This is a genomic window from Bacillus sp. ISL-39 (assembly GCF_018613295.1).
Classification (GTDB): Bacteria; Bacillota; Bacilli; order Bacillales; family Cytobacillaceae; genus Mesobacillus.
In genome coordinates this window covers 115,343-162,986 of sequence record NZ_JAGGQM010000010.1, presented here as the reverse complement: position 1 = coordinate 162,986, position 47,644 = coordinate 115,343, and the positions used below count along the sequence as shown (strand labels likewise).

Genomic DNA, 47,644 nt, shown 5'->3' with positions numbered 1-47,644 from the left:
AGTACCAATAAGCCGGATTGGTGATCTAAACCCCTATATATTTTAAAAAGGGGCACCAAAAAGCCCGATTGATATATGCATGCAAAGTAAAAAGCAGCGACGATTTGCCGCTGCCCTTAAATCTCATATCAACCGGAAGCCCGTCCTTTGATCGCTTTATATGCAATCAAGATAATTCCGATTACCAGGAGGATATGAATGATTCCGCCGGCTATTTCAAAAATCAGTCCGAGCAGCCAGAGCACCAGCAATATTCCTGCAATTGTCCATAACATTAGCAACATCTCCTTTCCTATTGGTCTCTTGATTAAAGTTTACCCTTTTGTTAATTCTATTAAACAAGGTTCCCCTCACCTTCCAGATGTTCAAATATTTGATAACTTCATGGTCATTGTGTAACACTTATACTATCCTTTTAAAGTCAGGAGAAATTGCCATGGGACAATACAAGATTTTATTTTTGGATATAGACGGAACGATCTTAAGACCCGATGATACGATAGAGGACTCTACGAAGACAGCCATCAATGAAATGAAGAGACAAAATATTGAGGTGGTTTTAGCTACAGGACGCCCCCTCCATGAGATATCCGATCTTGCAAAGGAACTTCAGATTACTTCTTTTATAGGATATAACGGCGCATTGGGCATTTATGAAGGCGATACGATTTTTGCCGAACCCATGCAGCCTGAGGATGTCAAATACATATTGGATGTGGCATCAGCAAATGGCCATGAAGTTGTATGTTATACGCATGAAAAAAATTACTTGACCAATCTGGAAAGCGAACCGGTACAAGCTTTTCTCAAGCAATTCCATTTGCGCCAGAATGCCGTATTTACTGAGGATGCGGTTGAACAAATTCTCGGCATGACAATCATCAGTGCTGGAAAAAAAGGGGATTCACTATACGAATTCAAGAATGGCATCCATTTGTCTCAGGTGAACGTCGAGGGTATGCAGCATTGCTACGATGTCATTCGTGATCATGTTAATAAAGGAATTGGTGTCGAATTCCTTATAAATAAACTGGGAATTAAACGGGAAGAGTCGATTGCCTTTGGAGACGGAATGAATGATAGGGAAATGCTGAAAAGCGCAGGTGAAGGATTTGCGATGGGCAATGCCCACCCTGACCTGTTTCAATATGCAAAGCATAAGACAACTGCTGTCACAAATTCCGGGATTTACAATGGTTTAAAATCTCTTGGATTATTATGAAATTAGCCCGTGAAAAAAATGGAACCTCTGACAGAGAGGTTCCATTTTTATTTACCTGCTGCCCGTTTTTTTGCGCTTGCCTTTGAAAATTGATCCTCAGGCTGTGCAGCAGACTTTTTTAGGCTGTCTTTATAACTCATCCAGTAAATCAATGCTACGAAGACACCACCTCCAACTGCATTCCCTAAATAAACGGGTACAAAATTGGCAAAGTATGCCCCCCAGGTATAATATCCAGCAAAAATAGCTGCCGGGATGACGAACATATTTGCGACTACGTGCTGGAAACCGATTGCAACAAAGCCCATGATTGGGAACCAGATGGCCAAAACCTTCCCCGTCATGTCAGATGCCCCATATGAGAGCCACACCGCTAAACCAACAAGCCAGTTACAACCTATTCCTGAGAAAAAAGCCGCCCAGAAACTAGCATCCAGTTTTGCACCTGCTACTGAGACTGTTTTTTCTAGATAAGGACCCGTTTCGGTCAAGCCGACAATATGTCCAAAAAAATAGGCTACAAAAAGCGCACCTACAAAGTTACTAAGAGTAATCCAGAACCAATTTTTCAATAGCATCTTTACTGTTACTTTCTTTGCAAGACTGGCCATTGAAATAGCAGTCATATTCCCCGTCAGCAGCTCTCCTCCAGCAAGAAGGATCAGAATCAGCCCAAGAGGAAATACCGCGGCACCCAGGAATGTTCCAAAAGTACCCCACTCGTGAGGGAGATTCGCAATTACCCTGATGTCCAAAAGATACCCTATAGCAATAAAAGCTCCTCCCAAGAATCCCAGTGCCAGCATGTTTTTTACGGGCATAGCAGCCTTGTATGTGCCAGAATCAATGGTCACTTGAGCAATTTCCTGGGGTTTACGAAATGCCAATTCAAATTCCTCCTGTTCTTATGCGCATTATTTCATTCGGTTATTGAATATTTCTTTAATGGCTTAATTCCCCTTTGTCCAGCAAAAAAACAGCGTTTTATTTATTTTTTGACATTTTTCCAAAAGAAACATATCATATTGATATATCAAATTGATATATATATATATATGTATATATAAACCAAAAGGAGAAATGAACATGTCAATCGAACATTCGATCCTTGCAGTGATTAGCTTCCGTCCCAGCACTGGCTATGACATTAAAGCTGAATTCGAGCATAAGGCAGCAGGTCTTTACTGGGGTATGAGTTACGGCAGTCTCTATCCAAAACTTAAGAAGCTTGAAGAACAGGGGTATATCATCACTATTGAATCAGAAGCAGAAGGCCGCAAGAAAAAGCTCTATGAACTGACTGGCAAAGGCTGGACAGAATTGGATAGCTGGCTTGCCAGAAAGCCTGAACCTCCTTCGATAAAGGATGAGTTATTCATTAAAATGGCTGCCTGGCATAATGAAATGGATTTAAATATCCTGGCAGGCCATTTAAAAACAAGAGCGGTCGAGTCAAAGGAAGTCTTAGGCTATATCAAGGACTGGAAACAAAATAATACATCATATATAAACAGTGTCGGGATGTTGGCAATAAGATACGCTGAGCTGAAACTGGAGGCTGAGCTTCAATGGATAAGAGAATCACTTGCCTCCCTGGAGAATGATGGACTTCCTGTGGGTCAAGATCCGAAGAAACTTGGAGAGAAACAAATGGAACGGAGAAAAGCAGCACTAAAAGCAGACCATTAGGGGGGACAGTATGGATACTGGCATTTTTAAACCGTTGAAAAACAAGGCTTATCGTTCTCTTTTTGGCGCACAGGTATTTTCCGATTTGGGAAACTGGCTCGACTTTATTGCAATACAGGTTATAGTGGCCTACCATTGGGGTCTTGGCGAAGGAGCAATCGCTTCCGTCATAATCGTCATGGGAATACCATGGGTGATCATCGGTCCGCTTGCCAGTGTGTATGTTGACAGACTTCCGCAAAAGATGCTGATGATAACATGTCTCTGGTTAAGAATTCTATTTGTTGCCGGTTTGTTTTTTGCGCCAAACCTTTATATTTTGCTGTTCTTTGTTTTCCTCAAGGCGACTGTAGCTGCATTGTATGATCCCGCAAGGCAAAGCGCGATCAGGCATACTGTTGCCGATGAGGAACTTCCTGAGGCTGTAACTTTGAGTCAGCTATCAGTCAATACAATGAAAATAATCGGCCCCGCCTTAGGTGGCGGCATCATTGCCCTTTACGGAGTTAAGAGTCCATTTATTTTTGAGGCAGCAGGTTTTTTGATCGCAGTTGCGATATTATTCACGCTGCCTAAAATTGAAACAGAAGCGGCTGAACATACGCAAAATAAAAACTCATATATAGAAGATCTTACAGAAGGAATCCGGCATATTTTGTCAGCCAGGATTCTGAAAGCTGCAATCATCCTCTCCTCCATCGCCTTTTTCATTATCTTTCTTTATGACGGATTGTTTATCTTTGTTGCGCAGAACCTGGGATTTAGCGGGGAAGAGTTCGGCTTGCTTGTCAGTTCTGTTGGATTTGGCAGCGTTATTGGTGCACTTTTCCTCGGCCGGTATACTGCCTGGAAGAATAAGCCCATCCAGCTGATGGCCTCGGCTTCTGTGCTGAGTGGTATCTTGATCCTTATTATCGGAATCGGCGTGCTGGGGACATTTGAACTCCCTAAACTTTTGTGGATGGCTGGAGCTTTCTTGCTTGGACTTCTAGCTTCTGCAGAAGGTGTTCCATACGGTTATGTCCTGCAATCAGAAACACCCAAGAACATAATGGGAAGAGTATCGTCAGCAGCTGCCTCCCTGCAGACATTCTCCATGCTCGTCGCCCCTGCTGCGGGTGCATTTCTGGCGAAATCAATCGGTGTATCAGGCGTGCTGATAGGTGCAGGAATCGCCACCTTTTTTCTCGGGACAATTGCTTTAGCTATCCATTTAAGAAAAAAAGAAAACGTAAAAAGCCTTGAAGCATAGAAAAAACAGCGGCTGACCCAGCAGGAGACATAATAAAAGGGTGTCCCAAAAGCTTAAACCTTTTGGGACACCCTTTTCGCAATCAGTCTTTATTCAGCAATTCTTCCCCTGCTATACCAGGGTTGGTCATTTCATATGGGTTCAGGATCAAATCAAGCTCTTCTTCTGTAAGCACATCATAAGCAAGGCAAAGTTCCCGTACAGACTTTCCTGTCAGGATTGCTTCCCTTGCAATTCTTGATACAGCTTCATAACCAAGGTGCGGATTGACAGCGGTGATAATACCTACACTTCTTTCCACATCTTTTTCGAGCTTCTCTTTGTTCGCTTCAATCCCTACGAGACAATGGTCAGTAAATACCTTAAAACCATTGTTCATGATGCTGATCGATTGAATCAAGTTGAAAATAAGCACCGGTTCCATGACATTCAACTCAAGCTGACCAGCTTCGGAAGCAAGACAAATCGTATGGTCGTTTCCTATAACCTGGAAAGCAACCTGGTTGATAACCTCAGGCATGACCGGGTTCACCTTACCAGGCATTATAGATGAGCCTGGCTGCCTTGATGGAAGGAAAATCTCGTTAAAGCCCACTCGAGGACCAGAAGCCATCAATCGTAAGTCATTGGATATTTTCGACATATTCATCATACAAACCTTCAAAGCAGCAGACACAGTTGTATAAGCATCTGTGTTTTGCGTCGCATCCACTAAATGGTCAGCGTTCCTTAATGGATATCCGCTGATTTCTGAAAGGTGACGGACAACATTTTTGATATATTTAGGATTGGCATTAAGCCCGGTTCCTACGGCCGTCGCTCCCATATTCACTTCAAACAGGTGGCCGCGGGTATGCTTGATTCTATCAATATCACGCTCGATCACCCTAGTATATGCTTCAAATTCCTGGCCGAGACGGATTGGCACAGCGTCCTGCAAGTGTGTCCTGCCCATTTTAATGACAGCATCAAATTCCCTTGCTTTCTGGGAAAAAACATCTCGCATGATTTGCATCGTATCCAACAGCTTGTCCAGAAGCGACAGAACAGATATGTGCATCGCAGTAGGAAATGCGTCATTCGTTGATTGAGCCATGTTTACATGAGAGTTGGGACTTAATGTGAAATAATCCCCTTTTTTCTCCCCAAGCAATTCCAGAGCTCGGTTGGCAATTACTTCATTCGTGTTCATGTTGATGGAAGTCCCTGCGCCTCCCTGAATGGGATCCACGATAAACTGTTCATGCCATTGTCCCTGGATGATTTCCTCAGCTGCTTTTACAATGACCTCCCCCAGGCCTCCGTAAAGCCTCCCTGTTTCCATATTGGCGAGTGCCGCTGCTTTTTTCACCATAGCCATTGCCTTTATGAGTTCACTGTGGATTCTGTATCCAGTAATCGGGAAGTTTTCCACCGCCCTTAAGGTTTGAATGCCATAATACGCATCCGCTAATACTTCCTTCGTACCCAGAAAATCCTTTTCAATTCGGACTTTAACCTCAGACATTTATCTATCCCTCCAAAAACCGTAAATGTTCGTATTGTTCCTAAAATATGTATTGAGGGCAAGCGTTTTTCGACAAATTTATTTGTTACTTTTAATCCCCCTTAGCCTATAAATTGGCCTACATGACTATTGTAAATCAAAACGAAGAAATCATCACGATAAATGGATAAATTCCTGAATGAATGTTTGCGAACACTGTATGTTTTCAGGTTGTTATGCTGAAACACCACTACTTTTGATAGCTTTTGTCACCATGCAGGAAAACAGGAATGTTCTTGCTGAATTGTAATAGGACATCTAATTATTCATAAAACCAAAACAGAAAGGAATGTGCATGATGACTGACACTCAATTCATGAAGGCATATACAATCAAAGAGGTGTCCAAGAAAATTAATGTTCCATCTGGCACTATTAGACAATGGGAAAAGGATCTTGCCGGGCTTCTGGTTGTTCCAAGAACGAAACAAGGCGCAAGATTCTATACGGATATCGAAATAGATCAATTGATGAAAATAAAACAAATGCGCGATAAAAATCTAAGCAAGGATATGATTCGGGAGTTATTACAGAGACATATGGGTACTGATCCGGTTTTCGAACAAGCTCAAAAAGAAAACAGCCTCACTGTAAAGACAAATATGCCAGTCGCTCCCCCGGAAGGCAGTCAAAATGATTATGCGGCATTTATGATGGCAATGGAACACTATAAGGGATCCTTGCTCGAAGAAGTCAAGGCAGAGATCAGAAATGGAATCCGAAAGGAAGTGTTGGAGGAAGTAAAAAAAGAAATCTCAAGAGGTACTCTTACAACAGTAAAAACACTTTCCGATTCTATCTATAAAACTGGTGAAAAAACCAATGAACATATTATGGTGCTATCTGAAACGGTGGCCAAAAGCTCGGAAGAAAGTTCCGAACGTCTCGTAACCATATCATCAGAGCTTACGAATGTTTCGAAGGGCACTTCCGAAATCAGTTCAAATCTTTCAAAGGTTTCAAAAGGCACAGCAGAGATGTTCGGCAAGCTTACAGATCGAGTAACGAAAGCTTCGCATGGCACGACAGAAAAAATAGCCCAATTATCTGAAAATATCCAGAAAAATTCTAAAGGAACGACGGATACAATTACCAAGCTGACCGAGAGTGTCGCGAAGGTTTCAAAAGGTACTTCCGAGAAAATCAATGCCCTATCGGGAAGTATTTCGAATGTCTCGAAGGGCACTTCCGAACGAATCGCATCTTTGACTACCAGTTTGACTAGAACATCGAAAGGCACAAATGAAAAAATCAGTAAGCTAGAAAGTACGGTGGATAAGCTATCATCGGGCACAAATAAGGAATTGACACTTTTGGCAAAACGCTTGAACGAGACCACCGAGACGGTTTCCGAGGAATTTAAAATACTTGCAGATTATGTTTCCAATAGTCGTGAGGCAACAAATCAGGAGTTATCGAATTTAAACCAGGTCATAAGTCAGGAACGGGATTATCTTGTCCGTACTCTCCAGTCTGAACGCGAAGAATTACGCAGGGAAATCAGGGAGCGAGACGAAACATTTAAAAATATGGTCGATAGCTTCAGGGAAACTGCAGCTTCTAAGCAATCCAAACGCAATTGGTGGAAGGTCTGGAAGTAGTTTTCATGTTCCTGACATATAACTTGCAAAGATGTAAATAATATTCACACTTAAGCACGCGCTTTTTTCTCCGTAAAAGCATGGAAAACTCTTAGGAGGGACAATTGGAGATGGTCGGATATTTTCGCTGGATGGCAATAGCAACATTGGTCATCTACTTATCAGGGGCGTCATCAGATTTAGTTACTGCGGAAATCTCCTCGGATTACGGGCAAATAAAGGCATTCAATATTTCTCACCGTGGGGCATCAGGCCATGTTCCCGAACATACACTTCTCGCTTATGAACTTGGAAATAGCATGAATGGCGATTACATTGAAATCGACCTTCAAATGACGAAGGATGGAGAATTGATTGCTCTGCATGACGAAACCATTGACCGGACCACGGACAAAAAGGGACTAGTCAAAAACCTTACTCTTAAGGAAATAAAAAAACTTGATGCGGGCTCATGGTTTAATGAAGCGTATCCTGAAAAAAAGAATACCGAGCATATGGGGCTTCAAATCCCTACCCTGCGTGAAGTGCTTGCGAGGTTCGGTGCAAATTCAAAGTTTTTCATCGAAACCAAATCACCTGAAGTCTATCCAGGTATGGAAGAAAAACTAATAGATATACTGAATGAATACAATCTTACCGGTGCTCAGCCATTCGGAAATGTTATTGTTCAATCATTCAGTGCCGAAAGCTTGAGAAAAATACATCAAATGGATGAATCAATACCACTGGTCCAGCTGTTGTCCTACTATGCACCAGCGGTCATTACTGATCGCGAGGTAAATAAAATCAAAGAATACGCGGTTGGAGTCGGTTTGCATTATACTGCAGTCAGCCCAGGGTATATTCAAAAAGTCACAGGATCTGATTTAATGATTTTCCCTTATACAGTCAATGAAAAGAAAGATATGTATATGCTTCTGGATTGGGGAGTTACAGGTATGTTCACTAACTACCCTGACCGGTTGGACCAAGTCATACAAGACAGATCACTCAGGAACTCGTAAACCATTGGATGACTGAGAACAAGCTGCCAAAGGGCAGCTTTGTTTTTGACCGAACTTGTATAGAAAGTATCAAAAGTGTCGAACGGTACCCTTATGCAGGCCGGCTTCGCTCCATAAGGGCACCTTTCAACCATAATGATACCCTTATGCAGGCCGGCTTCGCTCCATAAGGGTATCTTTCAACCATAATGATACCCTTATGCGGGCTGGCTTCGCTCCATAAGGGTATCTTTCAACCATAATAATATCCTTATGCCGGCCGGCTTCGCTCCATAAGGGTATCTTTCAACTATAATAGTACCCTTATGACAGCCGGCTTCGCTCCATAAGGGCATCTTTCAACTATAATAGTACCCTTATGACAGCCGGCTCCGCTCCATAAGGGTATCTTTCAACCATAATGGTACCCTTATGCGGGCTGGCTTCACTACATACGGGTATGGAATTGTCCCTAATTGCACCCTTATATTTAGTAAAATCGCCGCATTTGGTTGCTCTTTTCCCTCTTCAAAGAAGTTGCAAATAGACAGAACCATCCTATCCAGCTTACTAATAATTATACCTGGCAGTTCCTCAATAAAGCCTGTTTTTATATCCTTCTTCCAATCTTTCCCTTATAGCAGCTTCTGAGCCTTCGGGCATTTTAGAGTGTGCTGCCAGTATTTCAGCACCTTTTGGTAACGTTGATGGGTCTGCCCAGCTTGCAGGATTCCATAAGCCTGACCGCTTCAATGCTTTTCCGCATTGTATATAGCATTCTTCAACTTCAATTACGATTCCGAGCAAAGGTTCCTTTCCGCCGGCTTTCATTCTTTCCAGAAGCTCTGGTTCCCTTGTCAAGCTGGCCTTTCCGTTTACTCTTAATGTCTCAAGCATCCCCGGAATTAGAAATAATAGTCCTACCCTCTCATTTGATAAGATATTTTTCAATGAATCCATTCTCTTATTACCGGGTCTCTCCGGAATCACAATCCGGTTTTTGTCCAGAACATGCACAAAGCCAGGTGCATCTCCCCTCGGAGAAGCGTCAGTGCACCCATTTTCGTCTGAGGTAGATAAGACAAGAAATGGAGAATGGGATATGTAATTGCGGCAATGTTCATCTACCATTGAGATAACCTTCCGTTTGGCCAACTCGCTTGGCTCTCCAAATAATGTTCTTAATTCTTCAAAGCTACTAATCTCGTGACTCATTAAATCATCTCCCCAAGCGGTTTATATTGTTTATTTTAAAAGCAAAAAGGCCTATCTTGCTTTCAAGTGGTAAATATGATGTGCTAGGATGGTATTACCACATTTTGGAGTATCAATTTATTTAGAAGGTGCAGCATTGATAAAGAGCTTACGTAATCATTCATTTATAACAGCATTTTTGATAGCTTTGGTTGGCGGCCTGGTGTTTTCATTCCTATCCATTCCAGTCCCCTGGCTCCTCGGGCCAATGTCGGCAATTTTGATCGCTAATCGCTTTAAAGGAATTACATTATATTGGCCTCGCGCATTAAGAGATACAGCATTAATTCTGATCGGATACTCTATCGGCCTTTCGTTTACACGCTCATCTGTTGAGAATATGGCCGAAAACCTTCCGGCAATGCTGTTCATGACAGTGATTCTCGTGGCGTCTGCTGCTTTGATTTCCAAAGTAATTTCACTAGTATCTGGAGTAGACTATCCAACGGTATTAACCGGGAGCATTCCGGGCGGATTGTCACAAATGATCGTTTTTGCAGAAGAGATGAAGGGAATCGACATTACAACGGTTACCTTTCTTCAGGTCTCCAGATTATTGATGATTGTTTTCGTCGTACCTTTTATCATATTCGGTCCAGTTTTCAATATTAGTCTTACGAACACAGAAGTGTCCGGTTCAGCCCAATTCGATTTTGAACCACTAATGCCTGTTGTATTTTTGATCGTGAGCATCCTTGGAGTGTTGATCGGTAAAAAATTCCGCCTGCCTACTCCATTTTTACTTGGACCTATATTAGGCACAGGTTTTTTGACTTATGCCGGCTTCACCGGCCCAACACTGCCATCCTCCGTCATGGATTCATCACAGCTAATGATAGGCGGATATATTGGCATGCTTTTAAAGCCTGAGAAATTAGAGAGGAAATCATTAACGATCTCTCTTGCATTGTTTAGTGGGTTCCTCCTTGTCATGGAATCCCTGTTGTTAAGTTTCTTTTTATCAGACGCTTTAAATATCAATATCGTTACAAGTTTTCTTAGTTTGGCTCCGGGTGGAATGGATCAGATGGGAATCATTGCACATGAGGTCAATGCTGATTTATCTATTGTTTCGGGATTTCAGCTATTCAGGCTGTTCTTCATCTATTTTGCAGTACCTCCGATATTAAGATGGTATTTTAAACGAAATATAAACTGAAACGAGGATTCTCTTTGAGATTCACGGGTATATTAACTAACATCTGAAAAAATGCTTAGTTGGAGGAATGAAATTGAATCTATCTTTTAACCATTTGCTAAATAAAGCAAAAACAACATTCAATCACGCATTTGGCCACGCCAAGGAAACCCTATATTCCATTACGGGTACATCTTCCGCATCTGTCCAGCAAATAGCTGATTACGTCAGGAACCATCCTGATGCAAAAGTTGTAAGGAAAGAATATATAGGGGTTTCAATATCATTTTACGAACTCATCCAGGGTGACATGAGATACTATCTAGAGCTAAAAAACGAAAAAATTTTACAGCTTGATGTGCATTCACATAATCACACTGTTATCGCTTACCGTTCATATCGGGATAGTTCATCGGTAAATACGCCGGTCAAATTTCCTGATTTGCAAAATGCAAAATAATATCCGCCTCTGGCCGAAATGTTTACCTATCCTGAACAGATAGATAAAACTAACTGTGTATAAATCGCATAAAATAAGAGGATGTCCCCGTGCCATTAAGGGACATCCTCTTATTTTGAAGTCAATCCGGACAGCTGGTCCCGATCGTCAGCCATTGGAGGTTCCTCCAGCCAAGAATTTTGGATCATGATATTTGCCCCATCCTCCGCATACAGGGCTATCTCAGGAATCAGCGAAGCATATTTCATCCCTATATCCTTCCGAGGACTTGCAGCCATGGCGGCTCCATAGTTCCCAATCCCTGCGGCAATCATAGCTGTAATATGAAATAAGATAAGCTTATCTGAAAAAACCTGAGTTGTACTGTCTGTCACAGCAGTATCCCAAGACATTGGCGCTGGAATATCATTGTTCTTGAGGATGTCACTAAACAAGTCGACATGTTTTTGAGAAATTTTCTTCCCTCTCTGCAAATATGCCTTGACCCCTTTGTCCTGCGCCACTTGTAAAAATCCCATGATTAACGCTTTTCCTATTTGGTTTGTTTGTATATTCATAAATAAATGAGTGATTTCAACTGAGGTGAGTGCACGTCTCCTGCTTTTGATTCCGGATAGGAATTTTTGTTTCTCTACAAAGTCAACCTTATCAGGCACAGAAATAAAAGGTGGCCTGATATAAGTCCCTTGTTCCAGCATTAACTCTCTTGTCAAATCTTGCAGCCCGACCGCAGATTTCAAAACGCTTTTATGCAGGGAAATCACGTCTGGGCGAGTCCCAAGGCCAATTGCTGCACTATTTGCCGCCATTCCGAGTATCGTCATATGCCTCAAATACATCATTACAAATGTATCGGAGAAAAGCCGCGGTGCACGTACATTAACATCTTTCTCAGTAAAACCCAAAGGGTACGGAAATTCTTCTCGATCAAAAATCTCTTTCATAAGAGAGATGTTTTTTTGTGATGCACCGATAGCAATCTCAACGATTTCTTTAACCTTTTTGTCGTCTACGCTGTTCATAAAATAGCTTAATACACAAACTGAGACTTTATCGTTTAGATATTGCGTCCACAAACTGGACATTTCTGCCGAAGTCAGCCGGATTTTTGTCTTGTCCTCCATCTATACACCTCAATATACTGATGATATATTTATCTTTCCATAACCGGCCAAATTTTATTTAGTCTCTATTTGAACTTGTCCCCTTTCATAATCAATAGCATGATTGATTTTGTTCAAGCCACAGATAAAACAGCCTATCAATTTTTCAAAAAAATAGTAGAATGGATATAGGATTCAAATTAGGAGTGAGCAAGCTGGATGCTATTATTATATTAATCATTGCAGCTGTTAGCATATCACTGACAGCTAATTTAATCAGATTACATGTAAGCGCTTTTCTGAATCAATTGATCTTCACTGTCTCATCATTGATCTTTATTGAGCTTTCTGTTTATCTTTATGGAAGTAATCATTTAAATTGGAGTATCATATTATTTATCGCGACAGCGGGTTATTCCTTTAAATTAATCGGTGGTATTTTAGCAGCCATTTTCAGCATGCTTCTTGTTTATATACAAACAGAAGAAGTTGCTTTGGTTCTTCTGCCGGTATATCTGCTAATCGGTACGAGTGCTGGCTATATCTCACAATATTTACTGAATAAGAAAAGAGATCACCATCGCTGGCTCAATATGCTTATGGAACAATCAAAGCATTTACAAGTCTTTCGAGAAGTAAGTACGACGATGCAGCGCACCCTGCAGCAGGATTTACTTTTAAAAGTAATCCTGACATCTGTTACCGCCGGTCACGGGCTTGGCTTTAACAGAGCGATGATTTTCCTTGCTTCCAATGAGGCCAGGTCGCTGAAAGGAATCGTGGGTGTTGGCCCTATGGATGTGAAGAAAGGCTATGAAGTTTGGGAAAAGATTACGGAAGACAGGCTGAAACTCAGCGATTTAATTGAGCACAATTTTGACAGCAATTTTACCGATCCGGAATTGAATGCTCTTTTGCGTTCACTGGAGATCCCTATCGATGATCATAATGTCTTCGGATTAGCGCTATCAAGCCAAAAACCAGTTATAGTCAAGGGTATTCAGAAAGAGGACTCATCACAGGTTTTAATTTTTGACTTGTTCCAAACTGAGGAGTTTGCAGTGATTCCGCTGATTAACCAGGGAAAGAATATTGGTATCCTTCTTATTGATAATATTGTAAATAGGAGACCTATTACATTGATGAATACAGAAAATATCCTCCCTCTGGCTAACCAGGCGGCTATTGCACTTGATCATGCCAATCTCTATGAGCAGATCGAGGAAATGGCTTTGCGTGACGGGTTGACCGGTCTTCTTAACCAGCGGGCATTCCAGACAATCCTTAATGAACACTTTCCGTTTGAAGGAAAAGTGGCAGCACCCCTCTCGCTAATCATGTTGGATATCGACTTCTTTAAAGTTTTTAATGATAAAAATGGTCACCTGCTTGGAAATGAAGTTTTGATAAAGCTGGCGAGGGTGATCGTGGATTCATTAAGACCAGGAGATTTTTCCTTCCGTTTTGGCGGGGAAGAATTTGTTGTCCTTCTTTCCGAAACCAATTTGAAACATGCTGAAATAATTGCTGAAACAATTCGTTTTAACGTTGAAAAGACAATTTTCCCCGGGGAAAAAACTCAGCCCAATGGGACTTTAACTGTTAGTGTTGGAACTGCCTGTACAGATCATTCTGCAATTAAAAGTAAAAATGATTTAATTGAAGCCGCCGACCAGGCCCTTTACAAAGCTAAAAATGCAGGCAAAAATAAAGTGATTTCTTTTAAGGAGTTCGTGAGCATTGATTGAACTGGCATTGATTCTGGCATCCCTATTCTTTTTCTTGGTTTCCGCTTTGACTAGCAGGCCATTGTACAACCTATCGCAGAAATATTATTCCAAACGGGTAACCGCACATTATGGATTCAAGGTTTCAGACCTGCATTATTCCTATGATCAAATGATCTACTTTATCTCAATGCCCACTACATTGCCATATATCAAGGATGCGCTGAAGGAAGATTTGGTTATTGAACAAGATTATTCATCTTATTTTTTTCCTCTTTTAAAAGGAATCAAAATCTCATTAAAGCAACATGGGACGAAGTTGTATATTGCCTATTTGCCAATTGGCAACTTTCGTTTGCCACATCTAGATAAATTGCAGCAGGAAGGCATCATTGATGAACAAACATATTTAAGAATAAGCACCAGCAAGCTGCTCCATCGTGACACATTGCAGGAAGTGCGCGAAGAAGTTTACAAGCAGCTTCAGGTGGGCCGCTACTAGCTATAAAGAGCCAGCATTTTGTGATAAACTCCAAAGTTAAAAACTAACTATTTGGGGTCCTGAACATTATATGCCGGCTCTTTTAATTTCCTCGTTATTTGATTTGCCACATCTTTATATATCCACCTTTTTAATAAAACAGCCCACAAAATCATCGAAAAGTGGATTGCATTATTAATAACAATATGTCGGAAATTTTGTTTCGCGATCCCTGTTTTCAAAACCAGCATATCCATAATCTGTGTAAAGCCAAAAGATCGGAATACCCCTTTCCAGCCGCTGTTATCCTTAATGATCAATGTTGTTGCCGCAGATAAAATAAACGAATAGATTGGTGCTATTTTAAAATGTTCTTCCCAGCTATGCCATTTTTCCAGACCAAACCTGAATTTCCTGAATATCGACAAAGAATACATCAGGTTCAGTCCATTGACCAGTACGCCAAGGAATAGCGAGCTGAAATGGAAAATAGGTGTCCCAAGCCTAAGCTGTTGATACCAAAAATCAATGATGTAAAAGAAAATCGGAATCAGGGTCATCGTATATTTTGTCTTCCACCAATTATTTTTATGGACCCCCATAAACAAGAAAAGCTTCTCGACCAGTCCGAAAAATATAGCAAATAGTAATTTGCCCTTCCACCCAACTTTAAAAGCTGTAAGGAAAATAGCGGTAAAGGGAACAAATACAGCCTGGGACATAATCGCACCAAAAAAATTATCCAAATCCTTATTCTTGAACAACTTTGGCTTGTAGCGATAAGCTTTAAATTGACTTAAAATAAAGTATTCAAAAAATAAAACAAAGACCCATACCAGATAAAAGAGTAATGAACAGCAGCTTGCGGTCTCTCCTCTTATAAAAAGTATAGATCAATAAAGAAGAGTGGATGAAAAGGAGGACGAAAAACGGCAAATAATGTTTTTTGTTCCTTTTCATATAAAACCGTCCACCTTCCGTGATTGAATATCTCTTTTAAGGTTGGACTGATTCAGAATGGATTATTCAAAAAGAAAATAGAGTGAAAATGCCCAATCATCTGACTCGGATAACATATCACTTTAAATTCCCAATAAAATTAAGTGTTTCTGCGTTTGCTATACTCGAAGGGTTATCAAGTATTCTTTTAACATCATTCAAGGTTTCGTGGAGCTTCACATCCTCTCCCTTCTTGCCAGTAAAAGCTTCGGCTACAAAGAATGGCTGAGTCAGATAGGCTTCCAATTTCTCCCCCTGCTGATAAATTTGCGACTCTGAGGCTGGCAGGCGTCCAATACCATGGACATTGACAATCGAACGCAATTCTCTATACCTGCGTAAAAGCTTTTGAGCTCTTTGTTGAATGCTATGATGTACAGGGTCTAAATAGGACCCTTCTAAGATGGAGGAAGTCGAATAGATTGGGTTGATAGCAGGGTATTTATGGCGCGCTGCAAGGTCCGCATCAAATTGCCACAAAGTATCAAGCGGGCCATACGGAAGGTCTTCATCGACAGCCTCACCCTTTAAATCTATCAGGAAAGTTGTTACGCTGCTGACTCCTTTGTCATCGAAGGTTTCCTGCAAAGTGAACATCTCGCCTGATATGACATAAGATCTGTCGGCTGTAAGTGCGTAATCTTTTTCTATTCCTTCTCTTAGCATGATCTTAAGTGTCTCTTCAATATTGCTTGTAACATAATCAACGTCTTCCAGAACATCGGCTAGCTCCGGATGATCCCCTGCTGGTTTAATGAGGATAGTCACATACCGTTCTCGTTTCAACCGGTATAACATCTCTGCAAGTACCACTAATTGCCCCATCCCTGGCCTTGCAACGAGCCCAACAGTTCCCCCTTTTGATATTGGCGCAAATAAATCCAATGTTTTTATGCCGGTTTCAATCATTTCCACACTCTCCCCCCTTAAAATCAGTTCATCCAAGCTGCAGCCAGCAAGTTCTGCAAGAGCGACTATTGTCCGTACCTCTGCCCTGCCGACTGGTATTTTACCGGTAGATAAATTCGAAACGGTTGCTGGTCTAAGGCCAACGGACTTAGCTGCTGACGTCAAGTTTGGCACCTTTTTTCTAAGTAACGCTACGTTCAGTCTAATATTCTCCATTTATTCCACCTCCTTACTTTAAATAGTAATTTATTTTACTTTAAAAAGCGATTTCGATTACTCCATAAAGTAATTGATATTTCTTTGAAAAGAGTGTTTATTGCAGAACGGAGGGTAAACTATCTAAATCAAAGCTGTTTTCGCATCGTTTCTTGCTTTTCGCATAAATACAGTTAACCGCATTGCTGTCGAACTCTTTTCGATGATGCTTACCAATCGAAGATGCGATGATAAGGTGTAAAAGCAACAAAGTTTACGAAAAGAGCGAAAACAGACAAAAGTTAAAAGGAGAGATCGCATGATTCCAGTCGGTGTATCAAATCGGCATATTCATTTGAAAAGAGAGGATTTAGATCAGCTTTTTGGAGAAGGATATCAGCTCACAACAGCCAAAGAGCTTTCACAGCCGGGGGAATTTGCAGCCAATGAAACAGTTAGAGTCCTTGGTCCAAAAGGACAATTTCCAGAGGTCAGGATACTTGGTCCTCTAAGAAAGTTCACCCAGCTGGAAATTTCAAGAACTGACTCTTATTCACTTGGTGTAAAAGCACCATTAAGGGCTTCAGGGAATATAGAAGGAACTCCGGGAATTAAACTTGTCGGGCCAAAAGGAGAACTGGAAATACAGGAGGGCGTCATTATAGCGGAACGGCATATACATATGACAACTGGAGACGCTGCCAAGTTTAATGTCAAAGATGGAGAGTATGTAAGTGTTAAATGTGAAGGAGAAAGAAGCTTAATCTTCAATCAAGTTCTGATAAGGGTAAAAGATTCCTACGCTCTCGATATGCACATTGATACAGATGAAGCGAACGCAGCTGGTTTGCGAACGGGGGACCACGTTGAAATAGTTAAATAATCGCGGCCCACCCCCCTGCGAAGTATGTTGAACTATAAGGGTCTATTTCGTCATGAAGGACATGGTTTTTCTATCCATTCATTTTTCTGTCCGCCATTCTCTTGATGATGGATAGATTATTCAGTTATTTAGATTTGCGCCGCCTCTCATCACCCTTAAAAGTTTGCGTTGATTGGTTCAGGGTATAAATGAATATACTCACATAAGGAGGCCATAATCATGAATGACAAACAAACAAAAGGCGCTTTTGACCAGGTTAAAGGTGAAGCTAAAAAGCAATTCGGAAAGCTTACAGACAATGAATCGATGGAAGCAGAAGGCCGCCTTGATAAAGGAAAAGGAAAACTAAAAGAAACCGCTGGAGATATGAAAGAAGATGTATCCCGCGCATTTAACGACTCGTCAAGAGATTAATAACACCCGATAAAAAAAGCCTTTGCTTGAAAGCAAAGGCTTTTTTGTGTGCTAATCAATATTATTTTTGTTTTTCCCTTTCACGAAACGATAGGCCAAATACGCAACATATAATGGTGTTGCAATATATATTAAGTATGGGAATTGGCTGTAGGTCCCTTTCCAGATGACGAACAGCAAAGAACCAAGGAAAATCGTCACGATTGTTCCATATTTAGGGAGCGGTACTTCTTTAAAGCTTGGAATCCTTATTCTGCTCACCATCAGGAAGCTCAATGCCGTAAAGACGACAGTAGTGACGATATTGGGGATCAAGTCTCCAAATAAAGTAAGAATCGCCATGATTCCGCCCGCTGCAGTTATTGGAACACCAATAAAGTAATTAAGAGATGATTTATCTGTACTGATATTGAACCTTGCCAGGCGATAAGCACCGAATAAAGGGAAAAGCCCTGCTACCAACAAGCCCCACAGTCCAAATTGATAGAAGTATGTATAGTAAACCAGGAAAGACGGTGCTACGCCGAATGTAACAATATCCGCAAGTGAATCTAGTTCCTTGCCGAGCTGGCTGTCCGCTTTTAGCATCCTCGCCAGTCTTCCGTCCATGCTGTCCAGCATCATGCCGATTAAAATTAATATGGCAGCATTGTTAAATTGGCCATTTGCCGCGAATCCGATTGACAGAAAACCACAATACAGATTCCCAAGTGTAAACATATTGGGGATCATTTTTGTAAACCGCATCAGTTGTCATCACTCTCCGAACCTTTTTCATATTTTGCTTATGCCTATTTTTACCCCAGCCACCTAATAATCATGTTTATTTTATTAGAGAATCGCCGAAAATATAGTTTAACTATATCATTTTTTCTCCTTTTGGATAGAGGTTAGCAAGAAAATTCCTCTCCTGAAATCGCATATCGTAACGCTTTGGAATAAATATGTCAAAAAGGCTATTAAAATGATTCATCAAATTGTATACTAATTTGGGGCTGGTGAATTATGATCAAAAAAAACTTGCGCAGATTTAAATTCCTTCTTATAAAATTATTCAGAATCAAAGAGAACGCACATAATGTGTCTTTGGGATTTACCCTGGGGTTTTTAATCCACTTTATCCCATCATTCGGAATGGGCCCTATTCTTTCGACCGTTGGTGCCAAACTCTTTAAAGGAAATCCGTTAGCTGGTTTCATTAGCGGTGTCGCACTCATATGGCTTTTCCCATTTTTATTTTATTTGAATGTGGTTGTTGGTGAGACCCTGTTTCCTTATGGGATCTTCCCCTCTGCATCGGGTATGCCTTCTCATGGTTTAGATGCCGGAATCCATTTAGGGGCCGTCTTTTTTATTGGCATGATCATTAACATTATTCTTTTCGGGATGTTCGTTTACTATATCATTTATACAATCATGAGAAAGTATCGTTCAAACTTCCTTGCTTTAGTAAAGAAATGGGATATAAAAAAATAAGGAATGGAAAAGAACATTACTTTTTTCCATTCCTTGATTTTGCACGACTTCGATCCATTCAATCGTCGGGGAATAGAACGAATTAAAAAGGCTGCAAATTGGCAGCCTTTTTTCATTATTAATCCTCGATCAGATATACGATTGCTTCATAGGGCCTTAATGTTATTACAGAACCGTACTCTTCGTCTGCTCCGTAATTTGAGATCAGGATTTCATTTTTCTTTCCATGCAGCTCATCAGGAACTGCAAAGCCTTGCTCCTCATCAGTAAAGTTCAATAGAACAAGCAATTTTTTAGTCTCGAGTGTTCTTGTATAAACATAAATACTCTCATCCTCAGGAACCAGGATATCGTATCTGCCATGGACAATAATCGGATGCTCTTTCCTTAGCTGGATTAGCTTCCGATAATAGTGGTAGATGGAATTTTCATCAGCAACTGCCTGCCTCGCATTAATCTCTTTATAGTTTGGATTAACCTGTATCCACGGGGTGCCTGCTGTAAATCCTCCATGTTCGCTATCATCCCACTGGAAAGGAGTACGTGCATTGTCTCGTCCTTTTACATAGATGGACTCCATGACTTTCGCTGGATTTTCCCCATTTTGTTTTACTTTTTCATTATACATATTAAGTGTTTCTATATCTTTATAATCATCGATAGAATCAAAACGGACGTTGGTCATCCCGATCTCTTCACCTTGATAAACGTATGGCGTTCCTTTCAGCATATGGAGGAATGTAGCCAGCATCTTAGCGGATTCAATTCGGTATTGCTGGTCATCCCCGAACCTCGATACCATTCGTGGCTGGTCATGATTGTTCAGATAAAGGCTGTTCCACCCGAGTTCCTCGAGACCTGTTTGCCATTTTGTGAAGTTATTCTTTAAGTCAGTAAGCTTAAGCGGCTTAAGGTCCCATTTCCCGCCCGGGCCAGAATCCAGGTCCACGTGCTCGAATTGGAATACCATATTCACTTCGTTCCTGGATTCATCGGTGTAAAGCTTGGCTTGCTCGACATTGACACCAGGCATTTCACCAACAGTCATCACATCATAATCCGCAAGAGCCTCTCTGTGCATTTCCTGAAGGTAGTCATGTATTTTCGGTCCGTTCATAAAGTGTCTGCTTCCAGACACATATTTTTTCCCATGAGGATTTGGCGCATCAGGAAGGCCATCTACTTTTGATAAGAAATTGATAACATCCATCCTGAATCCATCAATTCCTTTGTCCAGCCAGAATTTCATCATATCATAGACTTCCTGGCGAAGCTTTGGGTTTTCCCAGTTCAAATCAGGCTGCTTTTTACTAAAGATATGTAAGTAATACTCTTCAGTGTTTTCATCGTACTGCCAGGCAGAACCGCTGAAGGTAGATTGCCAGTTATTTGGTTCCTTGCCATCTTTACCAGGTCTCCAAATATAATAATCCCGATAAGGATTATCTTTCGATTTTCTGGATTCAACAAACCATTGGTGTTCATCAGAACTATGGTTAACGACCAGGTCCATGATGAGCTTCATATCTCTGTTATGCATCTCTTTTAATAAAAGCTCCCAGTCTGCCATCGTTCCAAAGTCATCCATGATTTCACGATAATCACTGATATCATATCCGTTATCATCATTAGGAGACTTGTATACTGGTGAAAGCCAGATCACATCTGCTCCTAAATCTTTTAAATAGTCAAGTTTTGATATAATCCCAGGGATATCTCCAATACCATCACCATTGGAATCCATAAAGCTTCTAGGGTAAATTTGATAAATGACTGATTCCTTCCACCAATGCTTTTTCAAGAAAATCACTCCCAATTAGTTTCTTTTATATAGGCACTTTTCGTAAACTTAGTTGCTATGACGATTATTATTTTATCCCTCTATTCTTGACACGCTTCATTAGAGTCTCAATGAGAACTAGAAGTATGGAGAAGATAGGATGAGTTTTAAAAGCAACAATTAATGCAGAGTACTAGCCTTGGTAAACGTTTACGTATCAGGTAAATATAATTTTCTTAACACTTTCTCGCTCAACTACTGAGTGAGGCATTATTCTGCTCTCAACCCTTTTTCCTTGCTCCATGATTGTAAAAAGCATTTCTGCCGCAACCATTCCCATTTCTTCCAAAGGCTGAGCTACGGTTGTAAGCGGTGGTATCGCCATTTCCGCAATCGGCAAGTTATCGTAGCCAATAATAGAAAGATCGTCTGGTATTTTAACTCCAAGTTTATATGCAGAAGATATAGCACCAAGGGCCAACGCGTCACTGGCTGCAAAAACAGCAGTCAAATCGGGGGACTGCTCAAGGAGCTTTGGCAATCCAGCAAAACCATCTTTAAACGAAAATCCTTGTGAATGGATTATATTTTTATCGGTTATGTCATGGCCTCTTAGCGCTAACGCTTGCTTATAACCATCTATGCGCGGCTGGCCGGCTATGATATCCTCTTTATTCCCGCTGAGCATCCCGATTTTACTATGCCCCATTTTCACTAGATAATCAGTAGCAGTGAAAGCTGCGTGCTTATCATCAACCTTTACGAAAGGCAAAGGATATTGATAAGATTCAGTCGAGACCAGGACGACTGGTATTTGCATTGATTCAAGAGTGTTATAATACTCCTCCGTAATCATTTCACTGACAAACAGGACACCATCCACTCTTTTCTCGGTTAAAAGCTGTAAATACTTCATCGTTCTCTGTCCATGTGATGCCGTATTGCATACAATGACACTTGAACCATGATGGTGGGATGCTTCTTCCACACCGCGAAGGATTTTTGAGGAAAATTGGCTCGAAACTTCAGGAAATAAAATTCCTACAGTATTGGATTTTTTACTGATTAAACTACGGGCAAATGCATTTGGCTGATATCCAAGCTCTTTAATGGCGTTAAGAACTTTTTCTTCAGTCGCTTTTGAAAAGCCGCTCTGCCCATTAAGAACCCTTGATACGGTCGCAATCGAGACATTTGCAAGTTTTGCTACGTCTTTTATTGTATAACTCATAAACAATCAAACCCTTTACGTAAACGTTTACGTTTCCATTTTTATAATATTACCCTTTTCGGTGAATATCAAGCCAATTGGGTAAAAAGTTCATAGATTGACCTAATATAAAAAACTTGAAGGACAAAGCCTTCAAGTTCACTTTAGTTTTTCTGTTGATTTTCTTCCTTTACTTTTGCCGGCATTGGTCTTACATCAGTAGTAATACCGGTTAATACATCTCGGTCAAACTTACTGCGATCTTCCCCCATACCTGGCAAAGTGTTAGCCATTGGCAGCTGTTCAAGCTCTTTTCCTCTTGGCAATGTAGACACCTCCTGCTTTTAAAGTTCCTCATTTCGCTCGAACTAACACAGATAATTCAAGAAGGATTTTGGGATCATTTGGTGAATTAGTAACAATACTATATTGATTAGGATGATAATGATGAAAATAGGATTGTTACGCCATTTTAAAGTGAGTTTAGGGTATCCAAATAAACTTGTCACCTCCCAGGAGCTTCTTGTTTGGCAGCAGGAGTATAATCAGTCCCGAATTGAGGAAGTTGAAATTGATCATCATGAGCATAAATGGGTAAAATGCTATTCAAGTGATCTAGAAAGAGCGAAAATTACTGCAACCAGAGCGTTTAATGGAGATATCATGTTTTTGGAGGACCTGCGGGAGATGTCTCTTTACCCGGTCATCAAAACCGAATTTCGCCTGCCACTCTGGCTTCATGTAGCTTTAATCCGGATTGCCTGGTATTTGGGACACAAATCACAGCAGGAGAGTAAAAAAGAAGTTATAACGAGGATTAACAGGGTTTTGGATGAAGTGATCGCTCACGATCAAGATATTTTAATTGTTGGCCACGGGGGAATCATGATGTTCATGAGGAAGGAGTTATTGAAAAGAGGTTTTTCAGGCCCCAAATTCAAAAGGCCCGAAAATGCTAAAGTATACACTTTTACAAACAAACATTAGTTGAAGACGCTCAAATTTAAGCGTCTTCTTTTATGATTGAGTACATCTTGACATCATAATGCGCACCTTTAAGATAAATGAACTTTCTTAAGATGCCTTCGAATTTCATTCCGGCCTTTTCCATTACACGCTCAGAACCAATATTTGCTACAAGGCTTTTCGCCTGAATCCTGACCAGATCCATTTCTTTCATTCCAAACCTGATGAGTTCTTTAGCAGCCTCTGTAGCAATTCCTCTTCCCCAATAGTCAACGGAAAGTGCGTAACCGATTTCTGCAGTCCTATGCTGCGGCTGCCAGGAAACAAAATCGACTGTGCCAATCAGTTTGTTGTCCTCTTTAAAATGAATGCCCCAGGGAGCAATTTTCCCCTCTTCATACAGCGCAAGGAGCATCTTTACGTATTCCTCAGTCGCCGCTCTTGTTTCATGTGCCCCCCAGAAAACATATTTTGATACCTCAGGGTTGGAAGCATAAGTATGTATATCATCAATATCCTCATATCCAATTTTCCTTAATAACAGGCGCTCCGTTTCAAGCTGCGGGAGATTTCGATAAATATCTTTTATTTGCAAGACTGTCACTCCTGAACATCTTCATTTATAACTCTTATAATACCCTATCGGCATACTATTTCATGAATGATTTGATTAAGTAATGGAAAAAGTAACGACGAGCCATTTATAACAGGAGGTACACCAATGGAGAATACCCACGAATTTGTTCAAAAGCTGCACGATAAACAGAGGAAAGACGAACAGAATAGAAAGCGGCAGGGAAAAGAAAATCCTAGTGACAAGCTGCCAAATAAACAGCATTAATTAAAAAGCGGAGACGTGCCCGCCTCCGACAAAGAACTTGGTTACAAAAAGAGACCGCAAAATCCGGTCTCTTTTTGTGTCTTCTACCTGCTCCTGCGGCTGCTTGAACCGCCTCTTTTGGCTGTTCGTCCTCCAGGAGAGCTGGAGTTCCGTCTCTCTCTGCCTTGTATTTCGCGAGTCGGTCTTTCACCACTACTTCTTGTTGCTGTTTCATTACCTGCACGCGTTGAAGCTTTTTCCACTCTTCTTCCACCTGAACGAGGAGGATTTGATTGATGTCCTTCAATAGAGTTTCTTCGTTCACTCCTTGATGGCGGCTGTTCCCTATCCCTAAGGCCCTTGCCGCCGTAACGAACTTCACGTCTATCGTCTGTCCGCCTCCGGGTAACTGTCTCTTTATTTATTTTTTCACCCCGCTGATCCCTTTCAGGTTTTTTATCTTCCCGCCTTCTCGATCGGGTATTCTTCCCCTTGTAATCACCAGACCTTTGTTTGCTTTTGTTGCCGGCACTGTAATCACCATTTTTGGATTCACCTGTTTTGGCGTTCCCCATGTTTTTCTTTTCAATTCTTATATTGAGCTCTGTTTCAATTTGATCCAACTGAGGTCTATCTTTAGGCGAATAAAACGTTAGAGCAAGCCCTTCACTGCCTGCCCTGCCAGTACGGCCGATCCGATGGATATAACTTTCAGTATCCAGCGGGATGTCATAATTAAAAACATGCGTAACACCTTCTACATCAAGCCCTCTTGCGGCTACATCAGTAGCGATCAGATACTGGATCTTTGCTTCACGGAATCTTTTCATCACCTGTTCCCTTTTTGCCTGGGAGAGGTCACCATGCAGCTCATCACAATTAAAATGATTGGCTTTCAATACGTCATTCAACTTGCTGACCCTTCTTTTTGTCCTGCAAAAAATGACTCCTAAAAATGGCTGATATAATCTCAGTGACTCAATTAAATCATTTTGTTTTGCCCTGTCTGTTGTACTAATGGCAATTTGTTTGATGTTTTCCAGCGGGGCCTGGGTTTTCTCGACCTGGATATATTCTGGCTTGTACATATGTTGTTTAGCAAGCCTTTTAATTTCATCTGGCATTGTCGCTGAAAATAGTAAGGTTTGCCTTGTTTTGGGAGTTTGTTTGATGATTTCTTCAACCTCATTCAGGAAACCAATGTGCAGCATTTGATCCGCTTCATCCAGTACGAGAAAAGCTGCATTTGAAAAATCAACCGTTTCTCTGCGTATATGGTCAAGCAACCTTCCGGGAGTCCCGATAACAATATGAATGTTTTTCTTCAGCTTTTTAAGCTGTGATTCGACATCCTGACCTCCATATACAGCAAGAACATTTATACCTTCAAATCCCTCAATCAGTTTTTTTATTTCATTGGTAATTTGCAATGCAAGCTCTCTAGTTGGGGTAACAATCAATGCCTGTATATTTGGTTTCTCGATATTGATTTTCTCCAGGATCGGCAGCACAAAAGCATAGGTTTTGCCAGTACCCGTCTGGGATTGTGCAATGACATCCTTGCCATCAAGCAATAATGGTATTGCTTTTTCCTGGATTGTCGTAGGCTCGGTAATCCCCTGTTGGCTGAGTGTTTCTGCAAGTAGTTCTGAAATACCTAAAGATTTAAATTGATTCAAATTCAATCCCTGCTTTCTTTAATAGGCTGGGTTGGACCAACCATCCTTCTCATTATTGCTTTTTGCGAAGGAAAATATCAAGTATTGCTCTTTGATATTTCGCTTTATGTTTTTTCGCCAAACCGAAGTTCTGGCCACAGTGTAAATAGGAGAGGAAAAAACATTATACCATTATTAGGAAGGAAGAACTGCAACTTAATAAAAACCACTTCTTTCGTCACGCGAAATAAAATATCCTCACACTCCTTTGTGTTCAATTTTCGGAATCAACATACTTTTCTATTAACTTTTATACTTTTCTCAATTAAACTAACTCTACCCTCCCACATACATACTGAATGATAATAGTACTATTTTGACAATGGCGGGGAATTTTTCGTGAACTGGAGTGTTAAGAATGGAGAAGAAAAAATTAGTAATCCCGATGCTTTTATCAACAGCTTTAATGGTTAGTCCATTGGTTGGTTCAACCGTTAAAGCGGTCCAACCTGATCATGTTTCAAGTACTATTTTACAGAATGGACTATCTGAAAAACAGCCAAACCCTTCTATATTCATGAAAGCTGATAAGGTATCAAAATCAGGGGCAGTAGAGTATGTTGAAGAAAATAAAGAACTGTTAAAACTGAAAAATCCCGGTCAAAGCCTGAGGGTTAAAGGTGAGGAAAAGGATCAATTGGGAATGAAGCATGTAAGGCTGCAGCAGACGATTAACGGAGTTCCTGTAGAAGGTGCAGAGATGGTTGTCCACTATAATCAAGATGGGTCTGTCAAATCGGTAAATGGACAATATAACAATGAGGTTGCAGACAAAGAGATCAGCACCCAGCCTGAAATTTCAGCTGAGAATGCCCTGGAACTGGCTAAGCACACTGTTTCCGCACCTGACCAGCTCGAAACTCAACCGAAAACCGACTTAGTTATTTATCCTTATAATGATACGGAATATTTAGCTTATAAAGTAAATGTGAATTTCCTGGGTGAGCATCCCGGAAACTGGTTTGTTTATGTAGATGCTAAAACCGGTAATGTAGTGGATCAGTATAACGCTTTGATGCACGCCGGAGAGTATTCTTCTTCTAAAGGGTCCGGACTGGGAGTGAAAGGGGACCATCGCGTCCTGAATATTTCCCATCAAAACGAAGCAGGCTCAAATCAAGGCTCCACCTTCTACCTTTATGATAGTTCCCTCGAGAATGCCCAAGGTATTTTCACGTATGATTTTAAAAATCAATGGCGCTCTAGCACAGCCAGGCTTCCAGGAGATCTCTTCGCCTCTAGGGATGCAGCCTGGACAAGTAACTATGAACGGGCAGGTGTCGATGCACATTATAACTCAGAAAAGGTATACCACTACTTCCTGAACGAACATGGACGAAATTCCATTGATGGTAAAGGTATGGCTATCGTCTCGACTGTCCATTACGGGGACAAGTACAATAACGCATTCTGGAATGGCTCTCAGATGACTTATGGTGACGGGGATGGCGAATTCATGATTTCCCTTTCAGCTGGCCTGGATGTAGCTGCCCACGAAATGACACACGGGGTAACGAACACTTCTGCTAATCTTAAGTACCGTTTCCAGTCCGGCGCATTGAATGAAGCATTTTCTGATATTTTCGGTGCTCTGATTGATGAGGATGATTGGGAGCTTGGTGAAGATATTATGGGAGAAAGTGCTGTCCAAGGTGGACGTGATGCTTTAAGAAGCTTGAGTGATCCAAGCAGGTTCCCTGTTGGCAGTGCTTATGTGCCTTATGGAAATGGTGAAGGAATGTATCCAAAGCATATGGATGAGTTTTATGACCTTCCACTGAATCTCGACAATGGCGGAGTGCACATCAACTCTTCCATCATCAATCATGCAGCCTATATAACTGGTGAACAAATTGGCAAGCAGAAGCTTGGAAAAATTTATTACCGGGCACTGACTGTTTATTTAACTCCTGATTCTAACTTCAGCGATGCTCGAAACGCACTGCTGCAATCCGCAGATGACTTGTATGGACCGAATAGCCCTGAATATGAAGCAACTCAGGCTGGACTTGATGGTGTCGGGATAACTGAATAAACAAAAGAAATTGTAACCGAGCCTGCCCTAAGCGGTTTTTCCTGCCGCTTTTTGGGTCAGGCTCTTTCTGTTTGGGTAAAATAATAATATGTGGATTTTCACTTTTGCCTGTGGTACGATTTACTAATTGAAGAATAGGAAGTGATTATAAGTGATTAAGATTGAACTGCCAGCACCAGACGTAGTCATTACACGAAGCAAGCAATTAGGAGAAAAGGTAGAAGCTGTCATTAGCAGTGAATATGGTTTTACGGATTACCACCGGATCCCAAGGGATAAAGGCGGAATCATCATGTTTTTCGACGCAGATGATGAATTGATGTTCGTAGGGAAAGCGCGTAAGCTTAGACCACGCGTAAAAAAACATTTCGAGGATAATGTCTCCCCTATTAAAAACCATCGTCATGAAGTCAACAAGATTGCTGTCATTACTGTGGTAGATCCTATAGACAGAGAAATCTATGAAACCTATGCAATCAACGTACTTAAAGCCAAGTACAATATTGATAAGGTGTTTTATAAATAGGCATTGTTATAACCGATTTTTCATTTCATAGTACTTGAAGAATAAACGGAAAAATTCCGCTTAAATTGGAAACTCCCCTGATTTTTTTAAAATAAGGGGAGTTTTTCCGTTTATTTAATTCAGATCGTTGGATTTTTTCAATTTTATATCAGTTAACCGGAATTTCTCCGCTTATTTCTCCTTCATAAGCGTCTTCTATATTAATAACAGGAAATTCTCCGCTTATGAATTGTTATAGCTATACGAAAATCAAGGTATAAATAAGAAGAGCCTGATTTCAGGCTCTTTTCATTACTTAAACCACCCTTTTTCCTTTGACTGGGTGATTGCTTCAATCCTGTTGGTTACTTGAAGCTTATCCAGGATCGTTGAGATATAATTTCTTACTGTGCCGGTCGTTATACTCAACTGTCCCGCGATTTCCTTCGTATTTTTTCCATCTGCAACAAGCTCAAGCACTTCCATTTCACGTTCAGTCAATGGATTTTCTTCGCTGTATACATCGTCCATGAGTTCAGGGGCATATACGCGTCTCCCGCCCATCACGCTGCGTATAGAGCTTGCAAGCTCTTCTGACGGACTATCCTTCAGCAAATATCCGCTCACCCCTGCTTTTAAGGCTCGCTGGAAATATCCTGAACGTGCAAACGTAGTCAGGATGATCACCTTGCAACCAAGCGCTTTCAATTCTTCCGCTGCTTCAAGTCCAGTTTTTCCAGGCATTTCAATATCCATGACGCAGACGTCTGGGCTAAGCTCTTTTGCCAGCGCTACTGCTTCCTCTCCATTGCTCGCCTTTCCCACGACTTCCATATCATCCTCAAGACTCAACAGGGAGCCTAATGCCCCCAGCAGCATACGCTGATCCTCTGCAATGACTATCCGAATCATATCAGGTCCTCCCTGCCAGTTTGTCTTAATACTTTCGGTATCTTAATCAAGAGTGTTGTACCGTCCTTAGAGAATATATCGAGGGTGCCATTCACGAATTCAAGACGTTCTCTCATGCCATGAAGTCCACTGCCTTTATATAGGTCCTCATCAGTTATATTCCCGACCCCATTATCGCTTACTTCTGCAATCAGCTCCTTCTCTGTTTGCTTTATCGAGATGCTGCAGGCTGATGCTTTACTATGCTTTACTACGTTGGTAACTGCTTCTTTTAAACACATGCTCAGGATATTTTCTGACAGCAAGGATACGTTGTTGAGATTGAATTCCTTTTCATCCCCGATAAACTTGATCTCAGCAGCTTTTAACATTTGGTTGACATGTACCAATTCGTCACGGACCCGGATTCCCCTCATTTCGGCAACCATTTTTCTTACTTCATTCAGTGCGGTTCTCGCCGTCTGCTGGACATCCTTCAATTCTTCTTTTGCCAATTCCTGATCTTTATTGATTAATTTTCGTGCTAAATCACTTTTGAGTCCTATCAGTGATAGTTTTTGACCGAGGGTATCATGTAAATCACGGGCAATCCTCTGTCGCTCCTCTATTTTGACCAGCTCAGAAATCCGCTTGTTCGCATCCTCGAGCTTCTCTTCTAGCTCTCCTCGTTCATTTCTGTTATGGATACTGAACGGAAGGAGTATGACACCGATCCAAACAATCACGATAATCGGAAGCTGCCTTATGAAGAACTCCTCCTTAAGGACAATTTCAAAGTTAATGACAATCGATGTCCCCACAAGATGGATGAAATACAGTACAAGGAAGGGCAGCCGATCTTTGATATTCCCAATAAAATAGGCGATGAAAAAAGCGAAATATACGTAACTGAACAAACTTGTTGACGCTATGGAAATACCTATTAAAATGCAAGTCCATAGATATACCGTCCAGCCTTTCGAGACAAAGGCCACCCAGTATACAAGAAAAAACATAAGAGTCAGGATGATGCCGACCACTTTGCCAATCGTTGTTGGCAGCTGCCATATGAAATAAAAAGGCAATATTCCAAGGATGGTCCAAATGTAAGGCGAAATCCCAGTGCTTCTAAGTGAATTGAAAAACTTTTTGATCATATCAGAACCTCAGCTTTACTCATAACTGCATTTATTTTAACATAGGCTGTTTTACGAAAGACTGTTTTCCTATAGATTGTTGTTAAAATCCTAAAGCCGATTTTAACGTGATAAAAAGCCGATTTGTCGTTCAGAATTAAGTGTGCAAGCTCTTTCTCATAATTAGCTTTAATTTTGCCAAGAAACATGGGCCATTCAATCTTATTTTGTAGTCAATAGCAACAAAGTTTGAAAAGAGCCTTAACACAAGAAAATTTTGTCTGCTCATAAAAAATTACTCCCCTTATTCCAGGAAAGAATACGTCCTGATTAAGGGGAGTTTAGTTTATAGTTCAGGCTTAGACTGAGGAGCCAATTTGCTGTTTTGTTTATATGCTTTCATTTCCCTGAAGCTGATAAACTGCTTTTTCCGTTCATCCCATAAGCGGAATTTCAGTGAAGTCAAGCTTGTGGAAAGTGTTATTGTCGGCACATTTTGCAAAGGCTTGGTATTATTATGGACCTCTTCAAGCTTATAGTTTGGTACCCTCGGGCTTAAATGGTGAACGTGGTGATAGCCGATGTTGCCAGTAATCCACTGGAGTACTTTTGGAAGCTGATAATACGAGCTTCCTTCTACCGCAGCCCTCACGTATTCCCAATCCTTATCAGCTTCGAAATAAGAATCTTCAAATGTATGCTGTACATAGAAGAGCCAGATTCCGAACATTCCTGCTATGAAGAAAATTGGACCTTCTACCATGATGAAAGCTTTCCAGCCAATTGCCCAGATCATAAGACCAGAAATTCCAAAAATCAACACATTCGTTAAATATGTGTTCAGGCGCTCTTTCATTCTCGCACCTTTCCTGTTGAAACGGTTCGTGATTAAAACAATATAAATCGGACCCACTACAAACATTACAAGTGGATTGCGGTATAATCTGTATGCAATCTTCTGCCACATCGGGGCAGCCATGTATTCATCAACTGTAAGTACCCATATGTCTCCTGTCCCACGCTTGTCCAAGTTGCTGCTTGTTGCGTGGTGGACAGCATGCTCATGCCCCCACTGGCTATAAGGGAACAAAGTCAAAACGCCAGTCAGCGTACCTACCACTTTATTGGCTGTACGGTTTTTGAAGAATGAGTGGTGAGTACAGTCATGGAAGATGATAAAGATCCTGATCATGAAACCAGCAGCAAAAACTGCAATTCCAAGTGTTAATAAATACGAAATCTCAAGGCTTTGATAGGCCAGAAACCATAAAACCAAAAATGGAACAACCGTATTGATTATTTGAATGATACTATCTTTAGTGTTTGAGCTTTCATAAGGGGCGACCTGTTTTCTAAGTTCTTTTGCATTGTGAGTTGCCATCTTGATATAAATTCCCCTTTCGGATTTGTTAGTTAACCAAATTATAATTAAGGGAAATGATCCTGTGCAGTAGCAGGTGTCATATATGATATATGACAAATGTCATGTTTCGATATATTTCCCCCTTAAAACCTTGATATATCAAGGTTTTTTTTCATGACCAGGTAATGATATTTGTTAATATTTTTTTAGCAACAAGTAAATAACTTCCTAATTATTAGAGACTTTTCTAAATAGCTGCAACCTCCTTGAATTATGCATTCCTTTTTCACCTGAAAAATTACCCGCCACTTTCAGTTTTAAAACCAATAAATCACTGTGTTTCGTGAGCATCACAAAAACTTTTAGCACTTTTGTGGCCTAAATGAATATTCGTTCAACCATTCGAATTTTGTGACTTCATTATTTGCATTGGCTATAAGCCCATTCAATGTAGGAGGATATGGCTGCTTCCTCATATGCAGAGCAAGGTTCTCTAATAAAATGCTGTAATCCATTGACTCGCATTTGGCCATCCACCTAAGAACCGTTTCACTTTTAATTGTTACAAGCGGATAAACACTTTCGATCAGATACAGGATCTTAAGTGTGTCTTCCTTCGTCATATGCATGCTCCTTTTCATGGAAAATCCACAGTATTAGATTTTTTCCATGATTCCCGGAAAGATACATTGGTTTATGTTCAAAATAATCATTTACCTGTAGAATTGAAAAAAAAGATGATGAAGTGGGTGATAAATATGAAGACTGCTATTGTGACGGGCTGTTCGAGCGGTTTTGGTGAACTGATCGCCATCGAGCTGGCTAAAACAGGTTATAATGTGATCGCGACGATGCGGAACCTCAAAAAACAAGATACTTTACTGAAATTGGCCGCTGCTGAAAGCGTGACAGATAAAATTACTGTTTTTCCACTGGATGTAACACAGCAACAATCAATCGAAGAATTAAAAGTTTATCTGGAATCTCTTGTTTCTGTAGATTTATTAGTAAACAATGCTGGCTATGCACAGGGCGGCTTTTGCGAGGAATTGTCAATGGAAGAATATCGTAATCAATTCGAAACAAACTTTTTTGGTGTTATTGCTGTCACCCAGGCTGTCCTTCCTGTGATGCACAGGCAGGGATCGGGCAAGATCATAAATATGAGCAGCATCAGCGGGAGGTTTGGATTCCCTGGATTGTCTGCCTACGTTGCATCGAAACATGCTCTTGAAGGATACAGTGAAAGCTTAAGGCTCGAGCTCAAGCCTTTTGGGATTGAGGTCGTCCTTATCGAACCGGGTTCCTACAGGACAAATATTTGGAAAAGTATCGAAAATGTTTCAATGCCAAATGAGTCGCTATATGAGGGGCTGAAAGATTCTATAATGAAAAAATTAACAGCAGGGCAAGATTCTTATGGAGATCCGCTTGATGTTGCCAGGCTTGCAGCGGTGATTGCTTCAAGTAAAAGCGCACCAACCCTAAGATACCCTATTGGAAAAGGTGTCAGGACCATGCTTCAATTAAAGAATTATCTCCCATGGAAAACAATCGAAAGAATCGTATTGAAAAAATTAAAGTTATAATGCTTCCAGCGACTATGTTCATATTTTGAATGCTTGAGCTCTTCATAAGGCGTGCTTAGATTTTATAAGCATCCTTATGAGGACCAAAAACCCCGCATAAGAGTATGATTCGATCCTAATCGTACCCTTATACGGAGTGGTTACCCTGCATAAGGGCATGATTCCACCCTAATCGTACCCTTATACGGATCGGTTACCCTGCATAAGGGCATGATTCCTCCCTAATCGTACCCTTATACAGATCGGTTACCCTGCATAAGGGCATGATTCCATCCTACTCGTACCCTTATAAACACCAGTTACCCCGCATAAGGGTACGATTCAATCCTCAGAGCTCCATACAAGAATCACCTCTGCTATTCCCCATCAAAAATGAAATAATCGCCAATATAGAAAGGCACACTAACAATCAGGCATAGTCTTTCCCAAAACTAAACAACAAGATATCAAAGCAGGCTATGAAAATATTACTCCTTCAAATTTCATCCCAATCAAACAAAAGGTGCACGGCCAATAGAGCCGCGCACCTTTTTTTATGCTAGTTTGACATCGCTTTATTATTGAAGAAGCTACTAATTGGGTTAAGCAGCATTGCTCCAACTCCCTGAATGATGGTTTTTACGATTACCTGGCCTAATATTGCGGCTGGAACTGCTTCCCATGGAAGGAAATTTGCTCCTAGCGGACTTAATCCAATCACGACAAATATGACAGAATCCAGCAGGCCGCCGACTAAACCACTGTAGAAGACTCTCCAGCTCATAGGGAGCTTTAGTCTCGAATAAATCTCTGTATCAGTTGTTTCAGCCACAGCAAAGCTCAATGCCGAAGCAAAGACGATCGTAAGTGTATCTCCAAGAATATACGAAACGATAGCTGAAAGAACGAGTGCCAAGCCGATGAACATATAAGTTCTCGCACGGCCGTACTTATTCTGTACAAGGTCACGGAAAATGAAGGTCGCCCCTATCAGCAATGTCCCCATCGGCACAATGAACATGCCAAATTGCAGCGGTGCAAGCGCCGCTGTAATCACATTGGCAGTAACAATTGAAATTAAATATAAAAAGATTCTCATCATTTTACCTCCTGGTAGTCTAAACCCCTCTTTTATTTCCCCAAACATAGACATGAAGCTGCGGAAGTACTCTTACATTTTTCATTTCCGCGTCACACATAACCTCATTTATCAGCGATTCATACTTATCGACCAACGATGACATTAAGTTCATCTGGTCTTCTGTTGCAATGTCGTCATTTCCTACCTGTAAAAAAAACGCTAAGTCCGGATAACGTTGATGTACCAGTTTGGCAAATTCATAGTCAACTGCATCGAAAACGACTATTTTGAGGCTGGCGTTTTTTAAAGACCCGTTCTTTTGCAAACCTTCTACGATTTGGTCCAAAACTACAAAATCTGTTTCCATACCCGAACTTGGCGGTTTTGGGGAAAGGGTCAATGCGTCAACTTTCAAGAACCAGTCCTGCCATTTGCTCCCCTGTGTCTCCAGGCAAACACTGACCTTGTTTTCCTTTAATAATTCAACCAGTCCAGATAGATTCTTAATGAGAGCAGGATTTCCGCCTGAGATGGTGACATATGAAAAACCATCTCCCCCCAATGCTCTCAATTCACTCCAGACTTCATCAGCATCCATTTGCCTGACTAAGTCCTTTCCAGAACCATCCCATGTAAAGGATGAGTCACACCAGGCACAGGAATAGTCACACCCTGCCGTACGAACAAACATTGTCTTTTGTCCGATGACCATTCCTTCTCCCTGAATCGTCGGTCCGAAAATTTCCATCACGGGAATCTTAGTCAATCTCCATCCACTCCCTTCTTGCTTCAGCATAACTAGTTGGAGTTTCATAGAGTTTCACAAACTCTACCCTTGCATCTTGGTATAAATGCTGTCTATTCGACAGGGAATCAGACATTTTTTCATAAATCCAGGCTACCATGTTTTCAGCAGTTGTATTCATAGGCGGCAAAGTTTCATTCAAATATCTGTGATCTAGATAAATTTCTATTTCTGATTTCCAAATATCTTTAATATCACCAAAATCAATCATTAATCCACGGTCATCGACAAAACCACTTAAGCCGAATATAACTTTATAAGTATGGCCGTGGAGGTTTTTACATTTCCCTTCATATTCATGAAGGTGATGAGCGGCATCAAAGGTAAATTCCTTGCTGACGAGCACACGCTTAGAATGATATTTTAATTGTTCTCTCTTAATATCTTTATCTATTTTCTGAAGCTGGTCGACGATCCTGAATTCGTACATCAAGAAACAACTCCTTCCAGGTACTCATCCAGCCCGTTTTTCCGTAACTTACAGGCAGGGCAAATCCCACATCCATCTGCAATGATTCCGTTATAGCAAGTCAATGTTCTTGTCCTGACAAATTCAAAAGCGCCCAGGTCATCAGCCAGCTTCCAGGTTTGTGCCTTATTCAGCCACATTAATGGTGTATGGATGACAAAGTTCTGGTCCATAGATAGGTTTAGGGTTACATTCAATGATTTAATGAACACATCCCGGCAATCGGGGTAGCCGCTGAAGTCCGTTTCGCATACACCTGTTACGATGTGCTTAGCGTTCACTTGACTTGCAAGCACGCCTGCAAAGGATAAGAACAATAAATTCCTCCCTGGCACAAAGGTTGATGGCAGTTTCCCTTCTTCCCCATCCTTCACCTCGATATCACTCCTGGTAAGTGCGTTAGGCGCCAGTTGGTTAAGCAGGCTCATATCGAGAACATGGTGTTTCACCCCAAGCTGGCTTGTGATGTCTTTTGCGCATTGTATTTCTGTGCGGTGACGCTGATTATAATCGAAAGTGACCGCTTCAACTTCCTTGAATTCCTTCATGGCCCAGAACAGGCAAGTCGTACTATCCTGTCCTCCGCTGAACACGACAACCGCTTTTTCATTTTTCATTAGAAAACTCCTTTACAACAGAAAAAACAGTACCACTAAGACAGCAGTACTGTTTTCCCTTAGTTTTTTTGAGAGGGTAGCTAGAACCTCTTCCGTAAAAACGGAATATGTAATTTTAACTTTCTCATTTTATCACATATTTTATAAAAAGAAAGCCTGTATTATTCCATCACTTTTTTGATTTTACCAGATCCTGATGCCTGAACCTTAGTGCTGACCATTTTTCGTCCATGGAGACATTGCTGACAGCTCTATAGTCAGATATATCTTGGACCAGCCTGAATAATGCGTCGCGGTTAATATCAGTTTTAACTTTTGAACTTTTCTTTGGGAAGGCAATCCAGAATACAGCATCCTCTTTCAATCCAGAAACAGCCTTCGGAAACCATTCCCTAACTTCCTGACTGTTGTTGGAAAATAATAGCATAAATTCATTTTTGTCTGATTCATCGCCAATATCTTCAATTAATGACTCGTATTCTTTCGGTGCGTTCATCACCCTGGCTGTCCCCTGTTTGTATCGTAATTTTTTTAATAATTCATCCATGGCAACCACCCTGATATTTAGTATTTGATTCATTTTCCAAATGGTGTAAACAGCTAAACCAACGTTATCTATAGCTTATTACATGATATTTTGAATGGTCAAGTTCCCCCATAAGGGCATCTTGCTCATTCGCAAATTTTTTAAAGGAATAAAATGATTACAAGCACCTATTGTTTTCATACTAAATAAAGGAGGATACAGATGGATAATGGAGCTTACTTTTCTGGAAGCCGGGATTTTTTAGGACAGGATTCTCTTGAAATCCAAGATTATGATCATCCGGAATGCCAAAGTCATGAATCAGCATTTTCCTGTGGCTCATCTGCAGAATTCCCATCAATGGATGAGCAGCTGGAATCAAGCTCTGATTATGGATATTGCCATAGCTACAAGGATGATTGTAACCCGGTTATTTTCGACCGTCGTTATAATTTCGCCGATCGCGAGTTATGCAGCAGGCATTTCAGCGTACGCTTGGGTGGTTTGCGTAATAAGATGGCAGCAGTTTTGCGAAGATATATCGGATGCAAAGTTATTATTGGGACCGAGTGTGACAGCAAGTTTAAAAAAATCAGTGGCAAGATTTCCTTTGTTGGAAATGATTTTGTCGAGATAGTCATCCTTAAAAATCCCGAGGGCAAACAAAAGCACTCGAAAAAGAAATACAGGATGATACCATTTGACACAATAAACTGGTTTGAAAGGGATCAAGGATCATAGAGACAACGCCTGAGCAAATGCTCAGGCGTTTCTGATTGTGATCAGGATTTTTTCAGATAACAGAAGGATGTTAAGGGTATTCCTTTAACCTGCCCATCCTGGCTGACTAGATGGATGTTGCCGTTTTCAATGCACTTTAATAAACCAATTTCCTTTTTCGAATTATAATAAACCGATACTTTTTCATCAGCAAATGTTTTAAGGTACATGGATAACTTGATCCTGAAGAAAATCTGGACTAATTCATGATCATCAGCAACTGTTTCTCCAAATTTGAATGTCAGGTCCCTGCGGAAACATGGATCAATATCAGCCAAAGGCAGTTTGTGAACAGGAGGTTGATATCGCTTCTTAGTCAAAACCAGGCAAACACTTTTGAAAGGGATTAAAAAGGTCTTTCGGTTCTTTTGGAGCTGGACAAAATCTCTGCCAACTAATTTTACGAATCCTTCCAGGTAATTTTTGCTCAGTTTCTTCTTTTTGTATCTATGCTTAGGCTTCAATTTATGCTTATTGGCCAGCCTCTTCTTTTTGTAATGTTTTGTCTTCTTAGTCTTCTTGTTTAATATTTCCTCGATTGTCTCTTCCGGACTGGTGTCTGCATTGTTCTCATCTGGATTTGAACAGCTTATTTTAATTTTCACCATCTCCCCTGCCAAGCCATCGAATAATATCCTGCGGCCAAATTCAAGCTGCTCGTTTGATAGTCCGAGATCCAATAGCATGCGATTGGCTCCATCGATTTTTTCCTCTAGTTCATGCAGCCGCCCTGCAGGCAAACAAGATGTTGGCGAAGGAATTTTGGGAGTTTCGATTTGATCGGGACAACCGTCCTGAAAGCAAAAATCGTCTTCCGGATTGTTTGCTGAGGAGGAACTGCTTTCCGTCATCTCCTGGCTTGAAGACTCCTCATCTGGAATTTCAATTTTATGCCTTTTCTTCATTGTCCCACTCCCCTTCCACTTCCTCTAGGCGCGGCAGGTTTTCCTTCGAATCCTTATGAACCCGGAAGATTCCCCACATTCCCAATTCTATGTCCCAGCGGATATTACCGGACCGGTACAAGTAATCCCCTGGGAAATTGAAAACTCCTCCTGCTCCTCCAATCAAGCGCAAATCATCAGTATGGCCCGTAACCATATGGCCTAAAAATGACTGAATCCGTGAATCAAGATCCTTGCTGTCGAATTTCCAATAATGTCCGTGAAGGTGGAATGTATGAGCTCTTCGCCTTTCTGCTGGAGTGGTAATCCGTATCACCACTGGCTCACCAGGATATGCTTCAAATACAGGTGTTGCTGGGTCCCCAAAAATTTCTGATGAAAAAAGCTCGTGCATTACCGGGTGTTCCTTATATCGATTGATGAGCCTTTCACTCCGGTAGTTAAAACCCCTTGATCCATAATCGTACGTATCGACTTCTTCAAGCTCTTCAGTATAAGGTACAACCCCATCCATCGGATCAATAATCACTTTTCCAGCTTTGTCCTCCAGCCTTACACCATCATGTAAAATGAGGACAAATTCTCTGGTTGCAGGAAGCAAGGGGTGGCGAAGAATCACATTTTCCGCTGTAATTACTTTTTCCAGGCTGTATGGATCCAGGTAGGTTGTAAACCTGGATTCGGCAATGAACGCACCGAAGGTACCAAACGACCGGTGATTTCTCAAATCGGCCATGTCCCACATCGAACACATTCCGAACTGGCCATCGACAAACCATCTATAAGTAATCGTTTCCCCTGGACCGACTGTCTGGTCAGGGTTGTAACCAACTGTATCTCCACTGGAAGTCTTAACGTCATAATTCAGCAGGCTTGTATGGAGTGATATTCTTAGAGAAGGAGGATAGTATGATTGTTCTTTTACCGGCGGGTACGGATGAATCCCATCTTGAAATGGAAAAAGTTCTTTCTTTAGCTCACTTGTCAGTGTTACCTCTACAAGGTCCCCAACATTTGCCCTCAGGATAAGTGGCACTGGGTTCTTTTTGCCAGAAATAATATCTTCTACATCCTCTTTTAAAGCGAAAATAATTCCAAATGGATCATGATCGCCATAAGAGTTATATTGGATTGGTGTCTGGAAGGCGACTACCTCGAATTTCTTGACAGGTGAGCCATGGTAAGCCCCTGGCGGCAGACTGGCAAGAGGATTTGCTTTTTCAGGCGGTTTGCCCGTTGGCTTTGGAGTTTCAGCCGATCCTTCCGGCAGCGCTTCTCGGTCAGCTAAGACGATTAAATCTTCCATTCTATCCTTATACGCACGGATCAATCCCCATGTACCAAGCCAAACATCTTCCTCATCCTCAAAGGCCCAAAGATAATCACCGGATACAGGAATCTCAGTCTCAAAAGTAAAGGACTCAGAAATTCCGATATGCTGCTGCGCTTTCATGGATGATCCCAAATCCGGGCGCTCTTCTTTCCATCTCAGCCCATGGATATTGAAACTGTGGGATTCTTCATGTGCTCCCTGCAATAGCCTGATCCTGATCGGGTCGCCTTGATATGCCCTCAGTATCGGGGTAACAGGATCACCGTGAACATAGGAACTGAAGGAATAAGCAGGATCACAATCCTCACCTAGCCTGAACTTTAAGGGTTCACATTTAAAATTGACTCCAAAGACACCTGGATCGTCCTCCGATCCTGGATATCTTGGCGGCTGGATTGGGCGGCCGTTTTTATCGAATAAAAGGGCAAAATCATGGACGAAAAGTGTCTGGTCACGATAATCCGGTATTAACGGGTGTTCGACAGAAATCTGGGTTCCATGGTCCACCTCGTCACCAGTTCTCGAATCAAGGAATTTTGAAAACCTCGGCTGTATCACGCCTGCCCCGAAAACTCCATGCTGCTGATGGGAGTTAGCAAATAAATGGTCATGGAAGAAAAATGCTTTTAATTCGGTTTCCGCATACCATTCATAACGAATGGTTTGGCCAGGAAGAACCCCACTATCATAATTCCACCCAACATTACCACCATCGCATGCAAGAACATCAAATTTTACAAAGTGAATGTGAAAACCATTTTCATACGTCCTGGTCACCAGCTGGAATGCATCACCATCGAGAATATGGGGCATACGATTTGTATAGTTCATCCTTATACATGTACCAGCAGGAACATGGAAGACTAACGGCTCAGGCTCTTTTTTTCCCGAAAGGATATCATCAAGGTCTTCGTCCATCACATAAAATCTTGCCTTCGGGTCATGCCAGCCCTGTCTGTTATAAACGACAGGCATTTCAATAGCAGAGACATTGAATTCGACTACCACTGGGTCATGTTCTAGGCATGGGTCAACAAAAACTGCTCCCGGACGTGGATTTTCAATCGCTGCATTCCGTTCCAGTTCAGTCATCTCCCGCCCCCCGACAATGCCCAGAGGCGGCCTGGGTGCTTTATAGCCTACTTTTCCTGGAATGAAATTAGGGAATCCTGGTTTTTCAGGAGTTGGCTTTGGTGGTGCCGTACGGTCTGGCAACGGCTTTAGGGCATTAATTCTAACACCATTTGGATAACACTGGCTTCCATCCTGCAGAGTATCAAAAACCCTGTTGATTCCCCACATGCCTATGCCGAAGTGGGGATACAGATGGCAATGGATGATAGAATCTCCAATGGCACCATGCAGGCTGCCGAGTCCATAAAGCGGCTGAATCGAATAGTGGGTTTGAGGGCTTATCGATTGAGCATCGAGTATTTCAGCATTAATATTGCTCGAATCCCCGAGCCATTGATGGACATGGTAGTGAAAAACATGAGTTTCTTTTACCCCGCCGTGGATCAATCTGATGACTGCAGGGTCCCCCACATATCCTCTTAATATCGGAGTTGCAGGATCACCAAAAACCCATGAATCATGGTGGACTTCTTCTGAATCACAATCAGGGCAAACTACTCCCGCTTCCATCAGCCTTTTACGGTTTGTCATAGGTTCATAGCGAAGATTCACTCCATGAAAGGATTCTGCTTCCTGGTTTGTCATTGGGTTCAAAGGATGGTCCCCTGTAAGATCCCTAATTTCCATTTCGTCATTGAAAAACCAGGCGTACTCCCTGAATGATGGCAGAAAAGGATGGTGTATGTCTGCAAAAACACCACTGTTGATTGGGCCTCCCGTTACAGGATCGGTCCAGGCTGAGCCCCTTTTTTGGACAAGCAGCGCCCCGAATAATCCCTGGACACTTGATCCTTGTTCGGTGCTTGAAATATTTCCAAGGTCGGTGAAGAAGCAGATACCTTCCTGACTTGCATTAAGCCTGTAAAGAATTTGTCCACCCGGTTTTACCGTTGTATCCGGGTTGTAGCCTGCATCCGCTCCATCGGAAGTCAACACATTGTAATCCGCTTCCTGGAAGTGCATCCCTGCTGAAAAAGGAAGCTGGTTTTCAAAAAGTATTTCGACTATATCTCCCTCGTTTGCCCGAATAGCCAACGGTTGAACAAGATCAATTGGCTTATAAGGATTCTTTCGTACGAGGTCTTTAAGCTTTGACTCATTTTCCTTCAAGACATATATTCTGCCACTAGGATTGTGGTCCCCGAACGTATTAACTACTATCCTCGTGGAAATTCCGACAACATGATATTTTCGAAACATCTATTTCCCCCCTTCATAGGAATCTAATAGTCTTCAAGCTTCGGTATTTTAGGTGCTCCAGGCCTTTCAATATAGAAAACTTCAATATTATGAATGTGAATGCACCATTCGCGGTTTTCTAATTGAGCAAAGTGAGTGGTCTCCACATCGATCATAACCGTATCACCTATCAATTCCTTGATTATGCCAACGAACATGTATGGATAGGATGGAGAAATCACAAGCGTTTTGTGGCCAATTCCATTTCTGAAGTGTTCCAAAATGGCTGAGTCATGGATTTCATTTACATTTGTCATCTGTGAATAATCTGTGGACATAAGAAACAACGCCTCCATTACTTGAATGTTTAAACTAACGGAATTCTCATCGAACAATCGACGTCTGTCGTGAAATGGGCAATTTTTTCAAAAGGAATGGATAACGGAATTGGGAACTTATGAAACGGTGCATTCAAAATTTTGATTGTTATGGGAGAAAGAGTTAAATGTCCAGGTTCAACTTCAGCTACATTTCCGCAAAAAATCGGTCTGAAGGTTTGCCCTAATATGTTTAGTTGTGATGATTCCGTAATAATCAGGATCTGTTTGCCCATATGCTTGTTAAAGAAATCAAATAATGGGTCATTGACACTACCGACGCTAGAAGCAGCCGATAATGATTTTAATGGCCAGTCATGCATGTTTTGTCACCCTTTCTCGTAAATAGGACTTCTGCAATTAATGTCTTAACGAAAGGCTGTTTTCGTAAAGATTGTTGTTAAAATCCTAAAGCCGATTTTAACGTGATGTAAAGTCATTTTGTATGTCGGTACTAAGTTTGCATGCTCTTTTCTCATAATAAGCGTTAATTTTGTAAAGAAACTTAGGTAATACAATCCTATTTTGTAGTCAATAGCAACAAAGTTTGAGAAAAGAGCCTAACGAAAAAATACTCTTGATCATGTTCTTTCCCATCAAAAGGATCTGGATTAAAAGGCGGGCAGAACGAATATGTGTTACATCCGTTAAGGCAATTTCCCTTTCTGAGCCAAAAGATTGTAATAAAATACTATCTTCAGTAACAGAAGCGATCTTCCCCATTACGATTTCATCAGGCAAAACTACCTTAACCCACACTCCTTGCCATCTATGAAGGTTGCCTTTCAATGACTCTTCGAAAAATTGCTGTATTAAGACCTCTCGATTGGCAACTGTTTCACCAAAATTCGTAGTCAGTTTTCGTTTTAAGTCATTATCATAAATGAAATTTTGATGGGCATTTTCATATGTCGGCACTCCGGATGGAGAATTTGCTGATAATATCGTTTTATACGGGATCCAAATCCGATCCTTTAAGTTCGTCAATATGACAAAATCTCTTCCGATGGCATTCACCTTACCGGAGATTTCCTGTGTGTTATCTTGGTGGTCAATATAGACTATTACTTCCTGATTCCGCCTCATCTTAAAAAACTTCTTTAAAATCAATGGTTTTTTAAATTCAGGAACGGCATTCGCAAGTGTTTGCAGGTTTTTTTGCTCCAGGTAATCGGAAATGATTTTATTCTCCTCAAGCGGTGTGGCACTAGGCGGGGAAGTTATTTCAATTCCGACTTCATGAATCGGATCTACCTGCCTGACTTCCTTCCTTCTGTCCTCTAACAAATATTTCAAATAATCCGAATGGCGTATACCTTTTCTCAACGAATTGCCCCCTTTCGCAGAAAAGCGCAAGCGTCTTGGTAAGCCCCGACAGCGCTGGAGGACCGACCGGTGAAGTCGTTCTTTGACTTCATTTGGGCGGACACCGAAGCGACTCGAGGGGCTAGGCGCTGGAGTTAGACACTAATCTAAATGCGAACATTTAATACCTTCTTATAAATGAACAAATTTCCCCACTATCATATGAGGCAAATATCATAAATGTCATTGCAATTGACAAAAAATTCAAACACCACAATTTTTGTTGTGAATACATTGAACAGTAGAGGTGATATGTCTTGCCGGAATGGATTGTGATTTTTTACCCAATTAATTTCTTGTCCGCATACGTTCTATATATCTATCTATACAATCGAAGAAAACAAATCGGTTTTCACTTAGGGATGAATATAACCATGGTGGCAGCTGGAGGTTTGGCTCTCGGAACAGGGATAATTTTTATCAACATGTATCCTTTTTACTTTTTGGAAGCGACCATGTTTTCAGTAATCATAGGGGGTATTTCAGGAATATTGTTTGGCAACCTCTTTGACTATCAAACTTTATTGTCTGGTTATATAACTGGGCTTATGATGGGAATCATGGCGCCTATGGTTGGAGCTTCCGCATATGAAGGTGTAAATTTTTTAATCATGATCGAGATTTTCATCATCAGCTCTTTTTGCATAGCGGCCTCCTCGGCCTACAAGACCTGATTCAGTAATCTGGAGGGGGTGTCTTATGCAGTTATTATTAATCTCCATAACTATCATCAATTTTTCAATTGGAGCCTGGCTATATTATGTACTTCGTAAATCGAGATTTCTGTTTAGTGACAGGTTTGGATATACAGCCTCTTATTTTGCCAGCAGCATACTGGGACTGGTTGCTTCACTAAATTTCATGCTGCTATTCCCTAACCATTTCGGAGTTGTTGGGGTGCTTAACATTTTACTTGGTATCACGATCGGTTTTTTATATGGCTCAATGTTTAATGCGCAATCATTGATTGCAGGAATTTATAACGGGGGCATAAGCGCAATAATGGGAACGATGCTTGGATTGGTGGTAAAAAATCCAGCTATTTGCGGTCTTCCTGGTACCATTGCCTCCGAACAAGAAATGATAATCTTCTTTGCCCTTTTCAGTCTGTGTATCCAGGGAATATCTGCTCTATTGCTCCAATTTTCTTTCAAAGTATGAACAGTTAATGTCATTTTAAGGGACTTAATGTGGCCTTAACGGGAGCAAATCTCTCTTGATCGTCACATTAATGAGCTTAACCTGACCTAACGGGAGCACTTCGCTATTTTTGGACACATTAAAGAACTCAAACAGGCCCTTCGCTGAATGGAAACCCGGAGTAAAGGACAAAAGCAGCCTCATTCGGGCTGCTTTTTTTTACTTTATTGAAAAGCCGTCAAATAACCTTCCCCCAAAGGGTTCTAAAATCTGTTCGGCCAAATCTGCGACCATATTTTTATTACCTGTACTGTAATAATGGGAAAAAGCTTCTACAAATTGTTCAGTGAATACGGGGTCATAATGATGTAATTCTCTCACCAGCCATTTCGATTTTCCTACCCACCGCTTGTTTGCTCTTAACACAAATTCCTGCAGCTGTTGCGCCAGCGTGCCTGCAATGAAGATTTCCTCTGCCTTGTTGCCAGATCCAATGAAATCATCAAGCGTATCTGTAATGAAATACCGTTTTACCTCGATTTCTTTCTTAGACCACTCCTCTGGTCCCAGCTCGATTAACCTTTTTGCTTCATCAATTATTTCCGGCAGAAATTCGCTTTCCCTAATAACCTTACCTTCTGAAACCATTCTCGGTAAGCTTGGCCTTGCTCTTTTTATATCACTTTCAAAAAAAAGCTTATAGGACTGTAAATTATGGATGAAAACCTCGATCGGCCACCCATATGCTATTAATGACTCCCTGCGGGGTGATGAAATATCCTTATCGAATATCACGATATCCAAATCAGATGTAACAGTTGCTTCTCCCCTGGTTACACTCCCGGCCAGCAGTGCTGCATCACAGTCCGGGAACCGCTCCTCCACAAACTTTTGCGCTGCTTCAAAAGCTGATAATCTAGTATGCATGTACATGTACAAAATCCTCCATTAACTATTCATAAGGTTATTATTAGTGATAACAAAAAATTTGTCGACAACATTGCGAATGTTTTATAAGACAACTCTAGTGGTATCCTACAGTATAAAAGTAGTTGAATCAGGAGGATATACTTATGCCATTTTCATTAAATAAATTGTTTATACCTGCAGGATTGGCAGTTTTGCTCATTACTGGCTGCAACAACGATGAGGCAGAGCAAGGAGTGAAGGAACTTGAAGAGGAAACAAAGAACGCTGCCCAGGAAACCGAGGAAAAATCAAAAGAGGTTGTGGATAAGGTAAAAGAAGAGACTCCGGGAATTATCCAAAACATGAAGGACACATATAAAGAAAGCGAACAAGAAGTTAAAGATAATACACTTCAGGCTGGGGATAGGGCAACTGTACAAAAAGATGCCTACCTCGCACTTACACCGGAAGCATATGATGAGCTTTATCAATTGATTGAAATTAACGACGTAGAAGGTGTAGACAAGATCGTTCAGGATAATAAAGTGAAAGAAATCAATAAAGGCAGTGAAGCAGAAATCTTAGAAAGAGAGATTAGACGAACTAAAGTAAAGATGACAGATTCCGGTGAGGAAGGATACCTTCCCACTACCATGCTGGAACCTGTCCAATAACCAGATTAAGACCCTGAATTTTGTTCAGGGTCTTATTATAGGTACTATTATTTTCCCGTAAAAGTATCAGGCATCACAACAGCGATTACTTCCCCTTTAGCGCAAAAAGTTTCCCCTGCATATACTTCTGTTTCAACTCGGTATTTCTTTGGATGGATTTCATGTACGGTTCCTATTGCTTTTAAGGCTGTTCCTTGAGGAGTTGGCTTCATAAAATCCACATGCAAGGATGCTGTGACAAATCTTGGCGGTTCTGCTCCGTCACCTGGTTCATATCCATTTTTACGATGCAGGTAGAGTGCAGCTGAACCAGTACCGTGACAATCCACAAAAGAGCCAATCACACCGCCATAGACAAACCCTGGCAGTGCCATATGTTCTTTTTGGGGATTGTAAATTGATATTGTCTTGTCACCATCCCAGCCTGTCCGAAAATGATGTCCCTGCTCGTTCATCCTCCCACACCCATAACACCATGCAAAATCCTCCGGGTATTCATCCTGGATGGCTTTCAACACTTTTTCTTCCATTGTGCTTCCCCCTTGTCAATCCGAATCTATAATACTTTCTTCAATTGTTGTTTGAATTCCTTTAAAAAATTTGATTTCCATTTGGGTGAATACAATGGATATATTCGTGCAACCTAGTTTTGTTCAAAACGTTCAAATGATAAGATTGATGTAAATTCTCTTAGGGGTGATGGAATGAAGTACAGACGCTTAGGCAATACAAATCTTGATATATCTGTAATTGGTATCGGAACCTGGCAGTACGGCGGTGAATGGGGAAAGGATTTCAGACAATATGAGGTCGATGCGATCCTGGATAAAGCTAATGAAAAAGGAATCAACTTCCTCGATACAGCCGAATGTTATGGGGACCATTTATCGGAAAGCCTTATTGGAGATTACCTTAGACGGGGCAATCGCGAGGACTGGATTGTGGCAACAAAATTCGGCCATCATTTCCATGGTAATTTTGAAAGGACACGTCACTGGAGTGCAAATGATGTATTGCAACAGCTCGA

50 protein-coding genes, 1 pseudogene and 1 riboswitch (1 of these 52 only partly in view) are annotated in these 47,644 nt (G+C 41.2%); of the genes and pseudogenes, 22 read left to right on the top strand and 29 right to left on the bottom strand.

Translation table 11 applies throughout. The annotated features are described in order from the left end of the window. Positions 1–128 precede the first annotated feature (128 nt). The gene (locus tag J7E37_RS10435; protein ID WP_167830891.1) at positions 129–275 is read right to left on the bottom strand and encodes a lmo0937 family membrane protein; all 147 of its coding nucleotides are present in this window, start codon (positions 273–275) and stop codon (positions 129–131) included. Between the two features lie 161 nt (positions 276–436). On the opposite strand from J7E37_RS10435, the gene J7E37_RS10430 reads away from it, so the two are divergent. Beyond that, positions 437–1,222 carry an HAD family hydrolase gene (locus J7E37_RS10430; protein WP_215023839.1) on the top strand — a complete coding sequence of 262 codons (786 nt, stop codon included), beginning with the start codon at positions 437–439 and terminating at the stop codon, positions 1,220–1,222. Between the two features lie 47 nt (positions 1,223–1,269). Here the strand turns inward: J7E37_RS10430 and J7E37_RS10425 are convergent, their stop codons facing one another. Next, positions 1,270–2,109, bottom strand: a complete 840-nt coding sequence (locus J7E37_RS10425; protein ID WP_214779146.1) for a formate/nitrite transporter family protein — start codon at positions 2,107–2,109, stop codon at positions 1,270–1,272. A 199-nt stretch (positions 2,110–2,308) separates the two neighbouring features. Here J7E37_RS10425 and J7E37_RS10420 point away from each other — a divergent pair, with 199 nt between their 5' ends. After that, positions 2,309–2,911 carry a PadR family transcriptional regulator gene (locus J7E37_RS10420; RefSeq protein ID WP_214779148.1) on the top strand — a complete coding sequence of 201 codons (603 nt, stop codon included), beginning with the start codon at positions 2,309–2,311 and terminating at the stop codon, positions 2,909–2,911. Between the two features lie 10 nt (positions 2,912–2,921). Continuing rightward, positions 2,922–4,163 carry an MFS transporter gene (locus J7E37_RS10415; RefSeq protein ID WP_215023836.1) on the top strand — a complete coding sequence of 414 codons (1,242 nt, stop codon included), beginning with the start codon at positions 2,922–2,924 and terminating at the stop codon, positions 4,161–4,163. Between the two features lie 82 nt (positions 4,164–4,245). Here the strand turns inward: J7E37_RS10415 and aspA are convergent, their stop codons facing one another. Next, a complete protein-coding gene (gene aspA / locus J7E37_RS10410) occupies positions 4,246–5,670 on the bottom strand; it encodes an aspartate ammonia-lyase (protein WP_214779152.1) in 1,425 nt (474 codons plus the stop codon). A 337-nt stretch (positions 5,671–6,007) separates the two neighbouring features. Between aspA and J7E37_RS10405 the strand changes: the two genes are divergently transcribed. Further along, entirely contained in the window at positions 6,008–7,309 is a 1,302-nt protein-coding gene (locus J7E37_RS10405) for a MerR family transcriptional regulator (RefSeq protein ID WP_215023834.1), read from the top strand. A 110-nt stretch (positions 7,310–7,419) separates the two neighbouring features. Then, a complete protein-coding gene (locus J7E37_RS10400; RefSeq protein ID WP_214779156.1) occupies positions 7,420–8,313 on the top strand; it encodes a glycerophosphodiester phosphodiesterase in 894 nt (297 codons plus the stop codon). A 573-nt stretch (positions 8,314–8,886) separates the two neighbouring features. Here J7E37_RS10400 and J7E37_RS10395 read toward each other — a convergent pair. Next, complete coding sequence (locus J7E37_RS10395) at positions 8,887–9,507, bottom strand: pyridoxamine 5'-phosphate oxidase family protein (protein ID WP_215023832.1); 621 nt, start codon at positions 9,505–9,507, stop codon at positions 8,887–8,889. Positions 9,508–9,595: 88 nt separating this feature from the next. On the opposite strand from J7E37_RS10395, the gene J7E37_RS10390 reads away from it, so the two are divergent. Together J7E37_RS10390 and J7E37_RS10385 are read left to right on the top strand one after the other, a co-directional pair. Then, entirely contained in the window at positions 9,596–10,705 is a 1,110-nt protein-coding gene (locus tag J7E37_RS10390; RefSeq protein ID WP_215023830.1) for an AbrB family transcriptional regulator, read from the top strand. Positions 10,706–10,778: 73 nt separating this feature from the next. Continuing rightward, positions 10,779–11,144, top strand: coding sequence for a hypothetical protein (locus J7E37_RS10385; RefSeq protein ID WP_214779159.1), 366 nt, complete (start codon positions 10,779–10,781; stop codon positions 11,142–11,144). A gap of 110 nt (positions 11,145–11,254) precedes the next feature. On the opposite strand, the gene J7E37_RS10380 is transcribed toward J7E37_RS10385, so the two are convergent. Then, entirely contained in the window at positions 11,255–12,268 is a 1,014-nt protein-coding gene (locus J7E37_RS10380; protein ID WP_214779161.1) for a DUF3231 family protein, read from the bottom strand. A gap of 185 nt (positions 12,269–12,453) precedes the next feature. Between J7E37_RS10380 and J7E37_RS10375 the strand changes: the two genes are divergently transcribed. Together J7E37_RS10375 and J7E37_RS10370 are read left to right on the top strand one after the other, a co-directional pair. Next, entirely contained in the window at positions 12,454–13,995 is a 1,542-nt protein-coding gene (locus J7E37_RS10375; protein ID WP_215023828.1) for a GGDEF domain-containing protein, read from the top strand. Continuing rightward, positions 13,988–14,476 carry a hypothetical protein gene (locus J7E37_RS10370; RefSeq protein ID WP_214779165.1) on the top strand — a complete coding sequence of 163 codons (489 nt, stop codon included), beginning with the start codon at positions 13,988–13,990 and terminating at the stop codon, positions 14,474–14,476. Before J7E37_RS10375 ends, J7E37_RS10370 begins: the two co-directional genes overlap by 8 nt. Positions 14,477–14,523: 47 nt before the next feature. Here the strand turns inward: J7E37_RS10370 and J7E37_RS10365 are convergent, their stop codons facing one another. Together J7E37_RS10365 and J7E37_RS10360 are read right to left on the bottom strand one after the other, a co-directional pair. Further along, positions 14,524–15,201 (bottom strand): hypothetical protein, encoded by a 678-nt coding sequence (locus tag J7E37_RS10365; RefSeq protein WP_215023826.1) that lies wholly within the window; start codon positions 15,199–15,201, stop codon positions 14,524–14,526. A 331-nt stretch (positions 15,202–15,532) separates the two neighbouring features. Beyond that, positions 15,533–16,579 carry a P-loop NTPase family protein gene (locus J7E37_RS10360; protein ID WP_215023824.1) on the bottom strand — a complete coding sequence of 349 codons (1,047 nt, stop codon included), beginning with the start codon at positions 16,577–16,579 and terminating at the stop codon, positions 15,533–15,535. A gap of 298 nt (positions 16,580–16,877) precedes the next feature. Here J7E37_RS10360 and pduL point away from each other — a divergent pair, with 298 nt between their 5' ends. Both pduL and J7E37_RS10350 read left to right on the top strand, forming a co-directional pair. Next, entirely contained in the window at positions 16,878–17,441 is a 564-nt protein-coding gene (gene pduL, locus J7E37_RS10355) for a phosphate propanoyltransferase (RefSeq protein ID WP_214779171.1), read from the top strand. Between the two features lie 219 nt (positions 17,442–17,660). Next, positions 17,661–17,855, top strand: a complete 195-nt coding sequence (locus J7E37_RS10350; protein ID WP_102262928.1) for a CsbD family protein — start codon at positions 17,661–17,663, stop codon at positions 17,853–17,855. A 51-nt stretch (positions 17,856–17,906) separates the two neighbouring features. Here J7E37_RS10350 and pssA read toward each other — a convergent pair whose 3' ends face one another. Next, positions 17,907–18,602, bottom strand: coding sequence for a CDP-diacylglycerol--serine O-phosphatidyltransferase (gene pssA / locus J7E37_RS10345; RefSeq protein ID WP_192471565.1), 696 nt, complete (start codon positions 18,600–18,602; stop codon positions 17,907–17,909). A 258-nt stretch (positions 18,603–18,860) separates the two neighbouring features. Between pssA and J7E37_RS10340 the strand changes: the two genes are divergently transcribed. Then, positions 18,861–19,331: a DUF2062 domain-containing protein gene (locus J7E37_RS10340; protein WP_215023822.1), complete on the top strand. Its 471-nt coding sequence runs from the start codon at positions 18,861–18,863 to the stop codon at positions 19,329–19,331. Between the two features lie 118 nt (positions 19,332–19,449). On the opposite strand, the gene J7E37_RS10335 is transcribed toward J7E37_RS10340, so the two are convergent. The 3 genes from J7E37_RS10335 to J7E37_RS10325 form a co-directional block, all read right to left on the bottom strand. Continuing rightward, entirely contained in the window at positions 19,450–21,132 is a 1,683-nt protein-coding gene (locus J7E37_RS10335) for a glycoside hydrolase family 13 protein (RefSeq protein ID WP_215023820.1), read from the bottom strand. 196 nt (positions 21,133–21,328) lie between these two features. Further along, entirely contained in the window at positions 21,329–22,342 is a 1,014-nt protein-coding gene (locus tag J7E37_RS10330; RefSeq protein ID WP_215023818.1) for a LacI family DNA-binding transcriptional regulator, read from the bottom strand. 143 nt (positions 22,343–22,485) lie between these two features. Further along, a complete protein-coding gene (locus J7E37_RS10325; protein WP_214779180.1) occupies positions 22,486–22,647 on the bottom strand; it encodes a hypothetical protein in 162 nt (53 codons plus the stop codon). Between the two features lie 121 nt (positions 22,648–22,768). Here J7E37_RS10325 and J7E37_RS10320 point away from each other — a divergent pair, with 121 nt between their 5' ends. Beyond that, positions 22,769–23,308: a histidine phosphatase family protein gene (locus J7E37_RS10320; protein ID WP_214779181.1), complete on the top strand. Its 540-nt coding sequence runs from the start codon at positions 22,769–22,771 to the stop codon at positions 23,306–23,308. A 16-nt stretch (positions 23,309–23,324) separates the two neighbouring features. Here J7E37_RS10320 and J7E37_RS10315 read toward each other — a convergent pair whose 3' ends face one another. After that, positions 23,325–23,882, bottom strand: a complete 558-nt coding sequence (locus J7E37_RS10315) for a GNAT family N-acetyltransferase (RefSeq protein ID WP_214779183.1) — start codon at positions 23,880–23,882, stop codon at positions 23,325–23,327. Positions 23,883–24,008: 126 nt separating this feature from the next. Here J7E37_RS10315 and J7E37_RS10310 point away from each other — a divergent pair, with 126 nt between their 5' ends. Next, entirely contained in the window at positions 24,009–24,128 is a 120-nt protein-coding gene (locus tag J7E37_RS10310; protein ID WP_041965366.1) for a DUF4023 domain-containing protein, read from the top strand. An 83-nt stretch (positions 24,129–24,211) separates the two neighbouring features. Here J7E37_RS10310 and J7E37_RS10305 read toward each other — a convergent pair whose 3' ends face one another. Next, positions 24,212–25,786 (bottom strand): DEAD/DEAH box helicase, encoded by a 1,575-nt coding sequence (locus J7E37_RS10305; RefSeq protein WP_215023816.1) that lies wholly within the window; start codon positions 25,784–25,786, stop codon positions 24,212–24,214. Positions 25,787–26,183: 397 nt separating this feature from the next. Here J7E37_RS10305 and J7E37_RS10300 point away from each other — a divergent pair, with 397 nt between their 5' ends. Next, a complete protein-coding gene (locus tag J7E37_RS10300; protein WP_215023814.1) occupies positions 26,184–27,860 on the top strand; it encodes a M4 family metallopeptidase in 1,677 nt (558 codons plus the stop codon). 151 nt (positions 27,861–28,011) lie between these two features. Further along, positions 28,012–28,386, top strand: coding sequence for a nucleotide excision repair endonuclease (locus tag J7E37_RS10295; protein ID WP_023614140.1), 375 nt, complete (start codon positions 28,012–28,014; stop codon positions 28,384–28,386). A 291-nt stretch (positions 28,387–28,677) separates the two neighbouring features. Here J7E37_RS10295 and J7E37_RS10290 read toward each other — a convergent pair whose 3' ends face one another. From J7E37_RS10290 to J7E37_RS10275, 4 genes are all read right to left on the bottom strand, one after another. Beyond that, positions 28,678–29,277: a response regulator transcription factor gene (locus J7E37_RS10290; RefSeq protein WP_214779190.1), complete on the bottom strand. Its 600-nt coding sequence runs from the start codon at positions 29,275–29,277 to the stop codon at positions 28,678–28,680. Beyond that, positions 29,274–30,413 (bottom strand): sensor histidine kinase, encoded by a 1,140-nt coding sequence (locus tag J7E37_RS10285; protein WP_215023812.1) that lies wholly within the window; start codon positions 30,411–30,413, stop codon positions 29,274–29,276. The genes J7E37_RS10290 and J7E37_RS10285 overlap by 4 nt, the downstream gene beginning before the upstream one ends. Positions 30,414–30,738: 325 nt before the next feature. Next, positions 30,739–31,773, bottom strand: coding sequence for a Delta(5) desaturase DesA (gene desA, locus J7E37_RS10280; RefSeq protein ID WP_215023810.1), 1,035 nt, complete (start codon positions 31,771–31,773; stop codon positions 30,739–30,741). Between the two features lie 344 nt (positions 31,774–32,117). Beyond that, positions 32,118–32,378, bottom strand: a complete 261-nt coding sequence (locus J7E37_RS10275; RefSeq protein ID WP_215023808.1) for a hypothetical protein — start codon at positions 32,376–32,378, stop codon at positions 32,118–32,120. A gap of 129 nt (positions 32,379–32,507) precedes the next feature. Between J7E37_RS10275 and J7E37_RS10270 the strand changes: the two genes are divergently transcribed. After that, positions 32,508–33,344: an SDR family oxidoreductase gene (locus J7E37_RS10270; RefSeq protein ID WP_214779360.1), complete on the top strand. Its 837-nt coding sequence runs from the start codon at positions 32,508–32,510 to the stop codon at positions 33,342–33,344. A 538-nt stretch (positions 33,345–33,882) separates the two neighbouring features. Here J7E37_RS10270 and J7E37_RS10265 read toward each other — a convergent pair. From J7E37_RS10265 to J7E37_RS10245, 5 genes are all read right to left on the bottom strand, one after another. Continuing rightward, positions 33,883–34,422 carry a VUT family protein gene (locus J7E37_RS10265; RefSeq protein WP_214779198.1) on the bottom strand — a complete coding sequence of 180 codons (540 nt, stop codon included), beginning with the start codon at positions 34,420–34,422 and terminating at the stop codon, positions 33,883–33,885. Positions 34,423–34,441: 19 nt separating this feature from the next. Continuing rightward, positions 34,442–35,170, bottom strand: a complete 729-nt coding sequence (queE, locus tag J7E37_RS10260; protein WP_214779200.1) for a 7-carboxy-7-deazaguanine synthase QueE — start codon at positions 35,168–35,170, stop codon at positions 34,442–34,444. After that, a complete protein-coding gene (gene queD, locus J7E37_RS10255) occupies positions 35,163–35,639 on the bottom strand; it encodes a 6-carboxytetrahydropterin synthase QueD (RefSeq protein ID WP_214779203.1) in 477 nt (158 codons plus the stop codon). The genes queE and queD overlap by 8 nt, the downstream gene beginning before the upstream one ends. Then, on the bottom strand, positions 35,639–36,295 hold the full coding sequence (queC, locus tag J7E37_RS10250; RefSeq protein ID WP_214779205.1) for a 7-cyano-7-deazaguanine synthase QueC: 657 nt from the start codon (positions 36,293–36,295) through the stop codon (positions 35,639–35,641). The genes queD and queC overlap by 1 nt, the downstream gene beginning before the upstream one ends. Before the next feature lie 53 nt (positions 36,296–36,348). Further along, positions 36,349–36,391, bottom strand: a riboswitch (PreQ1 riboswitch). A gap of 73 nt (positions 36,392–36,464) precedes the next feature. Then, entirely contained in the window at positions 36,465–36,842 is a 378-nt protein-coding gene (locus J7E37_RS10245) for a hypothetical protein (protein WP_214779362.1), read from the bottom strand. 201 nt (positions 36,843–37,043) lie between these two features. Here J7E37_RS10245 and J7E37_RS10240 point away from each other — a divergent pair, with 201 nt between their 5' ends. Continuing rightward, a complete protein-coding gene (locus tag J7E37_RS10240; RefSeq protein ID WP_214779207.1) occupies positions 37,044–37,562 on the top strand; it encodes a hypothetical protein in 519 nt (172 codons plus the stop codon). Positions 37,563–37,603: 41 nt separating this feature from the next. Here the strand turns inward: J7E37_RS10240 and J7E37_RS10235 are convergent, their stop codons facing one another. From J7E37_RS10235 to J7E37_RS10215, 5 genes are all read right to left on the bottom strand, one after another. Continuing rightward, positions 37,604–38,506, bottom strand: coding sequence for a hypothetical protein (locus J7E37_RS10235; RefSeq protein ID WP_215023806.1), 903 nt, complete (start codon positions 38,504–38,506; stop codon positions 37,604–37,606). After that, a complete protein-coding gene (locus tag J7E37_RS10230; protein ID WP_215023804.1) occupies positions 38,490–42,173 on the bottom strand; it encodes a multicopper oxidase domain-containing protein in 3,684 nt (1,227 codons plus the stop codon). The genes J7E37_RS10235 and J7E37_RS10230 overlap by 17 nt, the downstream gene beginning before the upstream one ends. A 23-nt stretch (positions 42,174–42,196) precedes the next feature. Continuing rightward, the gene (locus tag J7E37_RS10225) at positions 42,197–42,490 is read right to left on the bottom strand and encodes a hypothetical protein (protein WP_214779213.1); all 294 of its coding nucleotides are present in this window, start codon (positions 42,488–42,490) and stop codon (positions 42,197–42,199) included. Positions 42,491–42,519: 29 nt separating this feature from the next. Beyond that, positions 42,520–42,852, bottom strand: coding sequence for a hypothetical protein (locus J7E37_RS10220; protein ID WP_251009600.1), 333 nt, complete (start codon positions 42,850–42,852; stop codon positions 42,520–42,522). 208 nt (positions 42,853–43,060) lie between these two features. Then, positions 43,061–43,855: a hypothetical protein gene (locus tag J7E37_RS10215; RefSeq protein ID WP_214779215.1), complete on the bottom strand. Its 795-nt coding sequence runs from the start codon at positions 43,853–43,855 to the stop codon at positions 43,061–43,063. Between the two features lie 296 nt (positions 43,856–44,151). On the opposite strand from J7E37_RS10215, the gene J7E37_RS10210 reads away from it, so the two are divergent. Then, positions 44,152–44,568 (top strand): hypothetical protein, encoded by a 417-nt coding sequence (locus J7E37_RS10210; RefSeq protein WP_251009599.1) that lies wholly within the window; start codon positions 44,152–44,154, stop codon positions 44,566–44,568. 25 nt (positions 44,569–44,593) lie between these two features. Continuing rightward, entirely contained in the window at positions 44,594–45,055 is a 462-nt protein-coding gene (locus J7E37_RS10205) for a hypothetical protein (protein ID WP_214779217.1), read from the top strand. 198 nt (positions 45,056–45,253) lie between these two features. Here J7E37_RS10205 and J7E37_RS10200 read toward each other — a convergent pair whose 3' ends face one another. Continuing rightward, positions 45,254–45,967, bottom strand: a complete 714-nt coding sequence (locus J7E37_RS10200; RefSeq protein WP_353050007.1) for a nucleotidyltransferase domain-containing protein — start codon at positions 45,965–45,967, stop codon at positions 45,254–45,256. Positions 45,968–46,107: 140 nt separating this feature from the next. Between J7E37_RS10200 and J7E37_RS10195 the strand changes: the two genes are divergently transcribed. After that, positions 46,108–46,617 carry a hypothetical protein gene (locus tag J7E37_RS10195; protein WP_214779220.1) on the top strand — a complete coding sequence of 170 codons (510 nt, stop codon included), beginning with the start codon at positions 46,108–46,110 and terminating at the stop codon, positions 46,615–46,617. Positions 46,618–46,664: 47 nt separating this feature from the next. Here the strand turns inward: J7E37_RS10195 and J7E37_RS10190 are convergent, their stop codons facing one another. Next, entirely contained in the window at positions 46,665–47,147 is a 483-nt protein-coding gene (locus J7E37_RS10190; protein WP_214779222.1) for a PaaI family thioesterase, read from the bottom strand. 174 nt (positions 47,148–47,321) lie between these two features. Here J7E37_RS10190 and J7E37_RS10185 point away from each other — a divergent pair. Continuing rightward, positions 47,322–47,644, top strand: a pseudogene (locus tag J7E37_RS10185) (aldo/keto reductase) (it continues 596 nt past the right edge of the window).

Excerpts from the sequence above, each read along its gene's own strand:
- J7E37_RS10435 (WP_167830891.1), bottom strand. The coding sequence starts at position 275 with ATGTTATGGACAATTGCAGGAATATTGCTGGTGCTCTGGCTGCTCGGA.
- J7E37_RS10430 (WP_215023839.1), top strand. The coding sequence starts at position 437 with ATGGGACAATACAAGATTTTATTTTTGGATATAGACGGAACGATCTTA.
- J7E37_RS10420 (WP_214779148.1), top strand. The coding sequence starts at position 2,309 with ATGTCAATCGAACATTCGATCCTTGCAGTGATTAGCTTCCGTCCCAGC.
- J7E37_RS10415 (WP_215023836.1), top strand. The coding sequence starts at position 2,922 with ATGGATACTGGCATTTTTAAACCGTTGAAAAACAAGGCTTATCGTTCT.
- aspA (WP_214779152.1), bottom strand. The coding sequence starts at position 5,670 with ATGTCTGAGGTTAAAGTCCGAATTGAAAAGGATTTTCTGGGTACGAAG.
- J7E37_RS10405 (WP_215023834.1), top strand. The coding sequence starts at position 6,008 with ATGACTGACACTCAATTCATGAAGGCATATACAATCAAAGAGGTGTCC.
- J7E37_RS10400 (WP_214779156.1), top strand. The coding sequence starts at position 7,420 with ATGGTCGGATATTTTCGCTGGATGGCAATAGCAACATTGGTCATCTAC.
- J7E37_RS10395 (WP_215023832.1), bottom strand. The coding sequence starts at position 9,507 with ATGAGTCACGAGATTAGTAGCTTTGAAGAATTAAGAACATTATTTGGA.
- J7E37_RS10390 (WP_215023830.1), top strand. The coding sequence starts at position 9,596 with ATGGTATTACCACATTTTGGAGTATCAATTTATTTAGAAGGTGCAGCA.
- J7E37_RS10380 (WP_214779161.1), bottom strand. The coding sequence starts at position 12,268 with ATGGAGGACAAGACAAAAATCCGGCTGACTTCGGCAGAAATGTCCAGT.
- J7E37_RS10360 (WP_215023824.1), bottom strand. The coding sequence starts at position 16,579 with ATGGAGAATATTAGACTGAACGTAGCGTTACTTAGAAAAAAGGTGCCA.
- pduL (WP_214779171.1), top strand. The coding sequence starts at position 16,878 with ATGATTCCAGTCGGTGTATCAAATCGGCATATTCATTTGAAAAGAGAG.
- J7E37_RS10350 (WP_102262928.1), top strand. The coding sequence starts at position 17,661 with ATGAATGACAAACAAACAAAAGGCGCTTTTGACCAGGTTAAAGGTGAA.
- pssA (WP_192471565.1), bottom strand. The coding sequence starts at position 18,602 with ATGCGGTTTACAAAAATGATCCCCAATATGTTTACACTTGGGAATCTG.
- J7E37_RS10340 (WP_215023822.1), top strand. The coding sequence starts at position 18,861 with ATGATCAAAAAAAACTTGCGCAGATTTAAATTCCTTCTTATAAAATTA.
- J7E37_RS10330 (WP_215023818.1), bottom strand. The coding sequence starts at position 22,342 with ATGAGTTATACAATAAAAGACGTAGCAAAACTTGCAAATGTCTCGATT.
- J7E37_RS10320 (WP_214779181.1), top strand. The coding sequence starts at position 22,769 with ATGAAAATAGGATTGTTACGCCATTTTAAAGTGAGTTTAGGGTATCCA.
- J7E37_RS10310 (WP_041965366.1), top strand. The coding sequence starts at position 24,009 with ATGGAGAATACCCACGAATTTGTTCAAAAGCTGCACGATAAACAGAGG.
- J7E37_RS10300 (WP_215023814.1), top strand. The coding sequence starts at position 26,184 with ATGGAGAAGAAAAAATTAGTAATCCCGATGCTTTTATCAACAGCTTTA.
- J7E37_RS10290 (WP_214779190.1), bottom strand. The coding sequence starts at position 29,277 with ATGATTCGGATAGTCATTGCAGAGGATCAGCGTATGCTGCTGGGGGCA.
- J7E37_RS10285 (WP_215023812.1), bottom strand. The coding sequence starts at position 30,413 with ATGATCAAAAAGTTTTTCAATTCACTTAGAAGCACTGGGATTTCGCCT.
- desA (WP_215023810.1), bottom strand. The coding sequence starts at position 31,773 with ATGGCAACTCACAATGCAAAAGAACTTAGAAAACAGGTCGCCCCTTAT.
- J7E37_RS10275 (WP_215023808.1), bottom strand. The coding sequence starts at position 32,378 with ATGACGAAGGAAGACACACTTAAGATCCTGTATCTGATCGAAAGTGTT.
- J7E37_RS10265 (WP_214779198.1), bottom strand. The coding sequence starts at position 34,422 with ATGAGAATCTTTTTATATTTAATTTCAATTGTTACTGCCAATGTGATT.
- queD (WP_214779203.1), bottom strand. The coding sequence starts at position 35,639 with ATGTACGAATTCAGGATCGTCGACCAGCTTCAGAAAATAGATAAAGAT.
- queC (WP_214779205.1), bottom strand. The coding sequence starts at position 36,295 with ATGAAAAATGAAAAAGCGGTTGTCGTGTTCAGCGGAGGACAGGATAGT.
- J7E37_RS10245 (WP_214779362.1), bottom strand. The coding sequence starts at position 36,842 with ATGGATGAATTATTAAAAAAATTACGATACAAACAGGGGACAGCCAGG.
- J7E37_RS10240 (WP_214779207.1), top strand. The coding sequence starts at position 37,044 with ATGGATAATGGAGCTTACTTTTCTGGAAGCCGGGATTTTTTAGGACAG.
- J7E37_RS10235 (WP_215023806.1), bottom strand. The coding sequence starts at position 38,506 with ATGAAGAAAAGGCATAAAATTGAAATTCCAGATGAGGAGTCTTCAAGC.
- J7E37_RS10230 (WP_215023804.1), bottom strand. The coding sequence starts at position 42,173 with ATGTTTCGAAAATATCATGTTGTCGGAATTTCCACGAGGATAGTAGTT.
- J7E37_RS10225 (WP_214779213.1), bottom strand. The coding sequence starts at position 42,490 with ATGTCCACAGATTATTCACAGATGACAAATGTAAATGAAATCCATGAC.
- J7E37_RS10220 (WP_251009600.1), bottom strand. The coding sequence starts at position 42,852 with ATGCATGACTGGCCATTAAAATCATTATCGGCTGCTTCTAGCGTCGGT.
- J7E37_RS10205 (WP_214779217.1), top strand. The coding sequence starts at position 44,594 with ATGCAGTTATTATTAATCTCCATAACTATCATCAATTTTTCAATTGGA.
- J7E37_RS10200 (WP_353050007.1), bottom strand. The coding sequence starts at position 45,967 with ATGTACATGCATACTAGATTATCAGCTTTTGAAGCAGCGCAAAAGTTT.
- J7E37_RS10195 (WP_214779220.1), top strand. The coding sequence starts at position 46,108 with ATGCCATTTTCATTAAATAAATTGTTTATACCTGCAGGATTGGCAGTT.
- J7E37_RS10190 (WP_214779222.1), bottom strand. The coding sequence starts at position 47,147 with ATGGAAGAAAAAGTGTTGAAAGCCATCCAGGATGAATACCCGGAGGAT.